This is a genomic window from Catonella morbi ATCC 51271 (assembly GCF_000160035.2).
Taxonomy (GTDB): domain Bacteria; phylum Bacillota; class Clostridia; order Lachnospirales; family Lachnospiraceae; genus Catonella; species Catonella morbi.
Window position 1 is genome coordinate 212,035 of sequence record NZ_KI535370.1, and the last position, 57,671, is coordinate 269,705.

Annotated in this window: 45 protein-coding genes and 1 tRNA gene (1 of these 46 running past the window's edge); 4 read left to right on the top strand and 42 right to left on the bottom strand. The window is 37.2% G+C overall.

Going from position 1 to position 57,671, the window contains the following annotated elements; all coding sequences use genetic code 11:
* Positions 1 to 250: 250 nt before the first annotated feature.
* The 7 genes from GCWU000282_RS13730 to selD form a co-directional block, all read right to left on the bottom strand.
* Positions 251 to 628 carry a hypothetical protein gene (locus tag GCWU000282_RS13730; protein WP_023355767.1) on the bottom strand — a complete coding sequence of 126 codons (378 nt, stop codon included), beginning with the start codon at positions 626 to 628 and terminating at the stop codon, positions 251 to 253.
* 42 nt (positions 629 to 670) lie between these two features.
* A complete protein-coding gene (locus tag GCWU000282_RS13735) occupies positions 671 to 1,309 on the bottom strand; it encodes a Fic family protein (RefSeq protein ID WP_035041138.1) in 639 nt (212 codons plus the stop codon).
* Positions 1,310 to 1,394: 85 nt separating this feature from the next.
* Positions 1,395 to 2,012, bottom strand: coding sequence for a GDSL-type esterase/lipase family protein (locus GCWU000282_RS13740; RefSeq protein ID WP_051384203.1), 618 nt, complete (start codon positions 2,010 to 2,012; stop codon positions 1,395 to 1,397).
* 325 nt (positions 2,013 to 2,337) lie between these two features.
* The gene (locus GCWU000282_RS13745) at positions 2,338 to 3,258 is read right to left on the bottom strand and encodes a selenium metabolism-associated LysR family transcriptional regulator (protein ID WP_023355770.1); all 921 of its coding nucleotides are present in this window, start codon (positions 3,256 to 3,258) and stop codon (positions 2,338 to 2,340) included.
* Entirely contained in the window at positions 3,258 to 5,177 is a 1,920-nt protein-coding gene (gene selB / locus GCWU000282_RS13750) for a selenocysteine-specific translation elongation factor (RefSeq protein WP_023355771.1), read from the bottom strand. Before selB ends, GCWU000282_RS13745 begins: the two co-directional genes overlap by 1 nt.
* On the bottom strand, positions 5,177 to 6,571 hold the full coding sequence (gene selA / locus GCWU000282_RS13755) for an L-seryl-tRNA(Sec) selenium transferase (protein ID WP_035041141.1): 1,395 nt from the start codon (positions 6,569 to 6,571) through the stop codon (positions 5,177 to 5,179). Before selA ends, selB begins: the two co-directional genes overlap by 1 nt.
* A 60-nt stretch (positions 6,572 to 6,631) precedes the next feature.
* The gene (gene selD, locus GCWU000282_RS13760) at positions 6,632 to 7,678 is read right to left on the bottom strand and encodes a selenide, water dikinase SelD (protein ID WP_084295398.1); all 1,047 of its coding nucleotides are present in this window, start codon (positions 7,676 to 7,678) and stop codon (positions 6,632 to 6,634) included.
* 364 nt (positions 7,679 to 8,042) lie between these two features.
* Here selD and GCWU000282_RS13765 point away from each other — a divergent pair, with 364 nt between their 5' ends.
* Complete coding sequence (locus GCWU000282_RS13765) at positions 8,043 to 9,359, top strand: IS110 family RNA-guided transposase (RefSeq protein WP_035041144.1); 1,317 nt, start codon at positions 8,043 to 8,045, stop codon at positions 9,357 to 9,359.
* A gap of 477 nt (positions 9,360 to 9,836) precedes the next feature.
* Here the strand turns inward: GCWU000282_RS13765 and GCWU000282_RS13770 are convergent, their stop codons facing one another.
* From GCWU000282_RS13770 to GCWU000282_RS13850, 14 genes are all read right to left on the bottom strand, one after another.
* The gene (locus GCWU000282_RS13770) at positions 9,837 to 11,222 is read right to left on the bottom strand and encodes an alanine/glycine:cation symporter family protein (RefSeq protein WP_035041273.1); all 1,386 of its coding nucleotides are present in this window, start codon (positions 11,220 to 11,222) and stop codon (positions 9,837 to 9,839) included.
* Between the two features lie 196 nt (positions 11,223 to 11,418).
* Positions 11,419 to 12,732, bottom strand: a complete 1,314-nt coding sequence (gene grdB, locus GCWU000282_RS13780; RefSeq protein ID WP_084295399.1) for a glycine reductase complex selenoprotein B — start codon at positions 12,730 to 12,732, stop codon at positions 11,419 to 11,421.
* A gap of 10 nt (positions 12,733 to 12,742) precedes the next feature.
* Complete coding sequence (locus tag GCWU000282_RS13785) at positions 12,743 to 14,023, bottom strand: glycine/sarcosine/betaine reductase component B subunit (protein WP_023355778.1); 1,281 nt, start codon at positions 14,021 to 14,023, stop codon at positions 12,743 to 12,745.
* Between the two features lie 660 nt (positions 14,024 to 14,683).
* Positions 14,684 to 15,073 (bottom strand): GrdX family protein, encoded by a 390-nt coding sequence (locus GCWU000282_RS13790; protein ID WP_023355779.1) that lies wholly within the window; start codon positions 15,071 to 15,073, stop codon positions 14,684 to 14,686.
* A gap of 172 nt (positions 15,074 to 15,245) precedes the next feature.
* Positions 15,246 to 16,403: a glycine/sarcosine/betaine reductase complex component C subunit alpha gene (gene grdD, locus GCWU000282_RS13795; RefSeq protein WP_023355780.1), complete on the bottom strand. Its 1,158-nt coding sequence runs from the start codon at positions 16,401 to 16,403 to the stop codon at positions 15,246 to 15,248.
* A 21-nt stretch (positions 16,404 to 16,424) separates the two neighbouring features.
* A complete protein-coding gene (gene grdC / locus GCWU000282_RS13800; protein WP_023355781.1) occupies positions 16,425 to 17,960 on the bottom strand; it encodes a glycine/sarcosine/betaine reductase complex component C subunit beta in 1,536 nt (511 codons plus the stop codon).
* Positions 17,961 to 18,143: 183 nt separating this feature from the next.
* Entirely contained in the window at positions 18,144 to 18,617 is a 474-nt protein-coding gene (gene grdA, locus GCWU000282_RS13805) for a glycine/sarcosine/betaine reductase complex selenoprotein A (RefSeq protein ID WP_084295400.1), read from the bottom strand.
* Positions 18,618 to 18,796: 179 nt separating this feature from the next.
* The gene (gene trxA / locus GCWU000282_RS13815) at positions 18,797 to 19,120 is read right to left on the bottom strand and encodes a thioredoxin TrxA (RefSeq protein WP_023355784.1); all 324 of its coding nucleotides are present in this window, start codon (positions 19,118 to 19,120) and stop codon (positions 18,797 to 18,799) included.
* A 51-nt stretch (positions 19,121 to 19,171) separates the two neighbouring features.
* On the bottom strand, positions 19,172 to 20,119 hold the full coding sequence (locus GCWU000282_RS13820) for an NAD(P)/FAD-dependent oxidoreductase (protein WP_023355785.1): 948 nt from the start codon (positions 20,117 to 20,119) through the stop codon (positions 19,172 to 19,174).
* 191 nt (positions 20,120 to 20,310) lie between these two features.
* Positions 20,311 to 21,822 (bottom strand): BCCT family transporter, encoded by a 1,512-nt coding sequence (locus GCWU000282_RS13825; protein WP_035041150.1) that lies wholly within the window; start codon positions 21,820 to 21,822, stop codon positions 20,311 to 20,313.
* Between the two features lie 100 nt (positions 21,823 to 21,922).
* A complete protein-coding gene (gene grdH / locus GCWU000282_RS13835) occupies positions 21,923 to 23,230 on the bottom strand; it encodes a betaine reductase selenoprotein B (protein ID WP_084295401.1) in 1,308 nt (435 codons plus the stop codon).
* Positions 23,231 to 23,243: 13 nt separating this feature from the next.
* Entirely contained in the window at positions 23,244 to 24,569 is a 1,326-nt protein-coding gene (locus GCWU000282_RS13840; RefSeq protein ID WP_023355789.1) for a glycine/sarcosine/betaine reductase component B subunit, read from the bottom strand.
* Between the two features lie 179 nt (positions 24,570 to 24,748).
* A complete protein-coding gene (locus tag GCWU000282_RS13845) occupies positions 24,749 to 25,315 on the bottom strand; it encodes a DUF3841 domain-containing protein (protein WP_023355791.1) in 567 nt (188 codons plus the stop codon).
* On the bottom strand, positions 25,305 to 25,907 hold the full coding sequence (locus GCWU000282_RS13850; protein WP_023355792.1) for a DUF3841 domain-containing protein: 603 nt from the start codon (positions 25,905 to 25,907) through the stop codon (positions 25,305 to 25,307). The genes GCWU000282_RS13845 and GCWU000282_RS13850 overlap by 11 nt, the downstream gene beginning before the upstream one ends.
* 186 nt (positions 25,908 to 26,093) lie before the next feature.
* Here GCWU000282_RS13850 and GCWU000282_RS13855 point away from each other — a divergent pair, with 186 nt between their 5' ends.
* A complete protein-coding gene (locus tag GCWU000282_RS13855; RefSeq protein WP_023355793.1) occupies positions 26,094 to 26,759 on the top strand; it encodes a TetR/AcrR family transcriptional regulator in 666 nt (221 codons plus the stop codon).
* Between the two features lie 173 nt (positions 26,760 to 26,932).
* On the opposite strand, the gene GCWU000282_RS13860 is transcribed toward GCWU000282_RS13855, so the two are convergent.
* The 13 genes from GCWU000282_RS13860 to GCWU000282_RS13915 all read right to left on the bottom strand — a co-directional run bounded on the left by GCWU000282_RS13860 (position 26,933) and on the right by GCWU000282_RS13915 (position 45,666).
* Positions 26,933 to 28,120 (bottom strand): glycosyltransferase family 4 protein, encoded by a 1,188-nt coding sequence (locus GCWU000282_RS13860; RefSeq protein WP_023355794.1) that lies wholly within the window; start codon positions 28,118 to 28,120, stop codon positions 26,933 to 26,935.
* A 68-nt stretch (positions 28,121 to 28,188) separates the two neighbouring features.
* Positions 28,189 to 28,285: transfer RNA gene (locus GCWU000282_RS16710), tRNA-Sec, on the bottom strand.
* 156 nt (positions 28,286 to 28,441) lie between these two features.
* Positions 28,442 to 31,933 carry a hypothetical protein gene (locus GCWU000282_RS13865; protein WP_023355795.1) on the bottom strand — a complete coding sequence of 1,164 codons (3,492 nt, stop codon included), beginning with the start codon at positions 31,931 to 31,933 and terminating at the stop codon, positions 28,442 to 28,444.
* A gap of 433 nt (positions 31,934 to 32,366) precedes the next feature.
* Complete coding sequence (locus tag GCWU000282_RS13870; protein WP_023355796.1) at positions 32,367 to 32,603, bottom strand: DUF3343 domain-containing protein; 237 nt, start codon at positions 32,601 to 32,603, stop codon at positions 32,367 to 32,369.
* Between the two features lie 9 nt (positions 32,604 to 32,612).
* A complete protein-coding gene (gene yedF / locus GCWU000282_RS13875) occupies positions 32,613 to 33,209 on the bottom strand; it encodes a sulfurtransferase-like selenium metabolism protein YedF (RefSeq protein ID WP_023355797.1) in 597 nt (198 codons plus the stop codon).
* A 180-nt stretch (positions 33,210 to 33,389) separates the two neighbouring features.
* Positions 33,390 to 34,526 (bottom strand): aminotransferase class V-fold PLP-dependent enzyme, encoded by a 1,137-nt coding sequence (locus GCWU000282_RS13880; protein ID WP_023355798.1) that lies wholly within the window; start codon positions 34,524 to 34,526, stop codon positions 33,390 to 33,392.
* The gene (locus GCWU000282_RS13885; protein WP_023355799.1) at positions 34,527 to 35,840 is read right to left on the bottom strand and encodes a replication-associated recombination protein A; all 1,314 of its coding nucleotides are present in this window, start codon (positions 35,838 to 35,840) and stop codon (positions 34,527 to 34,529) included.
* Positions 35,840 to 37,129: an ATP-dependent Clp protease ATP-binding subunit ClpX gene (gene clpX / locus GCWU000282_RS13890; protein WP_023355800.1), complete on the bottom strand. Its 1,290-nt coding sequence runs from the start codon at positions 37,127 to 37,129 to the stop codon at positions 35,840 to 35,842. The genes GCWU000282_RS13885 and clpX overlap by 1 nt, the downstream gene beginning before the upstream one ends.
* Before the next feature lie 18 nt (positions 37,130 to 37,147).
* The gene (gene clpP, locus GCWU000282_RS13895) at positions 37,148 to 37,732 is read right to left on the bottom strand and encodes an ATP-dependent Clp endopeptidase proteolytic subunit ClpP (RefSeq protein WP_023355801.1); all 585 of its coding nucleotides are present in this window, start codon (positions 37,730 to 37,732) and stop codon (positions 37,148 to 37,150) included.
* 15 nt (positions 37,733 to 37,747) lie between these two features.
* Complete coding sequence (gene tig, locus GCWU000282_RS13900; protein WP_023355802.1) at positions 37,748 to 39,106, bottom strand: trigger factor; 1,359 nt, start codon at positions 39,104 to 39,106, stop codon at positions 37,748 to 37,750.
* A gap of 154 nt (positions 39,107 to 39,260) precedes the next feature.
* A complete protein-coding gene (locus GCWU000282_RS13905) occupies positions 39,261 to 42,299 on the bottom strand; it encodes an AAA domain-containing protein (RefSeq protein ID WP_023355803.1) in 3,039 nt (1,012 codons plus the stop codon).
* 185 nt (positions 42,300 to 42,484) lie between these two features.
* The gene (locus tag GCWU000282_RS13910; RefSeq protein WP_023355804.1) at positions 42,485 to 44,380 is read right to left on the bottom strand and encodes a hypothetical protein; all 1,896 of its coding nucleotides are present in this window, start codon (positions 44,378 to 44,380) and stop codon (positions 42,485 to 42,487) included.
* Positions 44,381 to 44,400: 20 nt separating this feature from the next.
* Positions 44,401 to 45,666, bottom strand: coding sequence for an ATP-binding protein (locus GCWU000282_RS13915; RefSeq protein WP_035041153.1), 1,266 nt, complete (start codon positions 45,664 to 45,666; stop codon positions 44,401 to 44,403).
* 143 nt (positions 45,667 to 45,809) lie between these two features.
* Here GCWU000282_RS13915 and GCWU000282_RS16715 point away from each other — a divergent pair, with 143 nt between their 5' ends.
* Positions 45,810 to 45,956, top strand: coding sequence for a uracil-DNA glycosylase family protein (locus GCWU000282_RS16715; RefSeq protein ID WP_023355806.1), 147 nt, complete (start codon positions 45,810 to 45,812; stop codon positions 45,954 to 45,956).
* 131 nt (positions 45,957 to 46,087) lie between these two features.
* On the opposite strand, the gene GCWU000282_RS13925 is transcribed toward GCWU000282_RS16715, so the two are convergent.
* From GCWU000282_RS13925 to GCWU000282_RS13950, 6 genes are all read right to left on the bottom strand, one after another.
* Positions 46,088 to 47,485 carry a glycoside hydrolase family protein gene (locus tag GCWU000282_RS13925; RefSeq protein ID WP_023355807.1) on the bottom strand — a complete coding sequence of 466 codons (1,398 nt, stop codon included), beginning with the start codon at positions 47,483 to 47,485 and terminating at the stop codon, positions 46,088 to 46,090.
* Between the two features lie 21 nt (positions 47,486 to 47,506).
* Positions 47,507 to 48,346, bottom strand: a complete 840-nt coding sequence (locus tag GCWU000282_RS13930) for a carbohydrate ABC transporter permease (RefSeq protein WP_023355808.1) — start codon at positions 48,344 to 48,346, stop codon at positions 47,507 to 47,509.
* On the bottom strand, positions 48,343 to 49,050 hold the full coding sequence (locus GCWU000282_RS13935; RefSeq protein WP_242828970.1) for a carbohydrate ABC transporter permease: 708 nt from the start codon (positions 49,048 to 49,050) through the stop codon (positions 48,343 to 48,345). Before GCWU000282_RS13935 ends, GCWU000282_RS13930 begins: the two co-directional genes overlap by 4 nt.
* 248 nt (positions 49,051 to 49,298) lie before the next feature.
* A complete protein-coding gene (locus GCWU000282_RS13940) occupies positions 49,299 to 50,639 on the bottom strand; it encodes an ABC transporter substrate-binding protein (protein WP_023355810.1) in 1,341 nt (446 codons plus the stop codon).
* A gap of 171 nt (positions 50,640 to 50,810) precedes the next feature.
* Positions 50,811 to 52,415, bottom strand: coding sequence for a response regulator transcription factor (locus GCWU000282_RS13945; RefSeq protein WP_023355811.1), 1,605 nt, complete (start codon positions 52,413 to 52,415; stop codon positions 50,811 to 50,813).
* Positions 52,416 to 52,440: 25 nt separating this feature from the next.
* Positions 52,441 to 54,222, bottom strand: coding sequence for a cache domain-containing sensor histidine kinase (locus GCWU000282_RS13950; RefSeq protein ID WP_023355812.1), 1,782 nt, complete (start codon positions 54,220 to 54,222; stop codon positions 52,441 to 52,443).
* Positions 54,223 to 54,961: 739 nt separating this feature from the next.
* Here GCWU000282_RS13950 and GCWU000282_RS13955 point away from each other — a divergent pair.
* Positions 54,962 to 55,441: a DNA-deoxyinosine glycosylase gene (locus GCWU000282_RS13955; protein WP_023355813.1), complete on the top strand. Its 480-nt coding sequence runs from the start codon at positions 54,962 to 54,964 to the stop codon at positions 55,439 to 55,441.
* Between the two features lie 8 nt (positions 55,442 to 55,449).
* Here GCWU000282_RS13955 and GCWU000282_RS13960 read toward each other — a convergent pair whose 3' ends face one another.
* Positions 55,450 to 56,349: an Rpn family recombination-promoting nuclease/putative transposase gene (locus GCWU000282_RS13960; protein ID WP_035041157.1), complete on the bottom strand. Its 900-nt coding sequence runs from the start codon at positions 56,347 to 56,349 to the stop codon at positions 55,450 to 55,452.
* A gap of 340 nt (positions 56,350 to 56,689) precedes the next feature.
* Positions 56,690 to 57,671: the 3' portion of a translation elongation factor 4 gene (gene lepA / locus GCWU000282_RS13965; RefSeq protein WP_035041160.1), read on the bottom strand. It continues 836 nt past the right edge of the window; 982 of the gene's 1,818 nt are visible here — the last part of the coding sequence; the start codon falls outside the window, past its right edge; the stop codon is at positions 56,690 to 56,692.

The following is a 57,671-nucleotide window of genomic DNA, read 5'->3' on the forward strand; positions in this document are numbered from 1 at the left end:
GGATTGTTCATAGGTAAACACTTTCCCGTGTACTTCATCCAAATCAATAATGATCTGGCATCTGCATCGAATTGTTTTGGATGTTTTGTTTTTTCGGATGACAGATTTTAAGATTTTTAATTCGTTATCCGTAAGTTCGATTTTATACTTTTTTGGTCTTGCCATATAAATCACCGCCGTTTCTTTTATTTTATCATAAAACGGCAAAAATAGCCAGAAGTATTTTGTTAAATATCAATATGTCAATACACTAGTTATACTTTATAGTCCAAGTTCCTGTCCAGCCTTTTGGTCCATACATAGTTGAGTTATTCCATGTTTTAACTTCATAGAAAGTGATTCCTTGGCTCATATATTGAATAAGCAACACCCCTTTAGTATATTTCTTTGTTCTGCCATTATATCCTCCAACAGTCCTAATATCCTTTTTCACAGCTGTTTTAAAATCAGTTAACTGAAAGAGCCTTATAAGGTTTAATTCATTTTCTCCGGTTTCATATCTTTCATAAGCAGCTTCACTGCATATTCCTTCATAAACTACACTGCTTTCAATTCCCAGTGTTTCTCTTATATTTTTGAGTATATAATTTGGATTATCTGTAAATTTACATTTTTGTATACTCCTCATACTTATACCCCCGGTAATAGAAATGAGATGGCTCTTTTGTTATTACAAGCCACCGTTTCCCCCTTTTATACATCCCATAAGACATTCTTTTAGCAGACTGCTGTCAGCGGTATCATAAAAATGTAAAAGTGCTTCATTAAAGCTTAAAGCTTCCTTCTTTCCTATGGTCAGTACTCCTTTACCCTCACTTATCAGTATTTTGCTTGCTACTATCGTTGAAGTCCTCTTATTTCCATCCCAGAAAAGCTGTCCTCTTACCGAACAGCAAAAATATTCTATCGCCCTTTCATAGATATCCGGAATATTATTTATTTCTTCTATTCTCTTTTCTACTTCGGCTTTATCGGGAACCGGCGGGAGATAATCCGTTCCTCCTACACCTATGGTGCCGCTTCTAAGCACTCCCCATTCTAAGCTTTCATTTCTGGAGACCAGGCTGTTTATCTTACATATATATTCTAATGTAAGTGGCTCATCAAGGGTATCTAACATAAATTTCCATGCATCTCTTAAGTTTAATACTGTCTGAATGTCAGATACCGGTACATTATTTACTATCGCACCATCGATAATGGCCTGCGTCTGTGGAAATGTAACATTTACACCCTCGATGTAAGCAGTATTAAAAACCAGCTCTGCAAACAGCTTTTTCGCTAAAAAAATATTAGCCTTTTTATCCATATTCATCTCCTAATTTTCTTTACTCTTTCATATCTTTAATATATCAGATTTTATTTTTCTGCAATTATCCTGTCTTCATTGTAAACTAAGCTTTATGCACCTTCAATCCTTTAAATACTCCCACCAAATACTCTGCCAAAGGCTTCTGTGCCTCTACTGTCATATGGATTCCATCCTTCCCTACAGGTAAATCAAGACTTCCGGCATCCGCAAAATACAAGTCCTCTTCCTTAGCCACCTCCTCTAAAGCCTTAGATAATCCTCCATCTAAAGTACTGAATTTCTCATAATACCGATCCCCTGTAAAGTCAAGTTTAGGCGGAGCTATAAGCAATATTCTTGTTTTTCCGCTACTGTAGACTTCTTTTTCAAGCAGCTTGTTTATTAAATCTCTCATCCTGTCTGCTACCCTCTTAGAATCAGGCTTGCTATGGCTTAGATAATCATTGGTGCCAAGCATAATAGCTAATAAATCTATTTCACCTGCATTCTCAAGTATTTTCTCAAACTCCTCAATTTCAAATTCCATAGAGGGTATACATCTTCCTACCTTTGCCTCTACTACAAACTCCCATTCATCTTTCAGGCTTTCCTGTAAAATCCCTGTAAATCTTACATTTTCAGGATACCTTGCCCCACTGTGTCCTCCTGCAATATCCACTCCGTAAGTATTTGAGTCCCCATAAAATAAACATTTTTTCATACTTTCCTCCATAAATAAAATTATCCCAAATTATTCATGTCATAATCATAGACCTGTTAATCCATGTGATATATTCGCAGGAAACATTTACGTTCTATAACTATGTTAGGTTTTCCAAACACCCGTAAAATATTATGATACAAGTATCAAAAGATATGAGTAAGTAGCCATTTTTTCAAAAAAAGAGCGGATTACCAATATTTTTGTAAGGACCCTGAGAAGTGAAGCCGTAGCAATCCTGTATCAATGGGTATCAAATACTTTTGACACCCACATCATAATATTTTACCAAATGTTTCATGAATAATTTGGGATTATATCCGTACTATAGTTCTTTAATATTTACTTTGTAAAGTTTTGCAACTATTCCCATGATATCCTTACATCCATCAGATATCTTGTTTTTCTTTTCTGTTACCATGTAAAGCTTTCTGTAGCCGCCATCTTTACTGAGCTTAAATTCAAGAAGTTCCCCTCTATCTATCTCTCCTGTTACGGCAAGTCTTGACATCATAGCTATTCCAAGTCCGTTTATGACTGAATTTACCACTGTTACTGTCTTTCCGAAAGTAGCACTTATCTTAAGCTCATTTTGTGATATCCCATGGCTCTCAAGGAGTTTCACGGCCTCTCTCCTTGTACCCGAACCGCTTTCCCTCATAATGAAGTCTTCATTTTTTATCCAGTCAAGATTGGTTGCTGTTTCTTTTATCTTCCTGTATTTTTCGGAATTCTCAGTAACCAGGATAAGTTCATCATCATAAAAAGGTATGAAATTACACTTGTTTGTACTAATCTCTGTTCCCGCAAGCCCTATATCTGCCATATGATTGGTAATATCCTCTACCACACCCTCACTGTCAGTTTCTCTTACCTTAAAATCAACCTCAGGAAATTTCTTCTTAAAAGCTGACAGAATCTCAGGTACAAGAAACTGTCCCGGTATGGAAGATGTTGAAATAACCACCTGTCTTAATTTATTCTCATCTTCTTCAACAGAAAATGAACTCTGTATTTTATCTGCAAGTTCAAGCATTTCTTTCGCATAAAGATATATGCTGTCACCCTCTTCCGAGAGCTGAACTTCCTTTGTGGTTCTGTCAAAGAGCCTTGCTCCAAGCTCTTCCTCCAGATTGTTAATATATGCACTCACAGTAGGCTGCGTAATAAACAGTTCCTTAGCTGCGAGTGTAAAGCTTTTATTATTTGCAATTCTTACAAATGCTTCCAACTGTTTTAATGTCATTAGTACGCCACCCTTTCTGTTTCTGCACCAACCTTCTTTGTTACCTTGATAACATCCATATATTCTATTATCGGCTTAGCACATTTTCTGCTTGTTTCAAACATTTCTCTTACTTCTGAAATAGTAATAATTTCATTAGTTTTAAAATGTTCCCTCACTTTTTCTTCCGCCACATCCATAAAGTGTTTCATAGTGTACATTTCAAGTTCGATTCCAACTTTAACAGCTTTTCCTTCATCCATCATCACTCTGAGTACATCCATAACCACTTCATCAGGATACTTCTTCTTATCTATTTCCGAAAATCTAAGAAAGGCATATCCTGCAGTTTCAAAAGTATCCGTAAGCAGCTTTTCTATAGAAAGGTAGGTCTCATCCTTGTTTATTTCATAACCCGGCAGGCAGACATACTCATTTCTTACCTCAATTAAGTTCTCTGATATGAGTTTATTCATGCATTCTTCAAATACATTCATCTTCACCTTCTTCATATATGTAGAATGTATTTCCGCCTTCTTTATACCTGCCCTGTATGGGTATTTCTCATAGAACTTCTTCAAATCCCTTGTAATTTCCTGAGAAACTATGAAGGCATTGTCCCTATGCCAGTAAAATATGTCTTTATTCTTAGGAAATTCAAATATTACTCCCGAATCTCTCAGCTCGTCTAAATAAGGGCGAAGTTCTTCCGCAGAATGAGACATATTCTTTGCAAGGTCTTTAAGAGTAATTAAATCTTCAGTCTCTGCCCTTATATTCAACTCACATACATCCGCAAGTGAGCCTGATTCTTTTTTAAGCAGTTCTTCTATTGCATCTTCACTAAAACGTTTCTTCTTGCGTGGATTTGGCTCTAAGACCACGCCTCCGCCTATAGTCTCAAGCGGACTATAGAAACGCACAATAAATCTGTCCCCCCTCTTTGTGGCAAGTTCTTCTTCCAATAAAAGTTCGGCAAGTCCCGTATCTCCCGGTTCAAGTTCATCTTTATCAAGAAGAATTGCCCTGCAGAGTATTTCACTTGTACCTGTGAAAAGATGCAGTCTGTCTCTGTTTTTAATATTCCTTTTAGAATCCTTAAGCACTGTCAGTTTAACATCCATAAGACGTGAATTTTCCATGCTTCCAATCGGAGCAATCACACAGCCTCTGTGAATCTCATCCTTATGAATATTAGAAAGATTTAATGCCACACGCTGACCCGCTTCACATTTTTCCTGATTTGTCTCATGCACCTGAATGGTTCTGATTTTACATTCCTTGCCTACAGGAAAGACTTCCAACACATCGTTCTTGCTTATAGAGCCTGAAAGAAGAGTTCCTGTAACTACGGTTCCAAAACCCGGCATAGAAAATACACGATCAACAGGAAGTCGTGGTATGCTGTTTACATCCTTTTCCGGCACATCGTCTTTTACCATCTTTAATATAAGTTCTTTAAGCTCTTCTATTCCTTCTCCTGTCATAGCCGATACCTTGGCTACAGGAGCGCCTTCCATGATGGTTCCCTTTAGTTCTTCCTTTACATCCTCTTCCATCATACTAAGCCATTCTTCATCAACCGTATCGCATTTATTTAACACCAATATAGTTTTTTCTATTCCAAGAAGTCCTAAAATATCAAGATGTTCCTTAGTCTGTGGCATTATTCCTTCATCAGCCGCCACTACCATAAGCACAAGATCCATACCAACAACTCCCGCAACCATGTTGTTGATGAATTTCTCATGTCCCGGTACATCTATAATACCGCATCTGGTATGGTCTTTAAGGTCAAACCAGGTAAAGCCGAGCTCTATAGTTATTCCGCGTTTCTGTTCTTCTTTCAGCCTGTCGGTATTTCTTCCCGTAAGCGCATGTATAAGTGTAGTCTTTCCATGGTCAATATGTCCTGCTGTTCCGATAATAATGTGTTTCATCAGCACACACCCCCAAACAGACTGCCAATAGTATCAAAATCTTCATCAGAGAGGGTGCGTACATCCATCCATATTGCATCCTCTGCTGTTCTTGCAACTATTGCAGGTTCAAAGCCATGCATCATTTCTTCTAATGCGCTGACACTTATATTATTAGGTTTAATAACTACGGATACACTTTTGATTCTTTCAAGAGGCAGAGAACCTCCGCCCACCTGAGACTCGCAGTCACCAATAGTTATTTCTGTATTTTTACATTTATCTTTGAGTATTTCAGCTAATTTTTCAGCCCTTTCCTTAACAGATTCATAGCTTTCACTAATCATCTTAAGCACAGGAATTTCAGTTATAGCCTTCTCTTCATTTAAATATGAAAGTAATACCAGTTCAAGTGCGGTTACTGTGAACTTATCCACCCTAAGTGCACGTGTGAGCTGATTTTTCTTCATCATATTGATATATTTTTTCTTACCTATTATAATACCTGCCTGTGGTCCGCCAAGCAGCTTATCTCCGCTAAAACATACCACATCCACTCCCGCATCGATAGCTTCCTGAACCGTAGGCTCATGTGTAAGCCCAAACTTAGCCAGGTCGATAAGCACACCGCTTCCCAAATCTTCAATAATAGGGATTTCTGTTTTCTCCGACAAAGGTTTTAATTCTTTAGCAAGCACGCTTTCTGTAAATCCTACTATATTGTAGTTACTTGTGTGCACCTTAAGGAAAGCCTTAGTATCTTCAGTAATTGCATCTTCATAGTCAGAAAAATGTGTTTTGTTGGTTGTACCTACTTCAACCAGTTTAGCACCGCTTTGCTCCATAACATCTGGTATTCTGAACTTTCCGCCTATTTCTATCAGCTCACCTCTGGATACTATTACTTCTCCGCCCTTTGCGATAGTGCTGAGAATGAGCATAACCGCAGCCGCATTGTTATTTACCACCATAGCTGCTTCTGCCCCTGTTATCCTACATAAAAGCTTTTCAAAATGAGAATAACGTTCTCCTCTTTTGCCTGATTCAAGATTATACTCAAGATTTGAATAGCCGCAAACTATATCCGCAAGTATTTCTGCCTGAGTTCTTGTTATCGGAGCTCGGCCAAGATTGGTATGAAGTATTGTTCCTGTGCCATTAATTACTTTTCTTACTTTAGGTTTAAAAAGATTTGTCGCGGCCTTAACTATAGATTTTATAAGATTATCTATTTTTGACTGTAATTCTGTTTCATTATCCGATTCAGCGATCAAAAGGCGGAGTTTATCTGTCTCCTCCCTTATTATATCCATCACTATTTCATGTCCGTAATTTGAAATTAACTCTTTGATTTCATCCTTTTCAAGGAGTATATCCACCTTCGGTATACTCCTATACAATAAATTCTTGTCCATTTTTCCCTCCTGTGCAGAAAATCCGCCCAAATCCGACAATTTTCTGCCAGAATCGGGGAATTATCTTACATATATTAGTTTTTCTTTCTTAGGTACAACCTGTCCGATTACAGCTACTTTGGTAGCCAGCCCTGATTCTCTCAATGCTTTTATGATATCATCACCATATTTGGCCTCTACAGCATACATAAGACCACCTGAAGTCTGAGGATCAAAAAGCAAGTCTGCAAATACCTCTTTGACACCTGTAACATCAACTTTAGAGCCGAAATATTCTTTATTCTTATAGGCTCCGGCAGGTATCATGCCCATTTCAGCCAAATCTCTTGCATCTGTTACATAAGGTATCTTATCGGCAAATATTTCAAAAGAGACTCCGCTTGGTTCAGCCATCTCTATACTATGTCCCAAAAGTCCGAAGCCTGTTATATCCGTGCAGGCATGTACAGGGAAGGCATCCATAACCTCCTTGGGCTTGCGGTTAAGGGTAGTCATAACTTTAACAGCTTCATCAACCGCTATTTTAGAAGCCATATCCACCTTTGCAGCAGTACTTACCAGTCCTGTACCAATCTGCTTGGTAATTATAAGAATATCCCCTTCTTTGGCTCCATAGTTTTTCTGTATTTTTTCAGGATGAACGAAGCCTGTTACACTTAAGCCATATAGAGGCACATCATTTTGAATAGAATGCCCTCCTATCAAAAGTGCATCAGACTCTGCTACCTTATCTGCTCCACCCTTCATAATATCCCCAAGAATACCGGAATCTAAGCAGTTCGGAAATGCAACTATATTCATAGCTACCTTAGCAGTTCCACCCATAGCATATATATCACTTAAAGCATTTGCTGCAGCTATCTGTCCAAATAAATACGGATCATCTACTACAGGAGTGAAGAAATCAAGTGTCTGTATAATAGCCACTTCATCGCTTACCTTATACACAGCAGCATCATCTGAGGTATCAAGACCTACTAACAGGTTTTCATCTTTTTTTAACTTTGGCAGCTTGCCCATAACCTGAGCAAGGGTTTCCGGACCTATTTTTGCCGCTCACCCGGAAGCCTTGGTTAAAGATGTTAATTTTACATTTTCTTTACTCATGCTACCTCCTAGTATAATAATGGTATAGTCAATCAAGACTATTTGATTAACAAATTTCTATATGTATAACAGAAGAAGGCATTCTACCTTCATCAGATGTTATCATAAATTTTATCTTGCCTGATGGCTTCCGATAGACATAAGACAAAACATAAGGTATTATCTCTTAGGATAGGACAAAGAATGGCTACCTCCTTGGGATGCTGAACTGTCAGCATATACCTGTAGTAAAGTCAATTAGTCCATTCGACAGGGTTTTATGTTTTAGCTGGTTGGGAGCCTTTAAGGCTATACCTGAATAACACGCTAGGTTGTGTACCTGCCGTATTGGAAATGGATTCCTATCAGAAAGGAGCTTGTACTTATGACAAGCAATATTGTTTTTAACTCCGATGATTTATTTATCTCTGTCGGTATTGATGTCGGAGCGGATTTTTCCTGGATGTCAATTGCACTTCCAAACCAGCAGTTTATAGGAAAACCTTACAAAATCATTCATAACTGCATGGAGTCCCTTGAATCAGCTGTCTTTAAAATAAAAGAAGCAGAAAAGCTGTATTCTCTGGAAACCCGCATTTTCCTCGAATCCACGGGAATTTATCATTACCCACTTTTCTGCTATCTTCGTGATAAGGGTTTTAACTGCTCCGTTATAAATCCTATCATTACTAAGAATAGCACAAATATTAACATAAGAAAAGTACATAATGACCGTTTTGATTCAAAAAAAGCTGCTTTAGTTGGTTTGAAGCCTGACCTTAAGGTTTCGATTATGCCTTCTGAGCTAGCCCTTAACTGTAGAAACCTCTGTCGTGAATACTATTCGCTTATGGACTCCCGTTCTGCTTATGTCAATAAGCTGCAAGGTGAACTCCGTATGGCATTTCCACAGTACATAGGTGTATTTTCAAAGGTAACCGTTAACACCTCTCTAGTTCTGCTTGAGACATACACATCACCGAAGGCCTTTATAGAGGCGGATGAGCAGGAAGTAATCGGAATCATAAAGTCTACAGCACGTTTTGGTCTTATATATGCTAAAGATAAGTATAATGCCATAATCAAAGCTGCAAATGATGCGAACAAGTTCGGCTGTATATCCTGCAGCAACACAATCCGCATCCGTCTCTACATTAGCTTCATCCGTAAGTACGATGAAGAAATATCCAGATTGCTTGAGACAATGAAACAGCTTGTAAAAGCCAATGAAGATACCGAGTTTGTCAGGCAGTTAAAGCTGATTGAAACCTTTAAAGGAGCAGGGTTCTTATCAGCTATATCTCTGATGTCTGAAATTGGTGACTTCTCTGCTTTCAAAAAGCCAAAACAGCTTTTTGCCTACTTTGGTCTTGATCCGGCAGTCAAACAGTCAGGCAAGTTCGAAGGAACAAAGGTTAAAATGTCAAAGCGTGGCTCTGCAATAGCAAGGAGAGTAATTCATGTGCTGACACTCCAGAGTATAAGCCCTGCAAGGAATGGCAATGCTAAAAACCCCGTTTTAAGAGAGTATTACCTCAAAAAATGCGAATCAAAGCCAAAGCTTGTGGCAATGGGAGCTGTATCTCACAAAGTATGCAACATGATTTTTGCTATACTAAGGGATGGTAAACCTTTTGAAATCATCACTCCACAAGAGCACATCAGGCAATACAACTCTTCAAAGAGTAATACAGCTGCATAATTTTTTCAATGCCATCTGCACCAAGGGGGTAGTCTGTCCTTTTTTACCTAAAATAAAAAATAAGATTTTTCCCTTTTAGGTATTGACATTTATTAGCTGGACTTTTATAGTTGTTAATTTCTAATATTACAATTAAAGTCTGCAATATTAACTACTTTATAGGCTAATGTCTGTATAAATTATCAAAGTTAAATTTATAAGTAATTTTTTGTACAAATACGGATTAATTATACTATATAGAGGTCTTACTTTTCAAGCATAACACAATTTTGCAAAGTTTTTGCAGAATAAGTATGGATTTATTGTTATTAATTTAACAGTTAAAAGAATAGGGGCATAAACGAGCTATTCATCTCGTCTGAATTTCCTATTAAGCTAAAATAACAGAGGTTGAATTCTCAACCTCTGCCATAAGTAAAACATATATAATTGTAAAACAAAGAAGCTCTATCACTAAAACTCTTGTGTTAAGTATATTTACAACTTAACATTTTCACCCTTAGCAAACTTAGCTATTACACCACCTAAGAAGAGAAGAGCAAGTATGTTTGGAAGAACCATCAGAGCATTGAAAAGGTCTGAAAGATTCCAAACAAGTTCTACCTTAAGAAGTGAACCACAGAAAACACAAGCTACAACTATAAGTGTAAATGGAATTATAGCTTTGTCACCAAAAAGATACTTAATGTTCTGTCTTGCAAAGAAGTACCATCCTATGATTGTTGAGAATGCAAAGAACAATAAGCAAAGTGCTACGAACTTAGGACCGATGCCACCAAAACCATGCTCAAAAGCTACCTGTGCTACTACTGTACCGGTAAAATCCTTGTTATCTGTACCAAAACCAAAAGCAGTACCTTTCTGGAGTACCCCTGTTGAAAGGATTACAAGTGCTGTCATTGTAAGTACTACAAAAGTATCAATAAATACACCAATCATGGCTACTTCGCCCTGTTCCTGCGGCTTATCAACCTTAGCGATAGCATGTGCATGTGGTGTAGAACCCATACCTGCCTCATTAGAGAAGAGACCTCTTGCTACACCCTTTCTGATTGCTTCTTTAATTGCAATACCTGCTGTACCGCCAACTATTGCCTCCGGTGTAAATGCTCCTGCAAAGATAGAAGCAAAAGCTCCGGGTACATTCTTAATGTTAATTATAAGGATAATAAGACCTCCTAAGAGATAGAGTGCTGCCATTATAGGTACACACTTCTCTGTAAAAGATGCGATACGGCTGATACCACCCAGGAAAATGAAAGCTGCTATAATCGCAACTGCAATACCAACTATCCAAGTAGGTATTCCAAAAGCTGTCTCGAATGCAGCACTGATAGAATTAGACTGCACCATATTACCCATAAAGCCAAGTGCAAGAATAATTGCTATCGAAAAGAAACCTGCCATAAACTTACCAAAACCACCCTTAAATGCCTTGGTAATATAGTAAACCGGTCCACCTGTAACTTCGCCATTCTTGTCTGTTATCTTGGTCGCCTGCGCAAGACAAGCTTCTCCGTAGATTGTCGCCATACCAAAGAAGGCTGCAAGCCACATCCAGAAGATTGCTCCCGGACCACCACCTACTATAGCTGTAGCACAACCGGCAATATTTCCGGTTCCAACCTGTGCCGCTATAGCTGTTGCAAGTGCCTGGAAAGAACTCATACCATCTTTACCGGCTTTAGAGCCGCTAAGAGAGAAATCACCGAACACTCTGTTCCAGCCTCTTCCAAAATGGCGAATCTGAACAAAACCTGTTCTTATAGTAAAATAAAGACCTGCTCCAAGAAGAACGAAAAGCAGAATGTTATTCCACACAAATCCGCTAATGTCATCAACCACTTTAGCAGCCTGATCCATTGCACTTGGCTCTGTCGCTGCGTCTAAAGCCATTACAAAAAACTTTGTTAAACCTGTCATACCCTTTCCCTCCTCAAATAGTTAATTATTTCAAAGTTTCAACCATAACTTGAAATTATAAATTAAACCGGGCATTTCATTAATAATACTACCCCTCCACAAGTTTAGCCTTGTGGAGGGATACCAAAACTAAACCTTATTTATCAAAAACTGTCTGCTTGTCAACCTCTGTGCAGAGAGCATCAAGAGCTTTCTGAACTATTCTGCGACGAAGTTCTTTTTCTTCATCTGCAGGTAATGCAGGATTACCAAGTGGATGAGGAATAGCAACAGCAGGAACTATTCTGTTTGCACCAACAGTAAGTGAAATAGGTGTAACTGTACAAATATGAACTACAGGAATTCCTGTTGCTTCAATAGCTTTTACCATCGTTGCACCGCAACGTGTACAGGTGCCTCACGTACTGGTCAGAATTACAGCATCTACTCCGGCAGCAAGAAGAGTCTGACCGATTTCCTCACCAAACTTCTTAGCAGAAGCAACTGCAGTTCCGTTACCAACTGTTGAATAGTAGAACTCATGAAGTTTACCGATAACTCCCTCTTTCTCCATATCGCGAAGTACATCAAGAGGAACTACACGATCTGCAAGTTCATTAGCGTATACAGGGTCATATCCGCCATGTGCAGTCTCTGAATTTGTACTATCAAGACTGTTAAGTCCCTTCATACTGTAAGTACCATACTTAGAAGCATTTGAACTTTCAATATGATCCGGATTTCCTTTAGGTACAATACCGCCTGATGTAACTACTGCTATAGTGGCCTTGCTCATATCCTTAATAGCCTTACCCGGCTCAACTCTGTCAAATACAGGCATTGGATACTCTGTTGTAAACGGCTTGTCAGCAATCTTTTTAAGAAGCATTTCAACCGCTCTCTTTGAGCCTCTCTTTGACTCGAAGAAGTTTACACGCTGATTCTGGTTGAAGTATCCTTCTTCTATAGATGCACCTACAGTCTCTCCCTTAGCAAGCTTAAGTGCAAGAGGTGCCATCTTTTTAACCGCATCTCTCATACCTGCTGCGTTATTCTTGGTAGATACGATATATACCTGATTCTTAAACATATCTACACCGGGATTTTCCTCATACATACCGGTAACTACAGGTATATTTAATTCTTCTTTGATTGCTGCTGCGATAGTTGCACAAGCAACACCGTAACGACCGGCGTTAAATGCAGGACCGGCTATAAATAAATCAGGATTCTGTGATTTAACCATCTCGATAATCTCAGCCTTAGCCTTATCAAGATTTTCATTGAAATAACTGTCTCCGCAGATAACAGTAGCAACTATTTCTGCTTCTTCGCCAAACTCTGCAGCAAGCGCCATACCGGGACCTACTTTTTCTCCTACGCGGAGTTCAGCTGCATAATCAGCCTTTTCCTCGCCACCAATCTGTGCAAAGAACTGGTTGATATAATGAACAACTCTAAGTTTTGCCATGATTTTCTCCTTATCTCGCACTAAGTGTATTAAAGCCCATTTCGTTTGTTGCTCCGGTAATTACCTGAAGCTCAACTTCAAGTGTACCGTCTTCTCTAAGTGTATGCTCGTTAGCACCTGCAATCTTGTTTACATAAGCAAGAGTACCGATAACCTTATCAAGCTTAGGAAGAATAACAACCTGGTTAGCATTACCACCGGTTACAAGTGCATTTGCAGCTACATTTGCATCTGCAAGTGACTGTGACTTACCGTCACGTCCCGCATACTCATCGGTAATAATAACTGTCTTAATTCCCTTAGCCTCAATCTTTGTGCAGTTCATGATGAGGTCGGTATCAGGGTTACCAAAACCTTCCTCAGAGATTATAACTGCATCAAGTCCAAGCATCTCGCAAAGCTTTGCTGTCTGGTTTGAAGAACGCTGTTTATCAGCAAGATAAACGTTTTCGTTTGTAATGATATGAGCTACAAAGTTAATTGTCTTTCCATGCTCAGCATATAAATCTTCGATAACAGGGTTATTCTGATGTGCATAAGTCTGGTTCTTATCACAAGAAGAAACACAGTTACCGGAAATAATAGCACCGTCCATATCCTCTGTAGGATAAAGTACTGTAGGAAGAATCTTCTTAGCATCTACGCCATATACATAGGTATCATGAAGAAGCCCCTGGCTCTGAAGCATCTGTACATAGCCGACTCTTGGAAGTCCCGGGAACTTTTCAAAGCCTTCTTTAAGTGTAGGAGCTTCATATACTACAGTCTCATCGGGCGTGAGGTTTCTTGCAAGTTCACCGATGTATGCAGCTACATTAAGACCTGCCATACGAACTGCGTGCTCATAATCATGAGGAGCAACTCCGTCAACACCTTCACAGATAAGGCAAAGGTTAAGCAGTTTTGAATATGGTGTATACTGTGCTCCAAGGCCTGTCATATCGATAATACCTTCCTGGAAACCAACGATAGGTCCACAGGTAACTACTGCCATATCCTTAAGGCAATATGTCTTTCCGGAACCAACGGTATCTACAGGAGCTACAACGCCCGGGAAGATGCCTCCGGTTCCTTCTACTTTTACTCTAGGCTCAATTACGTCCTTAACAGGGGTAATTCTTACGGATTCGCCCGGTTTAGCAATGTCAAAGTCTGCGCATTTAAGTTTCTCCTGCTCAAGAACTATTTTGATAAGTTCTTCTTTGTTCACATAGAGAACTCCGTCTTCAATCTTTGACGTTGTTGCAAATTGGATGTCTTTGATAAAAATCTTTCCAAGTTCCAGTTTCACAACTCATACCTCCTAATTATATTGTGTATTATTTTCAAACAATTCAAATGACGGAACTTTTAAGTACATTTTACTGCTAAATTATAATAAAAAATTTATAATTTTTATATTTTAATAACTTAAATTTTAACTCTGTCATCCAAATCATTTATAGGAAAAATAAATAATAATTTCCTATTTGAAACCTTCCCTATTATATCATGTTCCACTAAAATTGTAATCTAATATTTCATTAATTTTTGCACTTTCTATATATCTGATACTTTTTCAAATGTTATCGCGTTCATAAGCGCGCTTATTTTAAATATTGCACAAAGGCTTATATTGTTACTTTTTAAGGTTTTATTATTAGTTATTTTTGTCATTGTCTGATAATTGTATTTTTTGCACTAAATCGCGGTAACATTTGCAATTTTTTTGAATTTAACAATATAGACATCAAAAGTATAAAATCGACTTAGTTTTGTTTACAATAAAGTGTGTGCCTGCACACACTTCGCACGCGGGCGGCGACGCAAGGCAAACTTCCCTACCGCGAGCTGTGCATGCCTCGGAGAGATTTTTGTTTAATAGGAAATTTCGAAGAAATTTCCTATTAAACAAAAAAATAATCCAAGTTCTAATAAGATTATATCTTAATAGTTCTTGGATTATTTATAATTATTTTAATGCTTCAAATGACTCTATCCCACTTGAAATAAGTGTGAAATCAATGAAACGTTTGTCTTCATCTGTGCCTTCTCTAAACTCATCAACTCTTTTCACGAACTTTTTACAATTATCTATAGCATCTTCTATCATCAGCAAAGAGTCTGCATCTACATTACCCTCAACAACATGAATCATAACCGACTTATACGGAGTCTGTCCGGGTTTTACACTTCCCGACAGCGGATGTGTAAGTAGCTTTGAGCCTTTATGTATCATATCTCTAAGTTTTTCCATTACATCCTGGATACCGCCATCTATAAAATCAATGTTATAGCTATCTCCAATCTTTTCTTTAACCAAAGGATTATTGGTGACTATCAGAACTTCCTTCTTCTTCATTTATAATCTCCTAAGCAATAATGATAAAACCAAATCATTTATTCATATGTATTCCTGATATTTCGGAAATAATTTGGAACAAAATATTAGCCACAGAATCTTTATCTTAAAGGTAAAGATTCTGTAGCTAAATATTATATAAGAAAAAATTCTGCTTTCAGGATTCCCTGTGTCAGCTTACGTAACCGGCCTTTTTGAGTATCTCAACCGATTTAGCCTTATTTGCATCAGAAACTCTGATAATAGGACCTGTACAGCCCATACCGCTCTCAGCATAGATACTTTCTTTCCAAAGCACCTTAACAGCATCCTCAAGATCCATAACTTCAACACCCGGAATCTGAGCAGTAACGATTTCCTTTGGTGGCTCTTTAACATCTTCACTAGGTGCAGCACTCTTCTCACGGGCTGCCTTAAGCTCAGCCAATATCTTATCAAGACCTGCCTTCTTTGCAGCCTTAAATTCAGCATCAGCTACATCAAACACTTTTCCTCTTACAAGCTGTGCAGCATAACGGATAGCGTTTGCAATAACAGGAGTACCGGATGCACGGGAAATAATCATAACAAGGTTCTTATAACCTTCACCTATACCCGGACCATATCCAAAACCTGTCGCCTCATAGCTTCCTCCTGTTGTGAAAGAAGAAAGCATCTTGCTCATAACATTTCCTGTAAGCGAGTCCATAACCATAATGTCAGGAGTAGCTCTAAGTACGTCATTACCTCTCATTACACAGCCACCGTCAGATCTGCTTGACTCTGTGAAACGAATGTCATAACCACCTTCCTGAAGTCTCTTAAGCTCTTTTTCAGTCTGTCTTGCACCATCTACATTAAGAATACCGATTGTAGGCTCTTTAACTCCGCAAGCCTTAGCAGTTATAATACCATAGATAGCATTCTTTATCATACCTTCAATACGGTCTGTACTTGAAGTACCTGTAGTATTGGCAATGAATAATTCCTTACCAACACCCGGAGTAACAGCACGACCTACTGTAGATACACCTATCGGAAATGGATAATGCATGGTAACCGCACCGTCAATTTCTCCTGATGCAAGCATTTCATCCATTTTATCATGTCCTTCTTCATCGTTACTAACCTTAACAGTAGTAACTCCTTCTGCCTCAAGAGTACCGATGTAATAAACATCAATTCCGTCTCTCGCAGCCTCAACCGCAGCTTTCATGGTAGTCTCTTCGCCATGCTCAGAACCCATACCTGTAAGTGCAATTTTAGGTCTCTTACCGAAGCTTCCTGTTTCAAGGCCTTCAGCCATTTCAAGGAAGGTATCGGCAATTATCTTTTCAATTCCTTTTCCCATTACATTTCCACCTTCCTCAGATTATTCTGTTACTAAAGATGCTGCAAACTCTTTCATAGCCTTAGCTATAAGTCCCTTTACTTCTTCCTCTGATACTCCGCTTTCTTTGCTGTCAGCAGAAGTATTAGCCTGAATTACGAACGAAACACCATCGAAAAGATTTGTCATTCTTCCAAGGAAGAGTGAGCCCTTGCCAACTATCATAGCTTTCTTTATGTTACCTGCTAAGATATCTTCTCTGGCAAATCCGATATATGGAGCTCCTGAAGGTATATGTCCTTGTGTAGGAGCAAAGCCTACAAGACCATGCTTCTCAATGAAAGCAGGGATTTCAGTTCTTTCGATCTGTCCCTTCTTAACAGCAAGAGCTGCTATCATCTTATAGTTAGCCTCAGGAACATCTCCTGCTCCTGCAGGCTTAGTAATATCAGGGTTCTGCATTTCTGTAGCAAATTTATCTATATCAGTAATCTTAAGTCCCACTCTTTCAAGCGGATCTGCCACCAGGCTTCCGATTACGTTCTGAGGAGCTGAACCTGTACCAACTGTATGACGTCCGATGATGTCAAGGTTAATCTCAGGACTAACTCCGTCATTCTCAGCAATGAGGATACAGAATGAAGCTATACAATCCTCAAGAAGAGGAACATCCTTCTTTACATGATCCTTACCGTTCATACCGAGCTTAGGTACGCAGCCACCACCAATTACAGCAACTGTCTTATAAGCACCTGCCTTAACAAGTGAAGCCGCCTCAATAAGAGCATGTGCAGGACCTGCACAGAAACCTCTTGCATCTGAACCTGTAGCATTTACAAGACCTGCTATTTCAGCAACAGCCTTTGCAAAGTTACCGCCACCACGCTGGTTAACATCACCACAAGCCTCTTCTGAACAATCGATAACGTATTCAACATCTTCTTTAGCTACGCCTGTGCTCTTAAGTGAGTGAAGTACAGCAAGAACACTTGAAGCCTTATTTACAAGGTTCTCGTGCATAACCTCAGCTGAAAGGTTTACGTCGATATCGTGAGCACGCTTAACGCAACCTACAAGCTTATCTTCATGATAAAGACCTTCTGCACCGTCATTATTAACGAACTGCTCGATTTCTGAAATCTCGAAACCTTCGTGAACTCTTGCCATTATATCTTCTGTAATAACAGGATCTGCCGCTAACTCAGCCTTATGAGCTGCTACAAAGCCTTTCTCAAGCATAACTACTTCAAATACATCACTGGCCTGAACTAAAAGAAGGAACTCTGCCTCAGGCATAATCTCACCAAACTTACCATATCTTTCAGCGCCTGCCATCTTCTTGTCAAAGTAAGGGAATTCTACCTCTCTGAACTGAGCAGGTGTAGCATTGCCAATGTAAACCTGATTTGGCCAATAATCAACAACATCCTGATAGCTTCTGAGATGACTTGGTACACCCTTTAAGAATTCTGAATCAGGGTTAACAATCTTCTCTGTTACAGCTGTAGAACCATTGTGAATTATCATGCTTGGTGTATGCGCAAGTGCATAACCTGTTCCTTTAATAATACTGTTCATACTTTCCACCTCGTTTTATTAGTATTTTACCTTCTAAGCACTTGGTTATAATGAATCTATCAATATCCCCCAAATGTTATTTTCTTTGTTACTTTGTAGAATATTCTGTGAAGCAATTTAACAACACAAAAGGAAAGGCGATGAGGCAGTTAACCCCCATCGCCACCTCTGTTTAATTACAAATTATAAATATTTGCAATACTCGTTTCTGATATTAGTCATCTCTTCAATGATTCCGTCAACATCAAGAACCATTTCCATCATACTAACCTGATCGTCATAAACGCTCTCATCAACTTCTGCTTTAATCTCTGGTTCGCAAATATGGTATACTGTGAGTCCAAGCTGAACTCCTGTCAATGGACCTGCAAAAGTAGGATCACCTGCTGTAACGGTTTCAGCAGCAAGGCCTGAAGCCTCACCCTCTGCAGCACCGAGAATTACTACTACATTCTCAGGACCGTATTTCTCAGCAAATTCCTTTACTCTTTTCTGGTTTTCAAGATCCATTGCACCTGCGCTCGTTCAAACGAAGCACTCAGTAGATGCAAAAATTACTTCACCACCGGCAGACTCTACACAGGCACTGATTGCAGGACCCGGTACACCGTCACGATCGCCGATGATTACTACCTTTTTGTCTTTTAAGATAGCCATCATATTCTCCTTTCAAAGTGTTTGAATATATCGTCAAAGCTCATGCTTTAAACGTCATTTCTTTACATATTGAAGTTTATCACAGTTATAAATTTTTTGCAATACTCTAGCAAGTTATCGCGATTATTGTTAATTTTTTTGCAAAGAAACCTAATATTTTAGATTTTTTTGCATTTTAATTACATAGCTGCATACTTCTCAACCATAGCCTTGATAGCAGGCTCTGTACAGTCGTCTTTAGCAAGCTCCTCAACCTTCTCGCCACCTTTATAGATAGCCATTACAGGAAGTCCTAAAATCTTCTGTCCGATAGCAAGACGACGAGCCTGTGTAGTATTGAGTGCGCAGAATTTAAGCTTTCCTTCAAATTCATCAGCAAGACCATGTACGAAAGGCATAAGTGCCTGACAAGGTACACAACCATCACCGTAAAAATCTACAAATACATATCCTTCAGCCTCAAGTACCTCCGGTCCAAATGTTTCCTTATTTACTTCTAACATATTTATTTCCTCCTGAAAATATATTTTATAAAATGATTTACATATGTATCATTAGATAAGTCCGTGTACAAACTTATCTGCCATTGTTGCTGCAATAGCGCCGTCCGCTGCTGCTGTAACTACCTGGCGAAGCTCTTTTACTCTTATATCACCGACTACATATACACCGGGAATATTGGTACACATATTGTCATCAGTAATGAAGTAACCTCTGTCATCAAGTTCAAGACCTGTATCCTTAAAAATATCAGAGTTAGGAATTCTTCCGATGAAACCGAAAAGACCAAACATTCCATCCTCTTCATTTGCTACAATGTGAGTAATCTCACCCGTCTTTACATTCTTAACATCCATTTCTGAAAGAATGCCATCGCCATAAAGCTTTGTAACGGCACTGTCCCACATAAAGTGAAGATTAGGAACCTTGAAAGCTTTCTCCTGAATGGACTTGGCTGCTCTAAGTTCATTTCTTCTGTGGATAATGGTTACGTTTCTGGCAAATTTGGTAAGATACATAGCCTCTTCAACAGCAGAATCACCACCGCCGACTACATATACATCAAAGCCTTCAAAGAAGTTGGCATCACAGGTAGCACAATATGACACGCCCTTGCTTGCAAACTCTTTCTCGCCTTCACAGCCAATCGGTCTTGGATAAGCACCTGTTGCAATTATAACTGTCTTACCCTCGTAAGTACCGTTATTACAGGTAACCTTCTTAACATCTCCCTTAAGCTCAACAGAAACTACTGTATCGCTTACACGCTCGCAGCCAAAGTGTTCACACTGTTTGGTCATTCTTGCAATAAGTGATGGACCACTTTCATTTTCCAGCACCTGTCCCGGATAGTTCTCAATCTCATCTGTGATTGCTATCTGTCCGCCATCGCTACCCTTTTCGATAATAAGAGTAGAAAGTCTGGCTCTACCACTGTAAAGACCGGCCGCAAGTCCACCGGGTCCTGCCCCAAGAATAATTACATCATACAGCTTACTCATAGTTCACGCTCCTTTTTTCTTATTTAATCTAATTTAGAGATTAAACCGGTTTTTTTGCAAAAACTTGCAAAACTTCGCATAAGATTGCAATATTTTGCAAGTTTTAGCCATTGACAAAATCTATAATGTCACGCATCTATCATTATACAACATATCTACTATATTTGTAAAATACTTTTTAAATATTCTATCTATTTTTTCAGTTTTTCATCATTTTTCAGTGCTTTTATTGTAGAAATTGCTGTCATTACCATTATGAATATAAATGGGAACGCTGCAACGATGGATATTGTCTGTAACGGTTTAAGACCACCCGCCCTAAGGAGCCCTATGGCTGTGGCTGCCTGAAGTACACCCCATATTATCTTATTGCGCTGCGGAGGATTCAAATTACCGTTAGAGGTAAGCATAGATAATACAAAGGTACCTGAGTTTGCAGATGTAATAAAGAAGGTGCAAAGAAGTACAATAGCAATAATCGAAAGCACTAACCCGAGCGGATATTTGCTAAATACCACAAAAAGTCCTACCGATGGATTTGCTGCTATTTCACCCATTTCTTCCATCGAAAGTGTTCCGTTAATTCCAAGATTAAGTCCGAGCGTTCCAAAAATAGAGAACCACACAAATGATGCAAGGGCAGGAGCGAGCATAACACCCATAATAAACTCTCGTATAGTTCTCCCCTTAGAAATACGTGCGATAAATACACCTACAAATGGTCCCCAAGCTATAAACCATGCCCAATAATACACTCTCCAGCTCGCTACCCAACTGTTATCCCCAAAAGGATGAACTGTAAGACTGTCCTGAACAAAATTCTGTAAGTACTGCCCAAGTGAATTTACCAAATCATTTAAGATAGGAACTTTAGGCCCAACTATAAAAGCAATAATCATAAACCCTAAAGCTATATAAAGGTTAGCATCCGATATTATCTTTATACCTTTGCCTATACCTGACATTGCTGACCACACTACAATTATAGTGATAATAACTATAATAGCTATATACACTACCAATATAGAAGGAATACCGAACAAATAATTAAGTCCGCTACTTATCTGCATTGTTCCAAGTCCAAGAGAGGTAACAACACCGGCAAGCGTAGCAAATGTTGCAAGTATATCAACTATCTTTCCCGATGTACCATTCACCTGTTTTTCGCCAATAAGCGGCTCTAAAACCGTACTTAGCAGACCTTCTTTATTTCTTCTGAACATAAAGTAGGCAAGTGCAAGACCAACTATCGCATAACATGCCCAAGGCTCAAACCCCCAGTGCATAAATGAAGAACGCATTGCAAACTCCGCAGCTTCCTGTGTACCCGCTTCAATACCCGATCCTGCCGGAGGGCTTACGAAATGCGATACAGGTTCTGCCACTCCGTAGAACACAAGACCGACACCCATGCCACAGCCAAATAGCATTGCAAACCAGGAAAGTGTTGAATAATCAGGTTTGGAATCGTCTGCACCAAGTTTAATATTTCCGTACTTACTGAATGCTATAAAAAGTAAAAAAGCTACAAATGCCAAGACTACAAAAAGATAAAGCCAGGCAAAGTCATTGGTTAAAAATGCAAAAGCCGCACCTGAAACCGCTTCAAAATTTTTACTGAATTTAACTGCCCATCCGGCGACTATAACAGCAAGAATAATTGAAAATATAAATACTGTATTATTTTTTTTATTTGTCCCCATATGTTTCCCTCCGTTGAAATCATTAATCCAACTATATATTTTATAACAAAAGACCACCCCATTTGTCCCATATGGGTAAGGGGTGGTCAAAAACTATATCTTATACATCAAAAACTGTCTGTTCATCTATTGCTTTAGCAAGTGCTTCAACAGCAACCTTTACTCTATGGTAACGAAGCTTCCACTGATCTTCTTTAGAAGTAGCAGGATCACCCAGAGGATAAGGAATAGAAATTGTAGGTACAATTCTGTTCGCTCCGACTGTCTTTGATACCGGAATAAGGTTACACATATGTACTATAGGCATGCCTGTACGTTCAATTTCTTTAACCATCGTTGCAGCGCAACGTGTACAGGTGCCTCACGTGCTAACCATTATGCAGGCATCAACATGATCCTCCTGCAATAACGGTATTATCTCCTTTGCCATTCTGGAAGCTTCTTTTTCAGTTGTTCCCGTACCTACTGTAGTATAGAAATAATTGTGAAGACTTCCGTATACACCTTCCTTAAGTAAAACCTTCATAGCATCTACCGGCATAATTACATTAGGATCTGCGTCAGCCGCTGCCGGATCAAAGCCTGCGTGTACTGTCTTAAATACTCCACCTTCAAGCCTGTCCATATTCGATATGTCATATCTGCCCCATCTGGTTGCGGAAGCTGACTGGATACGGTCAGGGTTATCTACAGGAACAATACCTCCCGTATTAAGAAGTGCAATCTTAATTGTCTTAAGATCCTTAACAGGAGGAGCTATAGGCACTCTGTCAAGCTTAGGAATAATAAGCTCCGATACATAAGGTTCATTATGAATTCTTGCACGAAGCATCTTCATAAATCTGTCTGCCGCTGTCTCACCACTCTCAAGGAATACCTGATGACGATGTCCTGTAGGGAAGTATCCTTCCTCATCTGCAGGCCCAACCGGTTCCCCCTTAAGCATTTTATTGGCAACAGCTACAAGAGCCTTTATATCCTCTCTCATCTTTGAAGCAATATTTCCGCCCTTCATAATTATCATTTCTTTTCTGAACATTTCAACACCCGGGTTTTCAACATTCATAGAAGTAATTACAGGTACATTATATTTATCCTTAACAGCCTTGCATACAGTTCCGCAGGCTACTCCGTAACGACCTGCCTGAAAAGCAGGACCTGCTATAAACAGATCAAACTTAAGATCCTTTAACATATCTAAGATACGATTTACAGCATCTTCCGTGTTGGAACCAATGTAATTATCACCACAGATAATTGTATGGGTTACTTCGCAATCTTCCAGTTCTTTATCAAATTCCATTGCAGGACCAATCTGCCCTTCTCGAATCTCAGGAGCCACATCCGCCGTGTCCTCTCCACCTAACTGACCGAAGAACTGATTGATATATACAATCGCCTTTTTCATTTAAGTTTCCTCCTTAAAAATCTTTCAAAGTCTTGGTTGACCATCCCACTATCATATCTCCGCAGAAAAGACCATTGTCTTCCATAATGATTGAGCCGTCAGGTCTTACTGAAGGTCCCAGTATCTCATCACCTTCCCAACCGCCTGAGTTACCGTCTCTGCCAAGTGCTTCAAGCTCTCCAAGTACTGTTTCCATTGGAGGAAGTTCAATAAGTTCCGATACGTTACCTGTGGAAACCATAGCCACAATCTTCTCATCAAGCGTAACAAGAGGCTGTGAACCACCATCACGACCGGTACACTCATTAGCAACCCCGACTACCTTGATACCTGCCGTTTCAAGAGCAGCAATAGCACCTACATAGTCTGCATCAGGGTTGCCGTATCCCTCTTCAGTAACAAGCGCAAAATCAGCTCCGAGCTCAGTCGCCTGCTGAACAAGCATTTGAATAACTCTTTCTTTCTGATCCATTGCTACGTTAAGGTTAGACATGATTACACCCAAGAAATTATAATCCTTTCCATCCTCTTCCATAAGTCTTCTAAGAATAGGGAAGTTCTGGAAATCATAGGTTGACCATTTTGAGGAGCAAGGCATGAACGAACCGGAAATCAAAGCTCCGTCCAGCACTTCCTGTGGACTCATAAGAGTAGGAAGATATTTATTCATGTCCCATCCGTAAATGAGGTCATTGTATCCAAGCGCCTCCATCTGTGACTGTGGCTGAAGTACAGCTACAACAGAAGGAAGTTTATTTATCTCTACACTACGCTTTGTAATAGGAGTTGTCTCATATACATCTTTACTTTCAGGAGTTAAGTCCTTTACGCACTGACCGATAAATTCTGCAAGCTTATGACCTGCGCGTCTTAATGCATCATTTTTCTTCTGTTGCTCACGTTTCTCAAATTCTTCATTTGTATCAGCAACCAAAACTATATTATTAAGACCGCCAAAGTATGTGAGTTTCTGACCCGGACCGCTCATATCAATAAGTCCGTCCTGGAATCCGCCCCAGTGCCTGCCAACTACAAGTACACTACAATTTTTAAGTGCATGAAGAACACCTTCACCTGACTGTCTTAAAGGACTTGTATATCCCGGGAAAAGCCCCTTTCCGTCAAGGCGTACACGAGGCTCAATAGCCTCTTTTACAGGACAAAGGCGAATCTTATCGCCCGGCTTTGCAATATAAAGCTCTGCTTCTGTAATCCTTTCGTCTTCACGAACCATTTTAAGTGCTTCTTCTTTGTTGATGGTAAGTATTCCATCTTTGTAGGACAATTCGCTACCAAACTGAATATCTTTTACCTGAAAATTTCCAATCTCTAGTTTCACGAATTATATCCTCCTTTCATAGTAATTGAGTCTTGCAATTTTTTACAATAAATTACTTTATTAAGCGCGCTTATTTACTAACACCAATATACTACCTTTATACCATTTTGTCAATATAGAATTATTATTTATTGTAAAATATAAATAAATAAAGAGGCTAAAATCAGCCTCTTTTATATCTATAGTATATATTTTTCTCTCACCCACTCTTTTTTTAGCTGCCATACCGCCCCTTCAGTATACTTTTTGCACAAATTCGACCTATCAAAGAGTTGCTTCCAACTATCCATCAATTCTTTTTTAAGCAACGGATAAAACGGTGTATTAATTATATCCAAATTATCCTTTATGCCTTGAGATTTTAGTTTATTTCTAAACTCATTTTCTTCCTCCTCACTTCCAAGGAAACATAAGTTTAATATCTTGTTCCAATCCCTTAAGTCAAAGAATATTATTTCTTCTTTCGGAACTGAGAGTTTCAACAAAGTGTTTCCCGTACTCTTAAATACCGCCTCTTCATCCGCAAATATCCAAATCGGACTTTCTGCCTGCTCCGGCTTAGGAATTCTCTTTTCGGCTTCTTTACAGAAAAAGCTATAAGCAGTCTTAAATATCCAGGCTGTTTCACCATATTTTTTATCTATATATTCTTTTTTTACAAAACTTACCCCATCTCTTTCTAAAGTTTCAATTACAATATCTTCTTTGGATGTCCACATTATTACATTGTCTGAATTATCCCTCATAGCTTTCCACCTCCTCTATCCACTCCTTCTTTATTTCCCAGGCAGCTGCCACGAGGCAGGCTTTTTCATCATCAGGTTTAAGTGTAAATATCCTTTCCCAGCTTTTTTCAACCTTTCTTTTAAGTAAAGGGTAAAAGTTGCCTTTCGCCGTTAAAAATAATTCATCATCAGATGTCAGACCATATTTAGCTAATTCTTCCTTATGCCTTAACTTATCAGTTTCATCCAATGGTACATAAAAATAATTAACAACATAACCCCAGGCATCATAATTACAGAGCAATATATCTTTACCGGGAATTTTTAATTTCAAGGTAACTGTTCCCTCAACCGGTCTTAACCTAAATTCATCAGCTACACTAAACCATATTGGATATCGGTACTCATCTTTGATTTCTATATATTTTTTAGCTTCTCTCGTAAACCACTTGTAAAGGCTTAAATAATAATCCGATATAGTATCATTCTTTTTTCTTATATACTCTTCCTTTACCTTGTATATACCATTCTCCTCTATTTCTTTCATTATTTCACTGACCTGTCTTGTCCATAAAGTCATATACTCATCTTCCACAATCCGCATTGCATTCATACTGTTCCTCCTTACTTTTTACACCTCATAAAATGCAGTATTTTATCTGATTTCATTTGAAATTTATACTATTTTGGTATAATATAGTGTTGTCAAGAAACGTTTTACATGAATTGAAGTATTTATTTTTACAAATAATTATAACACTACTGATTATCATATCATAGATGAAAGAGGATATACAATATGGCACATAAAGCTACACCTGAACAAAGAAACGAAAGATTTCGTTCCTTTGTTCTCGCAACCAGGGAAATGATTGAAAATGAGGATTTTGACAATATTCATATTAGAAGGATTGCCGATAAAGCCGGTTTTCATAATTCGACCTTATATTCATATTTTAAAGATTCGGAATATTTAATATCTCTTGCTTCTGTTAAAGTTTTTGAAGAGTATAGCCATTCCCTGGCTGAATTAAGTAAAAGAAATTTATCGGAATATGAGAACTTTATGGAAATATGGAAGGTTTTCTGCCTAAATGCTTTTAAATTTCCGGAAATTTACAACAACTTTTTCTTTGGAAAACATAGTGATGATTTAACCTCAATATTTGAAGAATACTATAGAATCTTCCCTGATGAAGAACAGAAGCATTCCGCAAGTATACACAAAATGTATGTCGGCAAAAACTTAAATTTAAGGTGTTATGATATCTTAGAGCCGTTAGTAGGTCTCCCTAATATAAGATTGAACAAAAATAATCTGGTATTGGCGAATAATCTAATCATTGCTTCCTTCAAAAGTCTTTTGGAAGAAGCTTTAACTTTTAAGTCATCAAATACCATAGAGAAGGTAAATGAGCTTACCAGCAGATTTATGGCTACCTTGTGTTTTGTAATTGAAAAATAATTTTATTTATAGTAATTTTTCTATAATTTGTCATTAATATAAATTTAAACAATTTTACAAATACCGATACATAATGTATTATAATATCATCTCTGGTTCACACAATACCATCATATGTGAATAAAAAGAAAGCAGGCATCTGGGAACCTGCTTTTCTTTTGTTTAAACTCATATCATTCTAAGACTTTTTTCAGAATATTCTCCCAAGAAAGGCTCTTGACGCAAGTAACATCAACCTTTGAATCATCCTCTATACTCTCTCTTATCTTTTCAGCCAACTCTTCTTCAAAGGCCGGCAGCTCTTCTTTTACCGGCTCATCCATATTTCTTAAAGTAGGCAGTTTCACATACCTGATATTTGCTTCCGGTGCATTACCGGCAAAGAATTCAGGCACACCCGACAGATTTGTCATAACAACTTTCATTCCACAGGCAAGAGCCTCTATTACAACCAAAGGAATAGCATCAAAAAATGAAGGAAGAATAAATACATCACTGTCCTTATATCTTTTCGCAACTTCATTCGGTGCAAGCCTTCCCGTAAAACTCACTTTATATTTACATTTTTCCGCAAGTTCTTTTATTAAGTAAAATTCTTTTTCATTACCTGCCCCGCCAACCAGGGTAAGCTCCAGTTCATTTTCGGGATAATCAAGTTTATTCAGGCTTTTAAGCAAACTCATTACTCCCTTTTTTTCAGCTATTTTTCCTGTAAAGAGCAGGCGTTTTACATCCTTATCTTTTTTTCTTCCATCTGCATTAAAAATACTTTGATTATAACCTATTCCGACAAGAGTTATATTATCGGCATCTATACCGTATATTTTGTCCAACTCAACAGCCTGAGCCTTTTGAGGTGCAAATATTCTATCAAGTTTCCTTACATTGTCTATAATAAACTCTCTCTCCAGATTATGTTTTCCCATCTGCCTGATATCGGTGTTATGGCAAAAGCCATAGACTTTCATTTCAGGAAAGCGCTCTCTTACCAGGCTTGTAAGCAAATACAAATGATGGCACAGGATAATATCAGGCTTTATTTCATCCACGGCTTTATCAATGATTTTTAAAAATGCCTTTTTATATTTTTCTTCCATTTCAGCCGTCATATCACAATAACGGGTACTTTCATAAGGCATTTCGTCAGACATTCCGAATATATTAAACGGCAATTCCTCAGAATTAAAATATACAGGATAAAATTTTGCCTCTTCCGGCAAATCTATAACATCCTCTTTGTATACTCCTGCCACTACTCCCTGAGTATGTCCCTGCCCAGCTATTACTCTTACCAACTCGGTAAGATAAATACCGCTTCCTGTGGACATAGGCTTTTGGGCAATTATATTTAATATTCTCATAAAATCTCCTATAAAAAAAGGATGCTGCAATAAACAGCACCCTAAAACGGATATTCTCCGGTATATTCTGGCGAAGGCGTGTGAGAATCGAACTCACCCGGGACGCAAACGCGCCCTACACTGGTTTTGAAGACCAGGAGGCACACCAGTTACCTAACCGCCCCCAAAAAACAACGAGAATATTATATCGCATTTTCTATGGTATGTCAAATGAAAATATTCTTTTTTAACACATAGCTTAACCAAATATGCGGAGAGAAACCGGTATTCCTGTACGGATTCACCTCCACATATTTGGCATTTTTATCAATAGAAACTGTCTTACTGACGTTTTAATGTTAAAATATTGCCCGTTCTATTGATAATGCAGTTAATATTCTTATATCCTTCAGGCGCAAACGAAACCTTGTTATCTCCCTGAGCGAACATAATTATATTACGGAATTCAATATTATCACTATTCTTTATAAAGTCTGAATAACGGCTTAAACTCTTGGTTTTATTCCCTTCACCAACATAAATTTTCATGATTTTTTCCGTTGTCATAAAACCTTCTTCTTTAGGATTGACATAAAGTTTCCAATGCCCTGTTCCTTTATCCTTTTCAAGTTTTACAACTTCCTCATCATTTCCGGGCTCTGCGGGATTCTCAGGTTTCTTTACCTCTTCACCTTTTGTAACCTTCACTGAGGTACTGTCACTGTTATCTAAGGTAAAGAGATAAGTCTTGTATCCATCCGCCTCTATAACCATAGGAATTTCCGTTCCTTTTTTATCCGGTTTGTCTACAATCAGACTCTTGAGTTTTATGTCAAACTCATTTTCTCCTACACCGGCAGACTTATCTGTTTTATTATACTTTATACCGTCAACTGTAATTGCACTAACGCTGCTAATCCAGGCTTCGGTTTCATCTAAGCTGCCCACACCGAATGTTGAACCTATAAAGAAGTAGTCTCCCATATCCCTTACACTGAACTTTTTACTGTCTGTAGGTATTGTAAGACCCTTTAACTCTCCTGCCGGCGCATTGCCTCCTTGTTCAGGATTCTCCGGGTTCTTTGGTTCTTCAGGGTTCTTTGGTTCTTCCGATTTTGCATCTGCCTTTAACAATTCCGCTTCTATTTTCTGAGCCCTATATCCATCTGCGTAAACGGTTATAGTGACTTTTCCATATGTAGGATAGCGTTTGTTGGTAATGAAAGCTGAACCTTTAACTGTAAGTTTGTCTTCATCTATCTTATATTCATCATCGCTTACGGCAAACTTAGGATTTTTTACACCATTACTATGATAGTTCTTATTATCTCCTGCATACATAGCGATAATTTTTGAAAGATAAGTCTTATCCGCATACACAACAAGTTCCCCATCTTCCTTTACGGTGTTGCCTTCAGGATATGTAAAACCTTCTATTGATTTTCCAAGGTAACTGTCATCCATCACAAGTTCCCCAAGAAGATTGTCTTCAAGAACTTCTTTAACTCTGGTCAATCTGACAGTAGTCTTTACATCAGGAGTTTTTATATACTCCGCAAAGGTCAGGTATTTATCTTTTGTCCTTGCGGTATTTACGGCATCATTATAATAAACCCAGTCATAGAATACCTTACCCTCTTCATCATAAACGGCAACGTATTCCGTCATATCTTTTTCATATCTGTCCACTATGCCTTTTGCATAAGCATTTTCAATTTTAAGATGCTTAAAAATCTCAGCATTGGCAACAAGGTCTATATTAAAAATAATATTTGCTGATACTGCATGAGAACTGTTACCCGAACCACCTCCCGGACTTGTGGTTACTTTTGAAGCTCCTGCTATAGCATCAATCTTCATACCATCCACTGAAAGAAGACCTGACTTATTGCCCATTGTCATAACTCTGTTAATTACTGCCACCTTGTCTTCTTTATTCTCAACATCTTCACCACCGGTTACATTAAATACCTTGTCTATTGTTTTATAACCATTAAAATGAACTCTGAGGGTATAATTTCCATTGTAAGGAATATTATTTACACCTTTAGTTCCGTCTGATTCTTTTCCTCTGTTAACATCATTGTAAAGCACAAAGAGATCATTGAAGAGGTAGTAATCACTCATATATCTGAGCGTTTTTAGTTCACCCGTAGGAAGTATAAGTTCCACCTTTTCAATAGGTCTTTCAACACCCACTATTATATTTTTTACCGCAAAATGAAGGTCCTTCCCCGGTTGTACTGCCGGTTCCTTTAATAGAAATACAGGTATGTCTTTGCTTTCAACCTTTATACGAACCATAACTACATTGCTTACAGCGGACTTAATTCTGACTCTGTAGTAGCCTCTTTTTTGGAAGTTAGACTGATTACTTGAAACAACAAGAACCGCTATATCCTTGCCGTCATGTGTCTCAAATTCTTTACTGTACTTAAGGTTTTTATTGAGGTCTTTCTGGTTCTCATCATCCTGAACAAGCTGAAGTGCACCTTCTGTTGCAATAGCATCGAACCATTTTTTATCTGTATCATCGGTATAATTAAACTTAATCTTAACATCTCCGCCTTCTAAAGCAGGCTCTGTAAAATAAGGTCTTTCCGTAAGATTTTTTATATTTTTCAGGTCAAGATCAAAAGTAGTTGACTTTGGCCGTACGCGAATCTTACCTTCAGTATCATAGTTACTTAAATAATAATCCCAGCTCGCAACCCTGCCATAGCCTATTATATACTTCGCTGATTTAGTTTCCTTTGTAGGCACAGGCGCAACAACCTTACCTGCATTTTTATCTCTTTTCAGTTTAACGGTCTGACTTATCTTATCATCAGACTTACTTACAATCTTTACCTCTGCAGGATTAAGCGAAGACACTTCCCATTTAACTATGGTTCCTTCTTTATCAACCGGAGTGAGTTCGTCTGTAATATCTATACCGTCTACATATACCTTGGTGTTCTCCCTTGTATAATTTTTTTCAAAATTTACAACTACATATCTGAGAAAGCTTGTTGCATCAACAAGCTTAGTTCGTGTCTCATTTACAAGCTTAATCTGCCCAGCCTTATTGCCTGTATCCGCAGGGGTTCCGCCCCCGCTAAAACCGCCTCCGAAGTAGCTTCCTCCTGTATTTGTTCCGGTAGTATTATTTCCTGTATCTCCTGTAACCGCACTTCCCTCAGGAGTCTTATCATCGTTTACATTAATATTTGCATCACCCTGTGCTGTTTCATCATCTTCTATATTTAAATTTTTATTAGGATAAGTCTTGCCTGCCTTGACTGTTACCTTCTTACCCGTGATAACCGCCTTAATATCCTTCTTTGTTTTATTGCTCACTACAAGTTCTATTTTTGATGTAACCTTAGCCGTCTCGGAACCGGCCTTATAAATAAGTTCTGCTGACGGAGCCTTACCGCTTACGGAAAGAACAGTATCAGATGCAAGTTCTATTTTATTTCCTGCGCCATCTATAACAAGACTTGCATTCTTAACCGCTCCACGATAGACTATTTTCTTTAATACTGCTTCCTTCGCAATAAATATCTTTGATTTTACTGCTGAACTTATAATAAGAGTTTTATCCTTATAGTTTCCTCTTGGCACACGAAGATTTTTTATTGCATTCGCCTTAAGGATTATCTTATTTACATTGTTCTTCTTAAGTACACCTATCAGCTCTTTTCCCGAACTTACGGTTACTTCAGTTTTTTTAACCGTTACCTTCTTTGTTTGTGCCGCATCTGCCTGCATAGTTCCCACTTTTGTCGGTAACATTCCTATAGACATTGCCGTAATCATCGCTACTGCTAAACTTCTCTTAAGTTTTCTCATAAGACCTCCCCTTTTCTTAACCCCCAGTCAGCCATACTCCCAAACAGATTTATTCATAAACCTAAGACTTATCGTGTCAGGCAAAATTTTTAACCGGTTTATTCATATAAAAATACTGACTGATAATTATTTTATGCTGTCTTTGATAATAAAAATTATTTTCATTATCAGCGTATATATAATACTAACTTGCAGGATTAAAGTCAATATTGACTTATAATTTATATAAATCATCTATTTTATAAAAAAACTCAGTATTAATGCCTGTTTTACATATTCTTGGTCTGACAACTTGCAGTAAAATTCTATATAATGATATTTTTTCTCAAGATATTTCATATTGTATGACTTTCTCCCATACAAAAAAGCACCGTGCCACGGGTCACAACCGCAACTTGATGCTTTTTCCGATTTAAGTCTGAATGACAGACAATTATATCAGACAATTATGTATTGCCTGCTCCTTAAGCCCTGCAAACTTGAGGACTTCTCTGATTACATCCTCATTTTCCGGTGCTGAACACCAGGCAAGCCCACAGCCTGCCGATATTACCTTAGGAACCGGAATCATTCTTCCGGGCACTTTTCTTTCTTCACATACAGCTTCCATTTTCATTGCATCCGTAGTATTGACAAAGGTGACAACAATTTTAGGTTCTTTTGCTCTCATTTACACCTCTTAAGGACGGATTACAAGACCTGAATCAGCCATAGTCTGAGCGATATCATACATATTGGATACCTGACCTACCTGAAGATTTTCAGCTATTCCATAGAAATTAAGACAGGTACCGCAGGTCATAATGTTTACGCCTGCTTTCTCAAGATTCTTAAGGTCTTCTAATGAAGCTGAACCTTCTGTAGTAAGATATGCTCCGCCATTGTAGAAAATTATATTATCAGGTGTAGGAGTTATATTGGTTAACGCAAAGATATAAGCCTTCATAAGATTCTTGCCAAGCTCATCATCACCACAACCCATAGTCGGTCCTGAAATAACAACTGTTGTAGGTCCTTCCTTCTTCTCTCCCTTTTCGCAGGCAGCTTCACATCCCGCCTTCACTTCAATACGTACTACAAATTCTTCATCTGACTTCTTCTCACTTGCAGCAGCGAAATTGCTTTTAGCCGCAAGTTTCAAGAGATTTTGTACTGCTGTCTCATTATCCACTGTAACTTCAACTATACCATCTTCCGTAAGCTCTTCCATAGCTTTCTTTGTTGTTACTACAGGTAACGGACAAGCCATTCCTTTACAATCCAATTTCTTTTCCATAATAACCTCCAAACATTTTTTACCCTTAACTCCATATATCTCTGTATAGAGACCAACAAAATTTATATGATATGAATCAAGAGTTATTTATCTCTTAAAGTCTATCATTTTAATACCGATTAGTCTAATAGACTATATTTATAAATATGCTGTCTTATAGTTTAACTCTATATATACAGATTATTCTTCAATAAGAGTTCGTACCGCATTAATTGCTGTATCAACCTCTTCTTCAGTATTAAAATGTGAGAAGCTGAATCTGACCGCTCCCTGATCTACTGTTCCGAGAGCCTTATGCATAAGAGGAGCACAATGTCCTCCCGGTCTGGTGGCTATTTCAAAGCGGTTGGCAAGCTCATCACTTACTGCGCCCGATTCATAGTCTGAAAGATTAATGGATACTATAGGACATCTGTCTTTTATATCAAAATCACCATAAATTTTAACTCCCTCAATATCCTTTACACCATTATAAAATCTCCACATAAGCGACATTTCTTTGTCATGTATTGTCTGCATACCGTATTCATTTATATAGTCAATAGCCGCATCAAGTCCCGCCAGTCCATGTCCATTAAGTGTTCCCGCTTCAAGTCTTGTAGGCATTTCCACAGGCTGATGCTCATTGTAGGTCTGAACTCCGGTGCCGCCTGAAAGATAAGGCTTCACCTCTACTCCCTCTCTTACATACATTCCGCCTGTACCCTGTGGTCCAAGTAAGCCCTTGTGTCCCGTGAAGCAGAGAATATCTATATTAAGTACTTTTACATCTATAGGAAATACTCCTGCTGTCTGAGAAGCATCTACCACAAAAATCAGTCCATGCTTCTTTGCAATTTCACCAACCCGCTTGATATCAACTAAATTCCCTGTGAGATTGGAACCTGCTGTGGAAATAATGGCTTTAGTATTTGGTTTTATCAGGTTTTCAAATTCCTCATAATTCGGTCTGCCAAGCTTATCTGCAGATACAAATGAAAGTTCCACACCTTCATCTCTAAGCTGATAAAGAGGCCGAAGCACCGAATTATGTTCAAGACAGGTGGTGATAACCGCATCACCTTTTTCAAGTATTCCCTTAATTGCTATGTTTAAGCTTTCTGTAGCATTCATAGTAAAAACTATGTTAGACGGACCTTCCGCATTAAAAAATTTAGCCAGTTTCATTCTGGTCGAAAATACAGTTCTGGATGCACCCAGTGAGGCTGAATGTGTGCCTCTTTCAGCATTTCCAAGCGTTGTAAGTGCCTCTGCTACTGCCTCCACGACTTCTTTAGGTTTAACCCTTGTTGTTGCCGCATTATCTAAATAAATCATTTAACCCTCCCTGTATTTTCTAATCTCCTCAAGTCTTTCCTTAAACTCCTTCTCTGCCCCCATTCCATAAGGTTCATAATAATGCCTGTCAGAAAGAGATTCAGGGAGACATTTCATTTTTGTTATCTTATCCTCATAATTATGTGCATACTGATAACCCTTGCCATAATCAAGTTCAGCCATCAGTGAAGTAGGGGCATTTCTTATATGAAGCGGTACCGGCTCAGAAAACGTCTTAGCAGCATCATCTCTTGCCTTAAAGTAACCGGCCTCCATAGCGTTTGACTTAGGTGCTAAAGCCATATAAGTTACTGCCTCCATAAGATTTACGCTACACTCAGGCATTCCTATAAAATGACAGGCCTGATATGCCGCCACAGCCAAAGGTAATGCCTGAATATCTGCAAGCCCTACATCTTCACTTGCAAATCTTATAACTCTTCTTGCTATATAAAGAGGCTCTTCTCCTGCTTCAAGCATTCTAACCAGCCAGTATATAGCCGCATCCGGGTCTGAATTTCGCATTGATTTATGTAAAGCTGAGATAAGATTATAATGCTCTTCCCCATTTTTATCGTAAAGCAAAGCCTTCTTACCGGTGCATTGTTCCACTATTTCTTTTGTGACTATTGTTTTTTCTTTGGTAAATTCACCATTGTTAATAGCCATTTCAAGTGTGTTAAGTGCTGTCCTCGCATCACCGTTTGAAAATAACGCAATAGCATGTACCAGCTCATCAGCAATCTCTACATTAAGCATACCAAAGCCTTTTTTATCTTTCAAAGCCCTTGTTAAAAGTTTGGCAATATCCTCAGTAGTCAGCTGTTTAAGCACAAACACCTTGCATCTTGAAAGCAAAGCGGCATTTATTTCAAAGGAAGGATTCTCAGTGGTAGCCCCGATTAGGATAATACTTCCTCTTTCAACAAAAGGAAGGAAGGCATCCTGCTGTGCCTTATTAAAACGGTGAATCTCGTCTACAAATAAGACTGTCCTCATCCCAAGCTTTCTGGTTTCCCCAGCCTTAGCCATCACCTCTTTAATTTCTTTAATACCGCTTGTGACAGCGCTGAAATTAATAAACTCCGAATGTGTTTTAGCCGCAATTATGCCTGCCAAAGTAGTTTTCCCAACTCCCGGAGGTCCCCAGAATATCATAGAAGTTATATTATCATTTTCTATAAGCCTTCTGAGCAGCTTACCTTCTCCTATCAAATGTTCCTGACCCGCAAATGCAGAAAACTCCTCTGGCCTTAATCTGTCAGCCAAAGGAGTCACATTACGGCCTGTGTCAAAAAAAGACATCTGTTCCATTATGCAATTTCGCCTTTATTTGTTGTTTTTTTCTTAATTGTGATACTTTTTTTAGCCGGCTTATCCTCTGAATAGATAATCTGAGGCTTTTCCTCACCTTTAACGGCAGCCACGGTTACTATACATTTCACAGCCTTTTCCTCAGAAGGAATGGTAAACATAGTATCAAGCATGGTCTTTTCCATTATAGACCTTAAGCCTCTTGCACCCGTCTTCCTTGCTGCCGACTGTTTAGCTATTTCTCTGATTGCTTCATCTTCAAATTCAAGCTCAACTCCGTCAAATTCGAGAAGCTTCTTATACTGCTTAACCATAGCATTCTTAGGCTCGGTAATTATACGCATAAGAGCATTTTCATCAAGCAAATCAAGAGTTACGAGTATAGGCACACGACCTATGAACTCAGGTATCATACCAAATTTTACAAAATCCTGAGGTTCAAGCTGTTTAAGAAGTTCGGACACATCTTTTTTGGATTTATCCTCAATCTCACCGCCAAAACCGATTGATTTCTTGTCAATTCTTGACTCAATTATCTTCTCTATACCATCAAAAGCTCCTCCACAGATAAAAAGGATATCCTTGGTATCTATCTGTAAGAATTCCTGATGCGGATGTTTTCTTCCACCCTGAGGCGGTACAGAAGCAACTGTTCCTTCAAGCATCTTAAGTAAGGCCTGCTGAACACCCTCTCCCGATACATCCCTGGTAATGGAAGTATTCTCAGATTTTCTTGTAATCTTGTCTATTTCATCAATGTAAATTATACCATGCTCTGCCCTGTCTATGTCATATTCTGCCGACTGTATAAGCTTTAGAAGCACATTTTCCACATCTTCGCCTACATAACCTGCTTCTGTAAGAGTTGTTGCATCAGCAATCGCAAAAGGCACATTCAGAAGCTTAGCCAAAGTCTGTGCAAGATAAGTCTTACCCGAACCGGTAGGCCCAACCATGACTATATTGCTCTTTTGAAGCTCAACATCCAGGCTCTTACCCATGGAAACTCTTTTATAATGATTATAAACTGCTACAGCAAGAGCCTTCTTTGCATCATCCTGACCTATAACATACTGATCGAGAAAGTCTTTAATCTGTTCCGGTTTGTAGAGGTTGAATCCTTCTACCTCTTCATCCATTTCAAACTCTTCCTCGATAATCTCAGAACAAAGGTTTATACACTCATCACAGATGTATACACCATGTCCTGCAATGAGCTTTCTAACCTGATCCTGTGGCTTACCACAAAAAGAACACTTTAACTTGCCCTGTTCGTTACTTTTTGCCATCTATATCATTCCTCTATTCTATGCTCTCTTGGTAACTATTTCATCAATGAGACCGTAAGCCTTGGCTTCCTCAGCTGTCATAAAATTATCCCGCTCTGTATCTCTTTCAATATCTTCTAACGGTCTTCCTGTATTAGCTGCAAGCATCTCATTAAGTCTTTTACGGGTTTTTATAATATTATCCGCAACAATCTTAATATCAGAAGCCTGTCCTCTTGCACCGCCTGAAGGCTGGTGAATCATAATCTCGGAGTTAGGAAGTGCAAGTCTCTTACCCTTTGTGCCACCAGCAAGAAGAAATGCTCCCATACTGGCAGCAAGACCCATACAAATTGTAGAAACATCACATTTGATATAATTCATCGTATCATATATAGCCATTCCGGCAGTTACTGAACCACCCGGACTGTTTATATAAAGATGTATATCTTTGGATGGATCCTCTGCTTCAAGGAAGAGCAACTGAGCAATAATAACGCTTGCTGACACATCCGTCACTTCTTCTCCGAGGAATATAATTCTGTCCTCCAGAAGTCTGGAGTAAATATCATAAGATCTTTCTCCACGACTGGTCTGTTCAATGACATAAGGTACTAAACTCATATCTTCCCTCCAATATTATTCTTCAGTAGTCTCTTCTTTCTTCTTTCTTGGCTTTCTAGCAGCCTTCTTAGGAGCTTCTGCTTCCTCAGTCTCTACTGCCGCATCTCTGATAAAATCAACCGCCTTAGATACTGCAAGGTCAAGCATCATGCTCTTCTTCTCTTCCTCACCGATAGACTCTTTAAGCTTGTCTATCTCCATATTGTAAGTCTTGGACATTTCTTCTAACTCTTTATTGAAATCTTCTTCTGTAGCTTCAATATTTTCAGCCTTAACAACAGCCTCAAGCACAAGTCTGCTCTGAATTCTCTTAAGAGCCTGTGGTCTGAGGTTCTCCATAAATGTATCAGGGGTCATTCCCGTAAACTGGAAATACTGCTCAGGGCTAAGTCCCTGCTGACGGATTCTGTTTGCAAAATCCTGTGCCATCTGGCGTGTCTGTGCCTCTACCATAGCCTCAGGAATATCCATCTTAGCAGCCTCAATTACCTTGTCAATAGCAGCTTCTTCCTTAGCGCTCTTAGCGGCATTAGCCTTACGCTCTGCCACTCTCTTACTGATAGCCTTTTTATACTCTGCTACTGTATCATATTCGCTGACATCCTGCACGAAATCATCATCAAGCTCAGGAAGTTCCTTACGCTTAATCTCTTTAAGAGCTACCTTGAAAACAGCCGGCTTTCCTGCAAGTGCTTTTGCATGATACTCCTCAGGGAAGGTAACATTTACATCAAACTCATCTCCGGCCTTGTGTCCGATTATCTGGTCTTCAAATCCTTCTATGAAAGCATGTGAACCAAGTGTAAGAGGATAGTTCTCGCTCTTCCCACCGTCAAACTGCTCTCCGTCTACATAACCGTCAAAGTCAATAACAGTCTCATCACCGTTTACAGCCTCACCATCTTCAACTTTGATAGTTCTTGCGTTTTTATTTCTGTCCTGATCTATTTCATTGTTAAGCTCTTCTTCTGAAACTGCGGTATCAACCTTAGCTACAGAAACACCCTTGTATTCGCCAAGTTCAACTTCCGGCTTAGTTGCTACTGTTGCGGTAAAGATGAAAGGCTTACCCTTTTCAATCTGTGTTACCTCGATTTCAGGCTGTGAAACTATCTCTAAACCACTTTCCTTAGCAGCCTCTTCGTAAGCTGCTCCGATAATTTCATTTGCAGCATCTTCAAAAAATACTTCTGTACCATACATTTTCTCTATCATAGCAAGAGGTGCTTTTCCTTTACGGAATCCGGGAACAGCAATTCTGTTCTTCTGCTTATGATATACTTTGTTAATTGCTGCATCTAATTCTGTCGCTTCTCTTTCAATGGTAAGCTTTACCATATTCTTCTGCTCTAAATTCTCGATCTTTACGCTCATTTTTAATTATTTCCTCCTTAAATTATAGCTAAATATATGCTATGACAGTTTATCATTATAGCATAGGGGGTTGGAAATTACAATACTCGTATAGGACAAAGTCGATAAAGTTCAAACAAAAATCATAAATTCGGTATAAAATTTCTGCCTGATTTTAGTGTGTCCTTTTAAAATAATCCATTAAAATGTCCTTGATATAGTTATACCTTCTTGCATAAGAGTTTTCCACCCTGATAATCTGCAGGTTGTGAGCCTTACATATCTCATTTTTCTTCCTGTCTCTTTCTCTGACAGCTTCCTCCGTATAATGCTCCTTCCCGTCAAGCTCTATCGCAAGGATTGGAATTTCAGCCTTCCCCTGCTTTTCATAAACCACGAAGTCAAACCTTCCCATGTAAAATAGGACATTATGGGTTAAATTTTCTTGAAATACCTGAGAAATAGCCACTTCCTTATGGATAGTATATCTGCTTTGAGTAAGCCAGATATTCCCTAAGGCATGTGTTAAATTGTCGAGAAAGGCATTTTCAGTGGCTGTTGAAAACGGCTGTACTCCCAAAGCCCTCGAACTCACCTGTTTTTTAGTAACCGCAGACTGACCGTTGGTTCTTATATAATTTACCAATTCATATAAGTCATCATCAGTATTGTTCCCATGTAATCTTTCAAGCTCTTTGGTACTTGCGAGCAGGATGAGTTTCTCCTTAGCCCTTGAAGTTGCCACATTAAGAAGTTCTTTATTGTTTTTAAGCCAGTTGTAAGTCCCTTCAGTCGTCCTGTCTGAAAGTGCGGTAGAAAACAATACTACATCTTTCTCATCTCCCTGAAAAGCATGAACTGTTCCACAGGAAATATTCCTTAAATTTCTGTCTCTGATTCCTCTTTCTATAAGTTCCCTTTGATTGACAAAAGGGGTTATTACCGCTATGCTCTTGTCTTTGTTATGTTCGGCATAATCAAGAATTTCAGCCACTTCAGCCGGAGAAGTATTTTTAGTCTCGCTTCGGCTGTTTTCTACATTTACATAGACAAGCGGTTCTTTTTCCTCACTCTTTGTCATTATTTCAAGTTTAGAGTTATAATACTTTTTGTTGTTAAAATCAATTATCTTCTTATGAGAACGATAATGGTTACGCAGTAAAATCTCATCGCTTACCGCATCACAAGCAAGATATGTTTTATAAATTGAATTTTCTTTATAATCATATTCATCACTTATGTTGTACTTTTTCCTTAATTTTATATTGCTTATATCATCTAAGAGAACCACAGGTCTAAGTTGTTGAGGATCTCCCACCAGCATCATATTTTCCCCCCTGATTATAGGCACAAGGGAAATTGCAACATTGCACTGGCTGGCTTCATCTATAATGACCATATCAAATAATATCTCCGGCTTACCCAATCTGTGAGCAGATATACAGGTAGTCACCATTATAGGAAATACCCTCTGAAGCGATTTTACATTTTCTGTTTTTTTAAGATACCCGGCAAATTTTTGAATTCTATCGTCCTCTTTCATATCGGCATCCAGTATATCAATAAGCTCACTAAATGGCTTGGTTTCAAGCTTCTTTATATATTTAGCTGAAGTGAAATAAAGATATTGATAAAATTCTTCATCATTTCTGTCCAAAAGCTCCATAACCTTATCATTGGATACTTCCCCTATATCATCAATCTTCTGATTCAGGTTATTCATCTGATTCATCTGCAAATCCATCTGAAAGGCTGCAATTGAACCTTCATTTTTCATTCCCTTCTGATATTTCATCAGATGCTCCATACTTTCTTTTCGCTCTCTTAATTCAACTACGTCTTCATAGTTTTTCAGCAAGTCGGAAAGCTGTTTTGCCCTTACTTTCCTATCCTCTTTTCTTTTATTCAGTGTGTCCTCATATATATTAATTGCAGCAACCTGCTTTCTAAGCTCTTTTATATAATTTATAGCTTCTCTCAGCTTTTGAGTATTGCCAAGTCTGAGTATAGGAAACGGTATGGTTTTACCTTTGTATTTTAAATTACTGAGAGCTTCAGTCACACTGTCTATAGGTGTATTATTATATGAAGCAAAGAGGACCGTTGTTTCATTAAAAAATGCCGTAATTATAGTATTTTTAATCGTATTTGTCTTTCCTGTACCCGGCGGTCCCTGAATGTAGGCACAGGGAAACTTCATAGCATTATTTATAGCAAGTAATTGGTCCAGGTTTATATTTTTATTGATAAGAGCTATAGGATATGCCTTGCTCCTTCGCGGTTTTGCAAGCAATTCTCCAAAAAATGCCTTTATAGGTGTGCTTACCTCATCAGTACCATACATATCTAATATAGCCTTATATTCGCTGTTTAAGTCAAGTGCCACATCAAGCCCAAGTCCAATGATATAGGGAATGTCATCTACCTGTTCACAACCCTGTAAATGGCTTGCAATAGCATCTTTAATAGCTTCCTGATTTTTTTCAAATTCGCTTAGCAGTTCATACTCTTCAGCCTCTAAAAATTTCCTTACGTTCTGAACTTCTCCGACTATTGTAAACTGAGTACATATTGTTATTTCTTTGGCCGGCTTTAGAGCCCTTGCCTTTACATCTAAACCAAGCTTCCTATATGCAAGTACATGCAACCCCTTATTTGTATGTACGCTAAGCACATTCATAGCCAGATTTTTAATCTGCAATCCACCGCTTTCAAATTTCTTTTTGTCTTTATTATATTGAAAATACTTAACTATGAGCTTAAATTGTTCTTCCGAAAGCTCGTAAACATCATCAGTTATGGTATCTCTGTCTAAATAATGTATAAGTTCAAAATCTGTCTCATAGGTGCTTCCATCTAATTTGTTGCACATTTCAAGGTAGCTAAGGATTTTCAAATTTGCATTTTGTTTGAATATATTTACATATTTTTCCGGGTTCATAGCTATATCTTCAATCAGCTTTTCATTTCTCTCACAAAAACTTCCATTCACTACTTCAGCTGAAATTATCGAATCTAAAAATATCTTATCCAATCTCATAACTGTATAATAGCCCAAATGAAGACCATCTACCTTCAGAACTCTTGTATATGGCTCCAAATCCACAACACTGATCCAGTATCTGGTAATTTCTTCACTTTTGTTCTTATACTCTATTTTTAACCATTTCCCCTCGTGAATGGCTCTGAATAACTCTCTGCAAATATTGTCCATAAACCCCTCTGATATTTATGTGTGAATAATCGTAGTAACTAAAGCTCTATTATAGCATTATACAGATACTTTTTAAATATGTTAGTGATTTACGTTCGCTAAAAGTTCGAAAAAGCGAACGCAAAATTTGCGTTCGCTTAAAAATCATACATTAAATATTATCGTCTTGAAATACTTTAAACACATTACTTCACCGGTATGGAATTAAGTATCAGTCTGCCCTTTCTATACTCACTCCATACCGCCTTATTATTGTAAAGTATAGGTGATTCACCTGATATCTTCATATCTTCAATAGATTTTATTTCAGAAAGCTTATTTCCGTTTTCGTCAACAATCAGATATTGCAATACGCTTTTATCGCTTTTAAGATTTAACTTATTCCAGATAAGCATTATTCTTTTTCCATCAAGCTTCACCATCTTAGGAGCTGTATAGGTAGTATTTTTATCTTTAGTATAGTCTGTATATTTATTTTCAATTGTTTCTAAGGTATTTTTATCAAGAGAATAAAGCACAACATCTCTTTTATCTACATCTTTACCTGTAATATCAAAACTGTCAAAACCGATTGCTTTTGAATAGTCAATCCTATTCACTCCGACAAGTACTTTGTTTACAGTATTTAAAGCAGAGCCGATAGAAACTCCGGTTTGGTTGGCTCCGATTTCTCCCGGAATTTTAAGTATTTCTTTTTCTTTTGACGGAGAAAACATCTCCCTGTCTATTATTGTGTACCATCCATCGTTTCCTATGTATCTTTTCTCCGGCTCCAAAGCTTGTGTCCTTAACCAGCTAACCTTTATACTTCTTGGATAAGCATCACCATGGTCTACAACTATAAATTCATTTCCGTCAGCCATCGCAAACTGATTAAAATCATGACTTACATGATTTCGCTGAAATTCGTCTAAATCATCTGCGTTCAACAATGACATTGTATCTTCATTAAATGCTATCGTAAGCTGACTCTGATGTCCGTCATATCTTTGTCTTGAAGTGTGTATGAGTATTGTCCGCCCTATCTCCGCACATCTTAAAGAACCTGAATTAAACGGAAATACTGTGTAGGCACCATTTACGGAAACACTTCCAAGCTCATTAAATTTCCTGTCATATTTAACTATCCTTATTACTTCTTTACCGGCATTCTTTTCTTCATTATTGTTTCCAAAAATAAGATAGTTGTATTCCCCACCTTTGTAAAATCCGCCAAACTTTTCCCCCTGATATGGAAGCTCCTTTATTTCAAGCAAATTCCCCGATGAATCATATCTATTTATACTGACTCTGTTATTTTCTTTTTTACTATAATTCTCTAGCGCCTCAACCTTCACCAAATTACCATTTTCTTCATACAGGTAATTTCCAATCGTATTCGCCCATCTTCCGTCTATATCATAACCTCCGATTGCCGTATTTGTATAATTGGCATAACTTTCAATAGGTGGCTTATCAGACTTTAATTCCGCTACATTCTTAGGAAGCTTTGTATATAACAAATATTTTTTCTTTGCCATATCCTTAGCATAAACCAAGTCAAACTTTGCTGCCAATTCGTCAAAATCTGCATATAAAATCTTATCCTTTGACCAATAAGAGTCGGATTTTACAACATATCCTTTAACTTCTGTTCTTTTGCCGTCTACATCTAACCTTATATTTTCAGGCTTACCATAAATGCTCTTAGGCAAAGTAATATAGTTGTGTTTACCCTTATATTTTTTACCTGTACTTACCTTTACGGATTTTTTCTTTGTATTTACACTTATTTTGGCTTCTTTGGTTGTTCCTTTTAAATTACTGAAAAAATCTTCTACCGAAATATATATTTTGTTATTCTTACTGTCTGTATAGAAGGCAGTTCCATAATCGCTTTCTCCCTCCACTACAGCCTTAAAATTCTTTAATACTTTTTTATCTTTCTTTACTTTCTTTTTAGCCGGTTTAACCGCCTTCTTTTTTGCATAAACCTTGATTACAGTACTGTCTAATGCTCCGGCTTCTAAAGCTGATACACTAAGTCCTAATGCAAGAATTGATGATAACAGGGCTATTTTTACATATTTCTTTAATTTCATTTCAGATTTTCTCCTTTATATTATTCCAACATCCACTTCCACATAGGTATGATTTTAACTTTTATCCCCTCATACTCAAGTTCTGTTTCCTCACTATCGGTAATTACAATACATTTTGCATCAGATATAAAATTTTTAAGTTTTACAAAAGCTCCAATCTTCCTTGCCTTTGTATCCGGATTGTCAAGAAAACTGTAGCTTACCTGTATAGCCAGTTCCCTGTCCGGAACATAAAAATCAATTTCTGCATTATTCTCAAAATAAAATACATTATCTACACTATATCTTCTAATCAACTCAATTGCAACAAGGTTTTCAAGAACGGCGGTCTTACTATCCATAACCAAAAGTCCAAGCAGACCCGTATCCATAAAATAATATTTTGACAGGGTTTCTTTATCAACTAACTTTGCCGAATAATTCTGTATTTTAAATAGAAGATATGAGTCAAGCATAAATCCCATATAATTAATTACTGTCTGCTTGCCAATAGCTATACCTGTGCTTTTTATTATATTTGTAAGCCTGTTATATGATATAGGCTGCATTACAGATTCCGCTATTTTTTTTAATATCAAACGTACTGCAAAGTCATTTGTGATTTTATTTCTTCTAATTATATCTCCAAGGTATATAGTCTGATAAATATTACTTAAATACTCTCTCTTGTTCCTTATCTCTACTAATTCTGGAAATGCACCATATTTCACATAATCATTATACAAGCTGATTATTTCTGCTTTATCTACTGTACTGATTATACCCGAATAATCCTTAGTTTCCCCTTTTGCAGTCAAATATTCCTTAAAAGAATAAGGGAAAATCTGAACTATCATAAATCTTCCACCAAGAGTTGAGGCAATTTCACTACTAAGCATCTTACTGTTACTTCCGGTAATATTTACCCTATACTTCATATCCGAAAGATGGCGGACAAACTTCTCCCAACCATCTACATTTTGAATTTCATCCAAAAACAAATATGGTTTGTTATTTGTACCTGATAATTCAATACTAATTTCTAAAATCATATTTAAATCATCAGCAGTTACTTCTAAAAACCTCTCATCTTCAAAATTAACATAAACTATCTGATTTAACGAAATTCCGTCATCAATAAGTTTTTTTATCTGCTGATACATCATATAAGACTTACCTGTACGTCTTATACCTACAAAGCAATAATTTACATTATCTTCCAACTCATAATTCCTATAAATAACAGAATTATTTAGGTACATTTCTTTTTGGTCAATTAGAATCTGTTTCATATTTTCTCTATTCATAGATTCCTCCCGTCTTGTGAATAAGACAATTTTTGCTTTTGTCTTGTCTACAAGACAATTATACATAATTATTGTCTTATCTGTAAGACAATATCCGGCTATTTTTTTCTTATATGCACCTGCGCAATATCTTCCGGAAAATTATGTTTACTGTTTTCAATGAAGCCTACAGTGAAGACTTCTCTGTAAAATGTGATCTTCTCCTTAAAAATAATATAGCTCTTTGGGATATGGTGCATAGCGGTAACCGTGAAGGCTCTCTTGATTCCGATATTAAGGATGAACTATGAGAAACTTTACTATAAATAGCAATTATTGATATACCCAATTTTTAACCGTTATATATAAAACAAGGGTGAAAATCCTATTCAAAAGATTTCCACCCTCTATTATCATAGAAGATTTATGTTTTCAGGCTTTTTTATAGTCTCTTTTTCAGTTTTGTTGAAACAGTACAATTCTTTACCTGTATTTTACCTTCTGATACAAATACTCCAAGTGCATCTCCCGGTTTCGTATACATTCTTGCACTGAGAGCAACTCCGTCTACATATATAACTGCAATTGTATCATCTATGATTAAACGTATATTATATATTTTATTCGGTATAAGCTCTATCGGGCGTTCTGAACCCTGACTTAAATACGTAAACCAAGGCCAGTTGGGATTTTTCTCACATATATATCTGTTCTCATTACAATGGAAGATAAACTGATACGCCTGCTCTGTTTCAGGATCATCATAACAGCGAATTCCAAAGGCATGGCTTCCTTCCTCAAACATTATATCTGCCTCAAAGCTGAAAATATCTCCACAATTCTTTTTAATTATTTTTTCGCTTCTTGCGCCAATGCTGTCTATGGAGAAATCTTCAATTTTCTCTCTTTCCGAAAATGCGTTCCAGACTGTGTCCGGTATTTTTACACCTAAACTTCCGTCTTTACGCTGATATATTTCGTGTGGAACAAAGGTGCCTGCCCATTCATAGTTATTTCGATCATCACAGTCTTCTTTAGTCGCTACCCATCCAAATAACATACGGTGCCCATTCAGGCAAAACGTTCTGCCCGCATAATACGCTCTGCCGTCAAAAGCATCATCTTTTGGAGCAATCCATGGACCATCAATATTTCTGCTCATTCTGTAAATCATCTTGCTTCTGTCGCTGTATTCAGTGACTACATGGTACCACCAGTCACCTATTTTAAAAAGATCAACCATCTCGTGCATAACAAAGAGGTTTGGTGCCCAAAAATCACCTTCGAATTTCCACTCCTTTAAATCCTTTGAAGTAAATTTAACGGTACGCCCTGATTGTCTGGTTTTAGGACCTTCCTTCCTGGCACCCAGAATTAATATATACTGTTTATTTTCCTCATCCCTTAAAACAAATGGGTCTCTCCAATCATCAGGATCATACCCGGCCTGAGGTGTGAATTTCATAATATCAGATGTTTTTGTCCAGTGGATAAGGTCATCACTTACTGCATGCATCAAAACCTGAGAAGGCTTTCCCTGTTTTGGATATTCTCTGTTATATCCGGTATAAAAAGCGTGGTAATCTCCTTCTCCTTCAAATACACTCCCTGCAAATATGAACTGATCCTGCTCTTCATCGGTTCCACGTGGAATTGCAATTCCCATGTCTTTATAATCTACGAAATCTGATGTTATGGCAAGATCCCAGCCAAAGGGTTCCCCAAACGGGCAGGGTTTACGGTTATCTCTTTGATGAAAAAGATAGAAATCATTGTCTTTGCCGTAAGGCATACAATCTCCGAACCAGGTTCCCGGAAATTGATAATATAATTTATTCATCACATATACCTCCAAATTTATTTAACCTTTTACCGCACCGGCAGACATTCCCGCCAGCATTTTTTTACTGCTGAAAAAATAAAATATAAACACCGGTATAACCGTTACCGTTATTGCTGCAAATGTTGCACCCCAGTCAGTCAGTCCCATACTTCCCACATAGTCATTTAGTCCCAGAGTTATTGTTTTCATGCTGGTTGAACGTGTAAATGTATATGCATTAATATACTCGTTCCAACAGAACACTGCCTGCATTGTTGCAACAGTTATAACTGAATTCAATGACAGGGGCATAACCATTTTAATAAAACAGCGGACAGGACCGCAGCCATCGATAATAGCTGCCTCCAATACTTCATCCGGCAAAAATTTGCTGAAAGAATAAAATAATTGTATTGAATATGATAAGGAAAATGCGATTTGAGGCAGTATTATTGCCGCATATGTGTTGAGCATTCCCAGCCGGTTAAAGATTGTAAAAAGTGGTATCAGCGCCACCTGCATCGGAAGCATCAAACCCAGGAGGAAATAATTTAACAAAAATTTTTTAAACTTAAATTTAATTTTGCTAAGTGCGAAACCTGCCATAAGAGCGAGAAGCAAAAGCGGAATTATAACTCCGATCAGCACAATTATACTGTTTTTAAAGTATGTAAACATATGGCTTTTTGTAAATACAGTAATATAGTTGCCTAAATAAACAGAGGCGGGCAGGGCATACGCAGGCAGCTTTCTAAAGTCTTCAAGCGATTTAAAGCTTGAAAATATTACATATACAAACGGGTATACCTGTACAACTACCAGAATAATTACCAGCGTCCACTTAACTATTGCTCCACACAGATTTTTCTTAAGTTTCATGCCTCATCACCCCCACCTGTAGCTTTCCTGAATATTAGTCCTACTGTCAAACATACAATAACAATCATTATGGCGACAGAACTTCCATATCCGTATTGCTTGCTTGCAAAGGCCTGTTTATACATATAGGTAGTCATAAGCTCGGATGCATTTCCCGGTCCTCCGCGTGTCAATAAATATGAAAATTCAAAAGATCTCAATGAGCCGTTTAATACCAGAATGCAGTTTGCTATTATGACGGGCTTAATATAAGGTATTCTTACATGTATATACTCCTGAACACGATTTGCACCATCTATAAGTGCTGCTTCACCGAGCTCATTTGGAACTCCTATAAGTGCCGCATAGAATATAACCATATAAAGTCCCAAATACTTATATCCTTCTACAAAAGCAACCACATATAATGATATGTCAGAATTAGATGTCCATTCCATTACTTTAAGTGCCGGATTGAACATTGATAGTATTTGATTAACAACTCCGGTAGGTGTCACAGACAATAATTTCAAAAATATTTGACATATTGCAACAGAAGAAATTACCACCGGCACATAATACAGTGTCTGAAGAACTGTTCTGCCCCGTTTAACCCTGCTTAGCAGAATTGCAAATAACAATCCTCCAAATACCTGTATTACAACATTAATGACAGTGTAAATAAGTGTGTGTAAAACTGTTATCCTGAAAATTTTATCTTTCATTAACAATTCCGCATAATTTTTTAATCCGACAAAAATCTTTTCACCAACACCACTCCATTCAAAGAAGCTATAGTACCCGGCCCATATTATAGATACTATAACAAAAGTGGTGTAAATCAAAAATGCAGGAAATATAAATAAAAATATTGTTCTTTTTTTCCCAAAAGCTTTTTGCATATTACACCTCTTTCATTGGCAGAACTGATAAATACCGATCCTGCCAATAGTTGTACAATACAGCGGCTCATCTATTTATTTATAAATGAATCACATTTGCTTATAAATTCTTCAGGCTTAATTTCACCCTGAGCCAGCTTCTGCTGCTCATCCACTATTTTTGTCATTACTTCCGAATCAAGTTTATCATCCCAGGATGTCCAAGCTGTTTCAGCCTTTGAGAACATCGGCTGTGTATCATAATATAATTGTGGAAGTCCTTCAGGCAGGTCTTCGTTAAAAGGAGAGAATATCTGTGCCTGAGTATAGCAGGCATTTGAAAAATTACTGCACATATAGTCAAAGAAATCTTTCATTGTATCATCATATGTTGCCTTGTTAAATCCTTCTGCAAAGCCCGCATGTATCGGTACATTAGTCGGCATATTCTTCAACCCTTCCGTATCCGGTACCGGGAAGAAACCAAGTTTTCCTTCTTTATACATTTCATCTGCAAGTCCGATTTGTCCTGAGCCTGAATAGAATATTGCACCTGTTCCGCCATAGAATAAATTGCAGGCTGATGTATAATCAACACTTGAGAAACCCGGCTCAAAATATCCTTTTGTTCCTAAATCATATAATAAATTAACTCCATACTTTGCAGAATCATTTGAGTTGAATTTGTCCTTACCTGCCTGATAGTTTGTAATAAATTCAGGTCCGGTAACTCTCCAAGGAGAGAATGAAAGATAACGCATCAGCTGCCAGGCATCAGAACCACCGACAATCAGCGGAATCTCACCTATATCTGCAATTTTTTTACATATATCTTTGAAGTCTTCCCATGTCTTCGGTTCTTTTGTTATGCCTGCTTTCTCAAATATATCTTTTCTGTACATAAAGTATTCACAATATAATCCTTGAGGGAATAGGTATAAATTTCCATCATCTGCATCGGTAAGAAAATTAATGATTGCTCCATTCATCTTATCATAGAAGCCATTTCTTTTAAGTTCAGCACCTACATCAACCAGAGCATCGTTATCTTTACACGCTTTAGAAAGTGTTCCATTCGGACAGCCATAAATATCTGGAAGCGTATTGCTGTTGATATACATCTGAAGTTTTGTGAAATAGTCCTGCATATCATTCACCAGTTCAATTTCATACTCTAACCCTTTTTCTTTACAATAATTGCTAAGTAAATAATTAAACACTTGGTACTGTTCAGTTGATTCAGTTCCTTTTAAAAGTGCAGTAATTTTTGTCCTTCCTCCGGTCTTGGAAGTATTTCCGGATGTTGCAACAGTACTTTTTTCCGTATTTTGTTTTGTGGATTTATTGCCTTCTGTCTGCTGTCCGCAGCCTGTAAAGGCAAAAGAGGTCATTATGACCAAGGTTAAAATAAATGCAACTACTTTTTTCTTCATGTTTACCCTCCATTTTATTTTTTATTTTTTATTTCCTACTTGAAATATACCGTTTTTTTCACTCATTAACAATAAAAAAAATGGCTAAAAGTATAAAATACTTACACTTTTTAACCATTTTTGAGGTTTATTTTTGATAAAATGCACAATAATTATACTTTTACCTGATTTTTAAATTACTCTTCTATACTCGTTAGGAGTAACACCATACTTCTTTTTAAATACTTGAATAAAGTAGCTGAAATCATTATATCCTACCTTCTCAGCGATTTCATAAAGCTTGAATTTATCTTCCGCTATCATTTTTCTTGCAATGTCCATACGTCTGCTTATAAGTAATTGTAAAAAACTCTGGTTCGTATATTTTTTCAATATCCTGCTAATATAGGTTTTGCTCATATGAAATTTATCTGCAACAGAATCCAGTGTCAAATCTTCACTATAATACTCATTTAAATAATCCAGAATACGCTTCGCCATGTTTTGATATCTTTCATCAAAATTTTTATCATTCTGAACTGCCAATAATGTAAAACATTTCGACAGATATTGAATAATTTCATTCAGAGAATCCGCATTGCTAATTACCTTGATGCCATCCTGTAAAAACAAATAATCATATTTCCCATAAGACTTTCCTTTTATTCTACATAAAAACGGATATCTCATACAGGCTACCAACAAATCTAATGCCATATATTTACAATCATTTAATTCCACATTTTTATCTCTGAATATTTCTTCAATAACTTTATTAGCTTCATCAATTTGTCCTGTATATATTTTTATGAATAATCTTTGCTTTTGTCCCTGTGTTATTTCATACTTATGTTCTTGTGTATCCTCTAAATCTTTATAAGATACAATAGTATTTTCACCCAAATATACACTCTGGCTACATGCTTCACAGGCTTCCAAATATTTAATATTTGTAAGACAGACATCTGTCTCCACATTACTGATACCAACACATATCTTGTAGTTTATGACTTCATTGGCAACTTTTTTTAATTTTTCCGTTGCCATAATGCTTTGTTCCATACAATATCTGTCTGTATCACTGCCGGTAAATAATAAAATGAAATTGAAATGAAGGCTCACATCATCATATTCACATAATACTTCCATGCAGAATTCTTTCAAGACTTCAACACCTATATTAAGAAATGCATACTGTTCCTGCCATATATTCTCTCCTTCCGGATTAGAATCTTCTTTGGTAATAGCAATACAAATATATTTTTCTATATGAATGCCTATCGAATTTGTACGTTCTCCCAACTCAGACTGATTTAAAATCCTGCCGTGGAGCAAGTCATTTACAAATTTGCTTCTGATATAAGGTATTTCTTTTTCAAAATTTTCCTGTAAGTCTATATAATATTTATTATTTTTCTTCTCTTCATTTATATCATTGCACAATTTTTTTATCAGCTTATCCAGTTTAATGAAATTCATCGGTTTTAACAAATAATCTGAAACTCCTAACCTTATTGCCTCCTGTGCAAATTCAAAGTTATCATATCCCGTCAAAAACACTATTTTAAGCTTTTCATTTATTTTTTTAGCCTCACAGGCAAATTCAAGTCCATCCATTTCAGGCATTTTTATATCTGTGAATATGATATCAATGTCATTTGCCTTTACCTTTTGAATGCCTTCCCTTCCATTTTTGGCAGTAGTTACCAATTCACAATCATATTCATTCCAAGGAAAGGATGATAAACCATCCAAAATAATAAATTCATCGTCAATAACCATTATTTTTATACTCATAATATCCTCCAACAATCATTAATAATCAGTGGGGTGACTGTCGATAAAATATCTCCTGTTTCTTAGCAAAAGGAATATGCAAAGTCACGGTAGTTCCTTCACCTGCTTGCGAATGGACTGCGAGGCCATATAAATCTCCGTACATAAGCTGTATTCTTTTATGTACGGCATATAGCCCTAAGTTTGTGTGTGCTTTCTGTTCATCTCCTTCAGCATTCAGTGGTTCTTTAAGTAATTCAGAAACTTTTTCATCTGTCATTCCTATTCCTGTATCTTTTACAATAATAACTATACATTCATTCTCACGTTTAATACTTATATAGAGCAGGTTTTTATTTTTAGAATTTTCTATTCCATGAATAATTGCGTTTTCTACAATCGGCTGAATAATCAGTTTAGGGACAGCCTGCTTTAATAGTGATTCATCAATATCATAAATTGTGTCAAATCTATCTTTATAGCGAATATGTTGAATATAAATATAATTTTTTACATAATCAAGCTCCTGTTCTATGGTAATTATACTTTTCTTGTTACTGATACTCGCCCTAATTAAGCTACTAATGGCTGCTACCAAATTACATATTTCAGTTTGCTTCTCCTTAAATGCAAGCCAATTAATTGCATCTAATGTATTATATAAAAAGTGGGGGTTCATTTGTGATTGAAGTGTCTTAAATTCCATCTCTTTATTCAAAATTTCGCTTTGAGTAACCTTTTGCATCAGCTCATTAATTTCTTTAATCGCTTTATTAAAAATCCTGTTTAATTTACCTATTTCATCACATCTATTTTCTTTTAAGCGAACAGCAAAATCACCTCGCGAAAATTTTTCCAACGCATTGACTGTATTTTCCAAGGGCGAAATTAAACTTTGTGCAATTATAACACTTACAGTAACACCTATAATTATAGTGAGCACAATAATTATTACTGTCAAGTATTGAATGCCTGCTAAATCTTTATTAATATATCTTAAAGGTATCACTCCCACCGTAGTCCAACCTGTACTATTGGAATGTATGTACACTGCTGTGTATTCATTCTTCCCTTCACTATATGAAAAGTTCCCTATTGAAAGCTTTTCTTTCAATAATTTTGAAAGTACTGAATCATGTACTATACCACTGATTTTATTCAGATTCTCATCAAAAATCACTACACTGCCATCACTACCAAAATTAATATTTTTTGCCATTTTTTCAATATAGTTTCTCTTCAAACCAAATCGTATATATCCAATTGGCTTATATGTTTGCAGGTCCTTAACCATTTTAATCATCTGAATTGTATCAGTATCATTGATATTATTAACCAATACACTTTTTCCTTTAGATAGTTTGGCATTTTCAAACAATATATCTTTATCCGGTATTTCGTATTTCTTAGACCATAATGACAGATAATGATTTGTTTCATTTATACCATATATTTCCACATCATTCATGGTAACACTGGAATATATTTGTAACATAATTCGTCTTATGCGTTTATTTCTTGAATAAAATGAATCATTTTTAGTATCTTCTTTTTCCTGATGTGTATTTAACTCTTCTTGAATAGTCGGACTATCTGCCAGAATTTCTATCTTATTTCTCATAAGTCCCATGTAATTATCCAGAGAAATAGAAAACTGTTCAACAATTTCTCTGGTTTGTTCTAATGATTGCTTTAAGACTATTTCAGCTGAATAACTGTAAAATACTATTGATAATATTAAGACCAGTGGAAGCAGAATAGTCAAAAAACCTATTATCAATTTAGTACGAATACTAAAATCACGAAATCTTTTGAATTTAATAAACATAAAAACTCCTTATAAACATCAGCTTCTGGCTCTTAAAAATATACCCTTTATAGTATTTCAAATTTTGTTGAAATTTAAATAACTCACATAATATAATCATATAACTGCTATTTCTATCAAAACATGATATCATACATTATTTATACAACTATGTAAATACAGTTTTACCAGTACGCTAGTTCACCATTATGCTACCATTATGCTATACATTTGCATGAAATATGTTTCAAGCTTCTGACTTGTAGCCCGCATCTCTGTTTTTCCCTATCGTTATTCTTCAGATATTTCAGCAATAATGTTAAACCCTAATACCAGTAAATTAGTTTTATATTTACTTGATGGAGCCTCACAACATCTTTATCATTTTAACCTTACAACTGTATTGTTCATACTCCATGTTGTAATTTAATAATTCAACAGCTTATCATCCATATTATCCCATTTCATATCACTTATTCAACTTCTAAAATATTGCGAAATTTAGCATTGTAGGAAAATTTACAAACGTGTACAACTAATGCCAACACAATTAATTATGGTGATTGGCATACTTTTAAAAAAGTATATCATTTAACCAGCATTTTTCAAATAATTTATCTAAATTTTCACAATTGTCTTATGTGCAAGACAATATCCAACCATTTTTGTCTTGTCGATAAGACACTATGTTACTCCCCATTTCCTTGCACCTGTTCTTTTTCTCTGCTATATTATTACTATCAATTCCCAGGAGGCATTTATGACAAAATACAGCTTTCCACCACTTATAAACTCATCTGCAAAAATCCTGATTCTTGGCTCTCTTCCGGGTGAAGAATCCTTGAAACAAGCTCAGTATTATGCACATCCACGCAATGCCTTCTGGAAGATTATGTTTACTGTTTTTAATGAAGCCTACAGTGAAGACTACTCTGTAAAATGTGAGCTTCTCCTTAAAAATCATATAGCTCTTTGGGATATGGTGCATAGCGGTAACCGTGAAGGCTCTCTTGATTCCGATATTAAGAATGAAATCCCAAACGACATTGAGGGATTGTTAAATGAATATCAAAGTATTTCAACCATTCTTTTAAATGGAAAAAAGGCAGAAGCGATGTATAGAAGATATTTTAATCAAATACCTGTACATACTATCACTCTGCCTTCTACAAGCCCTGCAAATGCAAGGGTTACATTTACTGAAAAACTTAATTTTTGGAAAGATGCTTTATCTTTCTAAAGACTCTATTAGCAAATTCCATATTCCTTGTAAAGTTCATGTCTTTTTTCTTCATTTTCTAAAGCATCTTTAACAGCATCATTCTTGCCTTCTGACAGTAAAAGGCTGATTAACTTTGCCAGACAATTCTCTCCTTTTTCTACACCTCTTGCTTCTGCTCTTTCAAACATAGGTTCAAAAAATTTCTCCATGGATTTTCCTCCTTCTTCACTTTCCTCTGGTATAGTTACAATTTCACCTGTAAGCTTCAAAATAAGTTCACATATTTCTTCAGGATGATTTAATTCTGTACTTTCCGAAGTATGATTACTTCCATTCACCAAATAGTCTGCCAAGAGTCTAAAGTCCTTCTTAAACTTATTTATATCATCTTCAGTCATCTTTTTCAAGTCTATCAAGTTAACCTTATAATCACTTACATACTTTGTTATTGTTCCTTCCAATTTAAGCCTTTCACACAATGTAATTTTATGTTTCCATTCTTCTTCACCATAATATATAACAAAGGTTATTACAGGAAAAATATCTGATTTTTCTTCCATAATTTCTATATTTTTAGCACTCTCAAAATTTCTTCTTTTTCTGCCGGCTTTTTCGGCTAATTGAGTTCTATAAGATGCTCCATCATACGAAAGTATCCTAAATACCATGTCTTCATCAGGTATATCCTGATTTTCAATTCCAATCAAGGAAATAACTATTCCCTGCTTTTTCCAAAGTTTTACTACATCCCTGTCCTGAAACCTGTGTCTGCTGTCATCCCCTTTATATTGACTCCAACTTGGTATGTCAAGCAATTCATCTTCTTTAACCACCTGCTCACCATCAAACATAATTCCATTAACAAAGGTCGCAAATACATCATTAAACATTAATAGTTTCTTTTCTAAAATATCCTTCTCTCCCAATTTTTCTCCTTTCCTATTAAAAGCACCAACTACATAAAACCAATTTTTTGGATTTAACAGTTTGAAAATAATAATTTTGAAATAACAAATAATTCTTAGACCGGTATAGATCAAAAGCTTCAAGGAATATTATAATATATTTTTTTGAAATTGTGATCAGCAAATTAGACAAACTTTTTTTAATTAACTATACACAATAAACAAAATTTTAAAAAGGCAGAAGCGATGTATAGAAGATATTTTAATCAAATACCCGTACATACTATCACTCTGCCTTCTACAAGCCCTGCAAATGCAAGGTTAAATTTTGAAGAAAAACTTAGTCTTTGGAAAAATGCAATCAATCTCCGGAATCTAACTTAAGCACACTCATAAATGCACTCTGAGGTATCTCCACATTACCTACCTCTCTCATCCTCTTCTTACCTTCCTTCTGCTTCTCAAGGAGCTTTCTCTTTCTGGAAATATCTCCGCCGTAGCACTTTGCAAGCACGTCTTTACGCATAGCTCTTACAGTTTCTCTGGCAATTATCTTACTTCCGATAGCTGCCTGAATAGGAACTTCAAAGAGCTGGCGAGGAATTTCATTTTTAAGCTTCTCACACATTTTCTTAGCTCTTTCATAAGCACCCTCTTTAACTATAATAAAGGAAAGGGCATCCACCGATTCTCTGTTTATCAGAATATCCATTTTTACAAGTTCTGCTTTCTGATAGCCCTTAAACTCATAGTCAAAGGAAGCATAGCCCCTAGAACGGGATTTAAGCGCATCAAAGAAATCGTAAATTATTTCATTTAACGGAAGGTCATACTTGATAACTACCCTTGTTTCCTCGATATAGTCCATTCCGTTATTTACACCTCGCCTTTCCTGACAAAGCTTCATAATAGAACCGAGGTACTCTGTAGTCACCATAATCTCAGCCTTAACTATCGGCTCTTCCATATAATCAATCTCTGACGGATCAGGTAAATTGGAAGGATTGGTTATATCAAGCACTGTACCGTCTGTCTTATGTATTTTGTACACAACACTCGGAGCAGTTGCCACAAGGTCTATATCATAGTCACGTTCAAGTCTTTCCTGCACTACATCCAAATGCAGTAACCCAAGGAAGCCGCATCTGAAACCAAAACCAAGAGCAATAGAGGTTTCAGGCTCAAACTGAAGTGCAGCATCATTTAATTGAAGTTTTTCAAGAGCATCTCTAAGGTCTGAATAATGTGCTCCGTCAGCAGGGTAAAGCCCACAGTAAACCATAGGAAGCACCCTCTTATACCCCGGTAATGCCTCATCACAAGGATTGTCCTTATCAGTAATT

Coding starts and splice junctions, on each gene's coding strand:
- trxA (WP_023355784.1), bottom strand. CDS start 19,120: ATGTTAGAAGTAAATAAGGAAACATTTGGACCGGAGGTACTTGAGGCT.
- GCWU000282_RS13955 (WP_023355813.1), top strand. CDS start 54,962: ATGACAAAATACAGCTTTCCACCACTTATAAACTCATCTGCAAAAATC.
- GCWU000282_RS13910 (WP_023355804.1), bottom strand. CDS start 44,380: ATGAAATTAAAGAAATATGTAAAAATAGCCCTGTTATCATCAATTCTT.
- GCWU000282_RS13790 (WP_023355779.1), bottom strand. CDS start 15,073: ATGAAGAAGAAGGAAGTTCTGATAGTCACCAATAATCCTTTGGTTAAA.
- GCWU000282_RS13880 (WP_023355798.1), bottom strand. CDS start 34,526: ATGATTTATTTAGATAATGCGGCAACAACAAGGGTTAAACCTAAAGAA.
- GCWU000282_RS13950 (WP_023355812.1), bottom strand. CDS start 54,222: ATGTTTATTAAATTCAAAAGATTTCGTGATTTTAGTATTCGTACTAAA.
- GCWU000282_RS13825 (WP_035041150.1), bottom strand. CDS start 21,822: ATGGGGACAAATAAAAAAAATAATACAGTATTTATATTTTCAATTATT.
- GCWU000282_RS13865 (WP_023355795.1), bottom strand. CDS start 31,933: ATGAGAAAACTTAAGAGAAGTTTAGCAGTAGCGATGATTACGGCAATG.
- GCWU000282_RS13730 (WP_023355767.1), bottom strand. CDS start 628: ATGAGGAGTATACAAAAATGTAAATTTACAGATAATCCAAATTATATA.
- clpX (WP_023355800.1), bottom strand. CDS start 37,129: ATGGCAAAAAGTAACGAACAGGGCAAGTTAAAGTGTTCTTTTTGTGGT.
- GCWU000282_RS13770 (WP_035041273.1), bottom strand. CDS start 11,222: ATGGATCAGGCTGCTAAAGTGGTTGATGACATTAGCGGATTTGTGTGG.
- grdC (WP_023355781.1), bottom strand. CDS start 17,960: ATGAACAGTATTATTAAAGGAACAGGTTATGCACTTGCGCATACACCA.
- GCWU000282_RS13915 (WP_035041153.1), bottom strand. CDS start 45,666: ATGAATAGAGAAAATATGAAACAGATTCTAATTGACCAAAAAGAAATG.
- GCWU000282_RS13850 (WP_023355792.1), bottom strand. CDS start 25,907: ATGAATGCAATGCGGATTGTGGAAGATGAGTATATGACTTTATGGACA.
- GCWU000282_RS13765 (WP_035041144.1), top strand. CDS start 8,043: ATGACAAGCAATATTGTTTTTAACTCCGATGATTTATTTATCTCTGTC.
- GCWU000282_RS13845 (WP_023355791.1), bottom strand. CDS start 25,315: ATGAGGGATAATTCAGACAATGTAATAATGTGGACATCCAAAGAAGAT.
- selB (WP_023355771.1), bottom strand. CDS start 5,177: ATGAAACACATTATTATCGGAACAGCAGGACATATTGACCATGGAAAG.
- GCWU000282_RS13735 (WP_035041138.1), bottom strand. CDS start 1,309: ATGGATAAAAAGGCTAATATTTTTTTAGCGAAAAAGCTGTTTGCAGAG.
- GCWU000282_RS13740 (WP_051384203.1), bottom strand. CDS start 2,012: ATGAAAAAATGTTTATTTTATGGGGACTCAAATACTTACGGAGTGGAT.
- clpP (WP_023355801.1), bottom strand. CDS start 37,732: ATGAGTTTAGTACCTTATGTCATTGAACAGACCAGTCGTGGAGAAAGA.
- GCWU000282_RS13870 (WP_023355796.1), bottom strand. CDS start 32,603: ATGAGAGCAAAAGAACCTAAAATTGTTGTCACCTTTGTCAATACTACG.
- grdD (WP_023355780.1), bottom strand. CDS start 16,403: ATGGGAAAAGGAATTGAAAAGATAATTGCCGATACCTTCCTTGAAATG.
- GCWU000282_RS13855 (WP_023355793.1), top strand. CDS start 26,094: ATGGCACATAAAGCTACACCTGAACAAAGAAACGAAAGATTTCGTTCC.
- GCWU000282_RS13860 (WP_023355794.1), bottom strand. CDS start 28,120: ATGAGAATATTAAATATAATTGCCCAAAAGCCTATGTCCACAGGAAGC.
- GCWU000282_RS13905 (WP_023355803.1), bottom strand. CDS start 42,299: ATGGACAATATTTGCAGAGAGTTATTCAGAGCCATTCACGAGGGGAAA.
- GCWU000282_RS13930 (WP_023355808.1), bottom strand. CDS start 48,346: ATGAAACTTAAGAAAAATCTGTGTGGAGCAATAGTTAAGTGGACGCTG.
- GCWU000282_RS13935 (WP_242828970.1), bottom strand. CDS start 49,050: ATGAAAGATAAAATTTTCAGGATAACAGTTTTACACACACTTATTTAC.
- GCWU000282_RS13940 (WP_023355810.1), bottom strand. CDS start 50,639: ATGAAGAAAAAAGTAGTTGCATTTATTTTAACCTTGGTCATAATGACC.
- GCWU000282_RS16715 (WP_023355806.1), top strand. CDS start 45,810: ATGTTTACTGTTTTCAATGAAGCCTACAGTGAAGACTTCTCTGTAAAA.
- GCWU000282_RS13885 (WP_023355799.1), bottom strand. CDS start 35,840: ATGGAACAGATGTCTTTTTTTGACACAGGCCGTAATGTGACTCCTTTG.
- GCWU000282_RS13745 (WP_023355770.1), bottom strand. CDS start 3,258: ATGACATTAAAACAGTTGGAAGCATTTGTAAGAATTGCAAATAATAAA.
- GCWU000282_RS13945 (WP_023355811.1), bottom strand. CDS start 52,415: ATGAGTATAAAAATAATGGTTATTGACGATGAATTTATTATTTTGGAT.
- yedF (WP_023355797.1), bottom strand. CDS start 33,209: ATGGAAAAGAAATTGGATTGTAAAGGAATGGCTTGTCCGTTACCTGTA.
- GCWU000282_RS13925 (WP_023355807.1), bottom strand. CDS start 47,485: ATGAATAAATTATATTATCAATTTCCGGGAACCTGGTTCGGAGATTGT.
- tig (WP_023355802.1), bottom strand. CDS start 39,106: ATGAGCGTAAAGATCGAGAATTTAGAGCAGAAGAATATGGTAAAGCTT.
- GCWU000282_RS13820 (WP_023355785.1), bottom strand. CDS start 20,119: ATGAGTAAGCTGTATGATGTAATTATTCTTGGGGCAGGACCCGGTGGA.
- selA (WP_035041141.1), bottom strand. CDS start 6,571: ATGGACAAGAATTTATTGTATAGGAGTATACCGAAGGTGGATATACTC.